49 protein-coding genes (1 of these 49 cut by a window edge) are annotated in these 56416 nt (G+C 72.3%); 30 read left to right on the top strand and 19 right to left on the bottom strand.

The window, feature by feature from the left end; genetic code table 11:
• The 8 genes from ACFWVC_RS09655 to ACFWVC_RS09620 all read left to right on the top strand — a co-directional run.
• A protein-coding gene (locus ACFWVC_RS09655; protein WP_384281005.1) for a DUF3027 domain-containing protein crosses the window boundary here: on the top strand, window positions 1-824 show its 3' portion. It extends 79 nt beyond the left edge of the window; only the last 824 of its 903 coding nucleotides appear in the window; its start codon lies off the left edge, out of view; it ends in the stop codon at window positions 822-824.
• An 849-nt stretch (window positions 825-1673) separates the two neighbouring features.
• A complete protein-coding gene (locus ACFWVC_RS09650) occupies window positions 1674-4874 on the top strand; it encodes a sacsin N-terminal ATP-binding-like domain-containing protein (RefSeq protein WP_384281378.1) in 3201 nt (1066 codons plus the stop codon).
• A 107-nt stretch (window positions 4875-4981) separates the two neighbouring features.
• Window positions 4982-5758: a calcium-binding protein gene (locus tag ACFWVC_RS09645; RefSeq protein ID WP_384281002.1), complete on the top strand. Its 777-nt coding sequence runs from the start codon at window positions 4982-4984 to the stop codon at window positions 5756-5758.
• A gap of 163 nt (window positions 5759-5921) precedes the next feature.
• Window positions 5922-6785 carry a hypothetical protein gene (locus tag ACFWVC_RS09640; protein WP_384280999.1) on the top strand — a complete coding sequence of 288 codons (864 nt, stop codon included), beginning with the start codon at window positions 5922-5924 and terminating at the stop codon, window positions 6783-6785.
• Between the two features lie 169 nt (window positions 6786-6954).
• Window positions 6955-7803, top strand: coding sequence for a hypothetical protein (locus tag ACFWVC_RS09635; protein ID WP_384280997.1), 849 nt, complete (start codon window positions 6955-6957; stop codon window positions 7801-7803).
• Between the two features lie 231 nt (window positions 7804-8034).
• Window positions 8035-8814, top strand: coding sequence for a calcium-binding protein (locus ACFWVC_RS09630; RefSeq protein ID WP_384280993.1), 780 nt, complete (start codon window positions 8035-8037; stop codon window positions 8812-8814).
• 170 nt (window positions 8815-8984) lie between these two features.
• Complete coding sequence (locus ACFWVC_RS09625) at window positions 8985-9824, top strand: calcium-binding protein (RefSeq protein ID WP_384280991.1); 840 nt, start codon at window positions 8985-8987, stop codon at window positions 9822-9824.
• A gap of 279 nt (window positions 9825-10103) precedes the next feature.
• On the top strand, window positions 10104-10892 hold the full coding sequence (locus ACFWVC_RS09620; RefSeq protein WP_384280987.1) for a calcium-binding protein: 789 nt from the start codon (window positions 10104-10106) through the stop codon (window positions 10890-10892).
• Window positions 10893-10925: 33 nt separating this feature from the next.
• Here ACFWVC_RS09620 and ACFWVC_RS09615 read toward each other — a convergent pair whose 3' ends face one another.
• Together ACFWVC_RS09615 and ACFWVC_RS09610 are read right to left on the bottom strand one after the other, a co-directional pair.
• Complete coding sequence (locus ACFWVC_RS09615) at window positions 10926-13319, bottom strand: HAD-IC family P-type ATPase (protein ID WP_384280983.1); 2394 nt, start codon at window positions 13317-13319, stop codon at window positions 10926-10928.
• 92 nt (window positions 13320-13411) lie between these two features.
• Entirely contained in the window at window positions 13412-13729 is a 318-nt protein-coding gene (locus ACFWVC_RS09610; protein WP_384280979.1) for a DUF2530 domain-containing protein, read from the bottom strand.
• A 183-nt stretch (window positions 13730-13912) separates the two neighbouring features.
• Here ACFWVC_RS09610 and ACFWVC_RS09605 point away from each other — a divergent pair, with 183 nt between their 5' ends.
• The gene (locus ACFWVC_RS09605) at window positions 13913-15373 is read left to right on the top strand and encodes an NCS2 family permease (protein WP_384280975.1); all 1461 of its coding nucleotides are present in this window, start codon (window positions 13913-13915) and stop codon (window positions 15371-15373) included.
• Here the strand turns inward: ACFWVC_RS09605 and ACFWVC_RS09600 are convergent.
• Window positions 15343-15552, bottom strand: a complete 210-nt coding sequence (locus ACFWVC_RS09600; RefSeq protein ID WP_319662981.1) for a ribbon-helix-helix protein, CopG family — start codon at window positions 15550-15552, stop codon at window positions 15343-15345. The genes ACFWVC_RS09605 and ACFWVC_RS09600 overlap by 31 nt on opposite strands.
• Before the next feature lie 198 nt (window positions 15553-15750).
• Here ACFWVC_RS09600 and ACFWVC_RS09595 point away from each other — a divergent pair, with 198 nt between their 5' ends.
• Together ACFWVC_RS09595 and ACFWVC_RS09590 are read left to right on the top strand one after the other, a co-directional pair.
• A complete protein-coding gene (locus tag ACFWVC_RS09595; RefSeq protein WP_384281376.1) occupies window positions 15751-16143 on the top strand; it encodes a MarR family winged helix-turn-helix transcriptional regulator in 393 nt (130 codons plus the stop codon).
• Window positions 16144-16158: 15 nt separating this feature from the next.
• Window positions 16159-17682, top strand: a complete 1524-nt coding sequence (locus ACFWVC_RS09590; RefSeq protein ID WP_384280970.1) for an MFS transporter — start codon at window positions 16159-16161, stop codon at window positions 17680-17682.
• A gap of 40 nt (window positions 17683-17722) precedes the next feature.
• Here ACFWVC_RS09590 and ACFWVC_RS09585 read toward each other — a convergent pair whose 3' ends face one another.
• The gene (locus ACFWVC_RS09585) at window positions 17723-20500 is read right to left on the bottom strand and encodes an FAD-binding and (Fe-S)-binding domain-containing protein (RefSeq protein ID WP_384280967.1); all 2778 of its coding nucleotides are present in this window, start codon (window positions 20498-20500) and stop codon (window positions 17723-17725) included.
• 84 nt (window positions 20501-20584) lie between these two features.
• Here ACFWVC_RS09585 and serC point away from each other — a divergent pair, with 84 nt between their 5' ends.
• Window positions 20585-21703, top strand: coding sequence for a phosphoserine transaminase (gene serC / locus ACFWVC_RS09580; protein WP_384280963.1), 1119 nt, complete (start codon window positions 20585-20587; stop codon window positions 21701-21703).
• A gap of 52 nt (window positions 21704-21755) precedes the next feature.
• Here the strand turns inward: serC and ACFWVC_RS09575 are convergent, their stop codons facing one another.
• Window positions 21756-22802, bottom strand: coding sequence for a hypothetical protein (locus ACFWVC_RS09575; RefSeq protein ID WP_384281371.1), 1047 nt, complete (start codon window positions 22800-22802; stop codon window positions 21756-21758).
• 181 nt (window positions 22803-22983) lie between these two features.
• Between ACFWVC_RS09575 and ACFWVC_RS09570 the strand changes: the two genes are divergently transcribed.
• From ACFWVC_RS09570 to ACFWVC_RS09560, 3 genes are all read left to right on the top strand, one after another.
• On the top strand, window positions 22984-23736 hold the full coding sequence (locus ACFWVC_RS09570) for a GDSL-type esterase/lipase family protein (RefSeq protein WP_384280960.1): 753 nt from the start codon (window positions 22984-22986) through the stop codon (window positions 23734-23736).
• 33 nt (window positions 23737-23769) lie between these two features.
• Entirely contained in the window at window positions 23770-24765 is a 996-nt protein-coding gene (locus ACFWVC_RS09565; protein ID WP_384280958.1) for an aldo/keto reductase, read from the top strand.
• 115 nt (window positions 24766-24880) lie between these two features.
• Window positions 24881-25300 (top strand): CBS domain-containing protein, encoded by a 420-nt coding sequence (locus ACFWVC_RS09560; protein WP_384280955.1) that lies wholly within the window; start codon window positions 24881-24883, stop codon window positions 25298-25300.
• Window positions 25301-25453: 153 nt separating this feature from the next.
• On the opposite strand, the gene thpR is transcribed toward ACFWVC_RS09560, so the two are convergent.
• Window positions 25454-26050: an RNA 2',3'-cyclic phosphodiesterase gene (thpR, locus tag ACFWVC_RS09555; protein ID WP_384280953.1), complete on the bottom strand. Its 597-nt coding sequence runs from the start codon at window positions 26048-26050 to the stop codon at window positions 25454-25456.
• A gap of 24 nt (window positions 26051-26074) precedes the next feature.
• Window positions 26075-27175 carry a citrate synthase 2 gene (locus tag ACFWVC_RS09550; protein WP_384280950.1) on the bottom strand — a complete coding sequence of 367 codons (1101 nt, stop codon included), beginning with the start codon at window positions 27173-27175 and terminating at the stop codon, window positions 26075-26077.
• Window positions 27176-27445: 270 nt separating this feature from the next.
• Between ACFWVC_RS09550 and pdxH the strand changes: the two genes are divergently transcribed.
• Together pdxH and ACFWVC_RS09540 are read left to right on the top strand one after the other, a co-directional pair.
• Window positions 27446-28084, top strand: a complete 639-nt coding sequence (gene pdxH, locus ACFWVC_RS09545; RefSeq protein ID WP_384281364.1) for a pyridoxamine 5'-phosphate oxidase — start codon at window positions 27446-27448, stop codon at window positions 28082-28084.
• Window positions 28085-28443: 359 nt separating this feature from the next.
• On the top strand, window positions 28444-29763 hold the full coding sequence (locus ACFWVC_RS09540) for a PAS domain-containing protein (protein ID WP_384280946.1): 1320 nt from the start codon (window positions 28444-28446) through the stop codon (window positions 29761-29763).
• 8 nt (window positions 29764-29771) lie between these two features.
• Here the strand turns inward: ACFWVC_RS09540 and ACFWVC_RS09535 are convergent, their stop codons facing one another.
• A complete protein-coding gene (locus ACFWVC_RS09535) occupies window positions 29772-30521 on the bottom strand; it encodes an SIS domain-containing protein (RefSeq protein ID WP_384280944.1) in 750 nt (249 codons plus the stop codon).
• A 112-nt stretch (window positions 30522-30633) separates the two neighbouring features.
• On the opposite strand from ACFWVC_RS09535, the gene ACFWVC_RS09530 reads away from it, so the two are divergent.
• Both ACFWVC_RS09530 and ACFWVC_RS09525 read left to right on the top strand, forming a co-directional pair.
• Window positions 30634-31326, top strand: coding sequence for a metal-dependent transcriptional regulator (locus ACFWVC_RS09530; RefSeq protein WP_384280940.1), 693 nt, complete (start codon window positions 30634-30636; stop codon window positions 31324-31326).
• Window positions 31327-31647: 321 nt separating this feature from the next.
• Window positions 31648-32514, top strand: coding sequence for an alpha/beta fold hydrolase (locus tag ACFWVC_RS09525; protein ID WP_384280935.1), 867 nt, complete (start codon window positions 31648-31650; stop codon window positions 32512-32514).
• 16 nt (window positions 32515-32530) lie between these two features.
• Here the strand turns inward: ACFWVC_RS09525 and purU are convergent, their stop codons facing one another.
• Window positions 32531-33409, bottom strand: coding sequence for a formyltetrahydrofolate deformylase (purU, locus tag ACFWVC_RS09520; protein ID WP_384280932.1), 879 nt, complete (start codon window positions 33407-33409; stop codon window positions 32531-32533).
• A 70-nt stretch (window positions 33410-33479) separates the two neighbouring features.
• Window positions 33480-33926 (bottom strand): hypothetical protein, encoded by a 447-nt coding sequence (locus tag ACFWVC_RS09515; protein ID WP_384280928.1) that lies wholly within the window; start codon window positions 33924-33926, stop codon window positions 33480-33482.
• Between the two features lie 161 nt (window positions 33927-34087).
• On the opposite strand from ACFWVC_RS09515, the gene ACFWVC_RS09510 reads away from it, so the two are divergent.
• A complete protein-coding gene (locus ACFWVC_RS09510; RefSeq protein WP_384280925.1) occupies window positions 34088-35365 on the top strand; it encodes an ABC transporter substrate-binding protein in 1278 nt (425 codons plus the stop codon).
• A 105-nt stretch (window positions 35366-35470) separates the two neighbouring features.
• On the opposite strand, the gene ACFWVC_RS09505 is transcribed toward ACFWVC_RS09510, so the two are convergent.
• The gene (locus tag ACFWVC_RS09505; RefSeq protein WP_384280921.1) at window positions 35471-36778 is read right to left on the bottom strand and encodes a hypothetical protein; all 1308 of its coding nucleotides are present in this window, start codon (window positions 36776-36778) and stop codon (window positions 35471-35473) included.
• 182 nt (window positions 36779-36960) lie between these two features.
• Window positions 36961-38343: a transcriptional regulator gene (locus ACFWVC_RS09500; protein WP_384280919.1), complete on the bottom strand. Its 1383-nt coding sequence runs from the start codon at window positions 38341-38343 to the stop codon at window positions 36961-36963.
• Between the two features lie 256 nt (window positions 38344-38599).
• On the opposite strand from ACFWVC_RS09500, the gene ACFWVC_RS09495 reads away from it, so the two are divergent.
• The 3 genes from ACFWVC_RS09495 to ACFWVC_RS09485 are packed head-to-tail and all read left to right on the top strand — an operon-like array spanning window position 38600 to window position 41731.
• Window positions 38600-39280: a bifunctional DNA primase/polymerase gene (locus tag ACFWVC_RS09495; RefSeq protein WP_384281355.1), complete on the top strand. Its 681-nt coding sequence runs from the start codon at window positions 38600-38602 to the stop codon at window positions 39278-39280.
• Between the two features lie 37 nt (window positions 39281-39317).
• On the top strand, window positions 39318-40166 hold the full coding sequence (locus ACFWVC_RS09490; protein WP_384280918.1) for an ABC transporter ATP-binding protein: 849 nt from the start codon (window positions 39318-39320) through the stop codon (window positions 40164-40166).
• Window positions 40163-41731 (top strand): transporter, encoded by a 1569-nt coding sequence (locus tag ACFWVC_RS09485; protein ID WP_384280916.1) that lies wholly within the window; start codon window positions 40163-40165, stop codon window positions 41729-41731. Before ACFWVC_RS09490 ends, ACFWVC_RS09485 begins: the two co-directional genes overlap by 4 nt.
• A 225-nt stretch (window positions 41732-41956) precedes the next feature.
• Here ACFWVC_RS09485 and ACFWVC_RS09480 read toward each other — a convergent pair whose 3' ends face one another.
• Complete coding sequence (locus tag ACFWVC_RS09480; RefSeq protein WP_384280915.1) at window positions 41957-43174, bottom strand: maleylpyruvate isomerase N-terminal domain-containing protein; 1218 nt, start codon at window positions 43172-43174, stop codon at window positions 41957-41959.
• The gene (locus tag ACFWVC_RS09475) at window positions 43171-43719 is read right to left on the bottom strand and encodes a sigma-70 family RNA polymerase sigma factor (RefSeq protein ID WP_384280914.1); all 549 of its coding nucleotides are present in this window, start codon (window positions 43717-43719) and stop codon (window positions 43171-43173) included. The genes ACFWVC_RS09480 and ACFWVC_RS09475 overlap by 4 nt, the downstream gene beginning before the upstream one ends.
• Before the next feature lie 226 nt (window positions 43720-43945).
• Between ACFWVC_RS09475 and ACFWVC_RS09470 the strand changes: the two genes are divergently transcribed.
• Window positions 43946-44323, top strand: coding sequence for an STAS domain-containing protein (locus ACFWVC_RS09470; RefSeq protein ID WP_384280912.1), 378 nt, complete (start codon window positions 43946-43948; stop codon window positions 44321-44323).
• Between the two features lie 48 nt (window positions 44324-44371).
• On the opposite strand, the gene ACFWVC_RS09465 is transcribed toward ACFWVC_RS09470, so the two are convergent.
• Complete coding sequence (locus tag ACFWVC_RS09465) at window positions 44372-45646, bottom strand: tetratricopeptide repeat protein (protein ID WP_384281352.1); 1275 nt, start codon at window positions 45644-45646, stop codon at window positions 44372-44374.
• A 482-nt stretch (window positions 45647-46128) separates the two neighbouring features.
• Between ACFWVC_RS09465 and ACFWVC_RS09460 the strand changes: the two genes are divergently transcribed.
• Window positions 46129-46605, top strand: coding sequence for an ATP-binding protein (locus ACFWVC_RS09460; RefSeq protein WP_384280910.1), 477 nt, complete (start codon window positions 46129-46131; stop codon window positions 46603-46605).
• A 63-nt stretch (window positions 46606-46668) separates the two neighbouring features.
• Here the strand turns inward: ACFWVC_RS09460 and ACFWVC_RS09455 are convergent, their stop codons facing one another.
• Together ACFWVC_RS09455 and ACFWVC_RS09450 are read right to left on the bottom strand one after the other, a co-directional pair.
• The gene (locus tag ACFWVC_RS09455; RefSeq protein WP_384281349.1) at window positions 46669-47700 is read right to left on the bottom strand and encodes a GlxA family transcriptional regulator; all 1032 of its coding nucleotides are present in this window, start codon (window positions 47698-47700) and stop codon (window positions 46669-46671) included.
• A gap of 99 nt (window positions 47701-47799) precedes the next feature.
• Window positions 47800-49044, bottom strand: a complete 1245-nt coding sequence (locus ACFWVC_RS09450) for an RNA-guided endonuclease InsQ/TnpB family protein (RefSeq protein ID WP_384280909.1) — start codon at window positions 49042-49044, stop codon at window positions 47800-47802.
• 144 nt (window positions 49045-49188) lie between these two features.
• Between ACFWVC_RS09450 and ACFWVC_RS09445 the strand changes: the two genes are divergently transcribed.
• Both ACFWVC_RS09445 and ACFWVC_RS09440 read left to right on the top strand, forming a co-directional pair.
• Window positions 49189-50523 carry an MFS transporter gene (locus ACFWVC_RS09445; protein ID WP_384280907.1) on the top strand — a complete coding sequence of 445 codons (1335 nt, stop codon included), beginning with the start codon at window positions 49189-49191 and terminating at the stop codon, window positions 50521-50523.
• Between the two features lie 120 nt (window positions 50524-50643).
• Complete coding sequence (locus ACFWVC_RS09440; RefSeq protein WP_384280906.1) at window positions 50644-51168, top strand: hypothetical protein; 525 nt, start codon at window positions 50644-50646, stop codon at window positions 51166-51168.
• A 133-nt stretch (window positions 51169-51301) separates the two neighbouring features.
• Here the strand turns inward: ACFWVC_RS09440 and ACFWVC_RS09435 are convergent, their stop codons facing one another.
• Window positions 51302-52477 (bottom strand): flavin-containing monooxygenase, encoded by a 1176-nt coding sequence (locus tag ACFWVC_RS09435; RefSeq protein WP_384280905.1) that lies wholly within the window; start codon window positions 52475-52477, stop codon window positions 51302-51304.
• A gap of 151 nt (window positions 52478-52628) precedes the next feature.
• Here ACFWVC_RS09435 and ACFWVC_RS09430 point away from each other — a divergent pair, with 151 nt between their 5' ends.
• The gene (locus ACFWVC_RS09430) at window positions 52629-53204 is read left to right on the top strand and encodes a GNAT family N-acetyltransferase (RefSeq protein ID WP_384280903.1); all 576 of its coding nucleotides are present in this window, start codon (window positions 52629-52631) and stop codon (window positions 53202-53204) included.
• A 162-nt stretch (window positions 53205-53366) separates the two neighbouring features.
• Here ACFWVC_RS09430 and ACFWVC_RS09425 read toward each other — a convergent pair whose 3' ends face one another.
• A complete protein-coding gene (locus ACFWVC_RS09425; protein ID WP_384280902.1) occupies window positions 53367-54014 on the bottom strand; it encodes a TetR/AcrR family transcriptional regulator in 648 nt (215 codons plus the stop codon).
• 175 nt (window positions 54015-54189) lie between these two features.
• Between ACFWVC_RS09425 and ACFWVC_RS09420 the strand changes: the two genes are divergently transcribed.
• On the top strand, window positions 54190-55113 hold the full coding sequence (locus ACFWVC_RS09420) for a VOC family protein (RefSeq protein ID WP_384280900.1): 924 nt from the start codon (window positions 54190-54192) through the stop codon (window positions 55111-55113).
• A 136-nt stretch (window positions 55114-55249) separates the two neighbouring features.
• The coding region (locus ACFWVC_RS09415) for a serine/threonine-protein kinase (protein ID WP_384280899.1) at window positions 55250-56416 on the top strand (1167 nt) is incomplete at its 3' end.

Below are 56416 nucleotides of genomic sequence, written 5' to 3'. Positions count from 1 at the left end.
CCGAAGCGGTCGGCGAGCACCTCGGAGCGGTGGCCGAGGGGGAGCGTGTCGTCACCCACCTCTTCGACTGCCGCGAGGCGGGCTACCGGGGCTGGCGGTGGGCGGTCACCCTCACCCGTGCCTCCCGGGCCAAGGCCGTCACGCTCGACGAGACCGTGCTGCTGCCCGGCCCGGACGCCGTCCTCGCCCCCGAATGGGTGCCGTGGAGCGAGCGCCTGCGCCCGGGCGACCTCGGCCCCGGCGACCTCCTGCCCACGGACGCGGAGGACCTGCGCCTCGAACCCGGCTTCTCTGGCGAGGACGCCCCGCCGCCGAACTCCCCCATCTCCGAGGAGATGGCCGAGCTCGTCGAGGCCGAGGACGCCGACGTCTCCGCCGGCCCGCCGGCCCAGCTGCCCATGGCGCCGAACTTCGGCACGATCGCCGCGGTCGCGGAGGAGATCGGCATGGGCCGCCCCCGTGTGCTCTCCCGCTACGGGCTGCACGTCGCCGCGGACCGCTGGGAGGACGACTACGGCCCCAAGGCCCCCATGGCTCAGTCCGCCCCCGCCCAGTGCGTCTCCTGCGGCTTCCTCGTCCCTCTCGCGGGGTCCCTCCGGCAGGCCTTCGGTGTCTGCGCCAACGAGTTCGCGCCCGCGGACGGCCGCGTGGTCTCCCTCGCGTACGGCTGCGGTGCCCACTCCGAGGCCGCGGTCATGCCGAAGACACCGCGGCCTGCGCCGCCCGTCCTGGACGAGACCGCGGTGGAGCCGCTTCCGTTGCACCCGGATCGGCAGGGCTCTGTCGAGGAGACGGCCCCCCAGGAGGAGCTGGGCCACAGCTGAACGCTGCGCTTGCGGTCCGGGTAGGTTTTTTCCCCGCCCGCCCTCCCGTGTGCCCGGCGCGGTCTGGCACCCCGGCGCCCGTTTCGTAGGGTGCCGGGTTCGGGGCCTCCGGGGCCGGCCATTCTGGACAGCACATTTTGGTGCCTCAGGCACTCTGCGTTGGTCACTCCGGGTTGTGCACCCAAATATGCTCCACAGTCCAGAACGCCCACCCTCCCCCAGCCTTCGGCCGGGGGTGCCCCCACCACCCCCGCCCCCTCGGTTTCGTCATGCGCCTGATCCCCAGTGGGGGTGTGGAGGCGGTCCGGGGTGACTGCGGTTGCCTGGATACCGCCCCATCGGCCCGCCGGGCCTGCCCCAACATTCGGCCGGGGGCCCGCTGTGGGCGCGACGTGGCGGCCGGCGCGGTGTGTGTGGGCGGTGACGGCTGGGCGGCTGATGTGCTGCCGCACCAACAGCAGCCCGCGCCATGACTGCCTTCTACCCCCCACTGGGGATCAGGCGCGAACACAACGGAGGGGGCGGGGGTGCTGGGGGTACCCCCGGCCGAAGGCTGGGGGAGGGTGGGTGTTCTGGACGGTGCGGGATATTTGCGTGCAGCATCCGGGCCGGGATGGGATGAGCAGGTGCTGGAAAGGCACGTAAATATCCCAGTCCAGAATGGCCAGCCCCGGAGGCCCCGCACCCGGCCCAGGAACCACGCGCGCCGGGGCGCCCAGACTTCACAGGGCACACGGGCGGGTGGGCGGGGGAAAAAAGACGGGGAGTCCGTGGCGGCCGAGCCACGGTAGCGTCGGGCGCACAGGCGACCTACGCGTGAGGGGAAGAGGCGACGTGAGCGGGACCGCGATGGACCGGGGCGCAGATCCGTTCGGGACGGACCGGCTGCGGCGGGCCGTGCTGGACGCGTGGGCGGCGTCGCCCGCCCGGTTCCGTGAGGACGCGAACGCGGAGGAGGACCTCGCGCTCGGCGGCTACCGGGACCGCCTCGTCGTGGAGCTGGCCCAGAACGCCGCTGACGCCGCGATCCGCGCCGGGGTGCCGGGCCGGCTGCGGCTGACGCTCCGGGAGGGCGTGCTCGCCGCCGCCAACACCGGTGCCCATCTCGACGCCGTCGGCGTGGAGTCCCTGTCGACGCTGCGCGCCAGCGCCAAGCGCGAGGCCGGCGACGCCGGAGCCGTCGTCGGCCGCTTCGGCGTCGGGTTCTCCGCCGTGCTCGCGGTCAGCGACGAGCCCGCGATCCTCAGCCGCACCGGCGGCGTCCGCTGGTCGCTGGCCGAGGCCCGCGACCTGGCGAACGAGACCGGCGGACGCTCCCCCGGCCTCACCGACGAGCTGCGCCGCCGCGACGGCCACGTACCGGTGCTGCGGCTCCCGCTGCCCGCCGAGGGCACCGCCCCGGACGGCTACGACACCGTCGTGGTGCTGCCGCTGCGCGACGGCGCCGCCGCCGACCTGGCCGGCCGGCTGCTCGCCTCGATCGACGACGCGCTGCTGCTGACCCTCCCCGGCCTCGCCGAGGTCGTCGTGGAGACGCAGGAGGGCGTGCGGACGCTGACCCGCCGCACGGACGACGGCCTCACCGTGATCGAGGACAGTGCGAACGGTACGACGCGCTGGCGCACCGTCACCGACGCCGGCGCCCTGGACCAGGCGCTGCTGGCCGACCGGCCCGTCGAGGAGCGGCTGCGCCCGGTGTGGTCGGTGACCTGGGCCGTGCCCGTCGGAGCCGAGGGCGAGCCGGAACGGCCGCGCACGGCGCCGTTCGTGCACGCGCCGACGCCCACGGACGAGCCGCTGGGCCTGCCCGCGCTGCTGATCGCCTCGCTCCCGCTGGACCCGACCCGGCGGCACGCCGCGCCGGGCCCGCTGACCGCGTTCCTGGTGGGCCGGGCCGCCGAGGCGCTGGTGCGGCTGCTCGCCGACTGGCGACCGGTCGGCCCGGGCATCGTGGACCTCGTGCCCGGCCCGCTCGGCAAGGGCGAGCTGGACGCGGAGCTGCGCCGCCGGGTGCTGGAACTGCTGCCCCGTACCGCCTTCCTGCCGCGCGCGGCGGACGTGCCCGCGGGTCCGGACGAGGAGGACGCCCTGCCGGCCGCGCTGCGCCCGGTGGAGGCCGAGGTCGTCGAGGGCGCGGGGGCGGAGACCGTCCGCGTGCTGGCCGAGGTCTTCCCGACGCTGCTGCCGCCCGGCCTGGAGCGCCGCCCCGAGCTGCGGGTGCTCGGTGTGGCGCGGCTGCCGCTGGGCGACGCCATCGACCGCCTCGGCGGGGTGGAACGGCCCGCGCCCTGGTGGCGGCGGCTCTACGACTCGCTGGCCGGCACCGACCCGGACCGCCTCAGCGGCCTGCCGGTGCCGGTGGTGAGCGCAGCGAGATGGGGGTCCCCCCGGACGGAGTCTGGGGGAGGGCGTACGGTCGTCGGCCCCCGCCAGGTGCTGCTGCCGCTGCCCGAGATGGACAGCGTGTACGGCGACGGGGACCAGGCCGCGGCCGGCACCGCCCTGCCCGCGGCCTCCGAGCTGGCCCGGCTGGGCCTGAAGGTGGCCGACCCGGACGCCACGCACCCGTTGCTGGAGAAGCTCGGCGCCACCCCGGCGACCCCCCGGGCCGTCCTGACGACCCCTCAGGTCCGGGCCGCGGTCGCCGGCTCCCTGGAGGCCGACGAGGTCTGGGACGACAACGCCCTGGACCCCGAGGAGTTGGCCGAGGTCGTCCTCGGCCTCGTCCGCGCCGCGAACCTCGCGCCCGGTGACGAGCCGTGGCTGGCGGCGCTCGCCCTCACGGACGACGAGGGCGAACTCGCCCCCGCCGGCGAGCTCGTTCTGCCCGGCAGCCCCTTCGAGCAGGTCATCCGCGAGGGTGAACTTGGCGCCGTGGACGCGGATCTGGCCTCCCGCTGGGGCGAGCAGCCGCTGACCGCGGTCGGCGTGCTGGCCACCTTCGCCCTGGTCCGCGCCACCGACGTGGTGCTCGACCCGGACGAGCTGGAGCCCCGGGAGAGCGACTGGGCCGAGCCGGACGACGCCGGCCTGCTCGACGCGGTCGACGTGTGGTGCGAGGACGTCCTCGACCAGCTGCCCGACACCGACGTGCCGCCGGTCGCCACCGAGATCGTCGCCGTCCGCGACCTCGACCTCGTCGACGACGACGCCTGGCCGCAGGCGCTCGCCATGCTCTCCGTGCCGCCGCTGCGCGACGCGATCACCCAGCCGGTGCGGGTGCTGCTGCCCGACGGCACGACGGAGTCCGTGAGCCCGTACACGGCCTGGTGGCTGCGCGACCACCCGGTCCTCGACGGCCGGCGCCCGGTCGGTCTGCGCGCCACGGGCAGCGACCCGCTGCTCACCGGGCTCTACGACGAGGCCGAGGCAGGCGCCGTCGACGACCAGGTGCTGCGCGCCCTCGGCGTACGGACCTCGGCCGCCGCCCTGCTCGACGAACCCGGCGGCGCGGCCGAACTGCTCGCCCGGCTCGCCGACCCGGGCCGTACCGTCACCCCGGCCCAGCTGCACCGTCTCTACTCGGAGCTGGCCGCCCTCGACCCCGAACAGGTGACGCTGCCCGAGGACCTGCGTGCCGTCGTCGACAGCCGGTACCCGGAGATCGTCGATGCCCCCGACGCCCTCGTCGCCGACGCCCCCGACCTGCTGCCGCTCGCCGCGGGCCACCCCCTGCTGCCCGTGCCGCCGGTGCGCGCCGCCGCCCTCGCCGAGCTGTTCCAGGTGCGCCGGCTCAGCGAGGCCTTCGCCGCCCCCGTCGTCTCCGAGGGCGAGCCCCACGACGTCGCCGAAGCGGTGCGCGAGCTGCTGCCCGGCGCCCCTCTCACGTACATCGAGCACGGGGAACTCCTCGTCGAGGGCCACGACGGCGCCCACGTCGAACTCGACTGGCGCTGGATCGACGGCACCCTGCACGCCGCCACCCTCGAAGGCGTCGCGGCCGGCCTGGCCTGGGCGGCCGGGGCCTGGCAGCGGCGCTTCGAGGTCGCCGCGCTGCTGGAGGACGAGACCCGCACGGAGGAGCTGGCACGCGACCGCTGGTTTGACTGATCCTTTATCAGCGCATTCCCTGCGGTAAATCGCACGTGTATACACTGCGATCGCCATTCTCGGCTCTCACCTGGGGCTAGGCCCCTCGTTCCACAGTGTGGGGACACATGCGTATACGTACCGCCGCCGTCGTGCTGGGCACGGCTGTGGCTTTCTCGGCCCTCGCTGTACCGGCGGCCACCGCCGACACGGCCAGCCCGGCCACGATCGGCAAGGTCGTCATCAACGGCGGCAAGCCCGTCGTCCTGGGGACGACCACCTCGACCTTCACCGCCTCGCTCACGGCGAGCGACGACTCCGGGATCGACCTCGCGGGTGTCGCTTTCCTGCACCGCGGCACGAGTGACGAACTCGACTCCACGGACGCCGACCCGGTGTGCAAGACCGTGAGCGCCACGACCTCCACGTGCACCGTCACGTTCAAGGTCAACGCGAAGAGCAACATCGGCAACAGCGCCGCCGCCGGCACCTGGTCCGCCTTCGGCGTGGTGATCCCGAACGACTTCGACGCGGACACCGAAGCGGGCATCGTCACCAAGGACAACGTCGGCACCGTCAAGGTGCTGCGTGCCGCCAAGCTCACGGCCAACGCCACGCCGGAGCCGGTGAAGAAGGGTGCGACCATCACGGTCACCGGTGCCCTGTCCCGCGTCGACTGGAAGACGGCCAAGTACGCCGGCTACGGCAGCCAGAAGGTCGCGCTGCAGTTCCGCAAGGCGGGCACGACGAACTACGTGAACGTCAAGGGCATCACGGCCGGCAGCACGGGTTCGCTGAAGACCACGGTCAAGGCGGCCCAGGACGGTTACTACCGCTTCGTGTACGCCGGCTCCGCCACCACCGGCGCGGTCTCCGCCACCGGTGACTACGTCGACGTCAAGTAGCAGTCGGCGCACAGACAGCACAGCACGTGCGGCCGGACCCTGGGAACGGGGTCCGGCCGCACATGTGTTCAGCGGCTCGCGTACGCTGCCCGCACCATTCACGATTCCGGCCGGGGGGAGACGCGGCGGGGTCACATCCATGTGGGGACTCACACCTATGCGTATGCGCGCCATCGTCGCCGCCGTCAGCGGCGCCGTCGTGCTCTCGGCCCTCGCCCTTCCGGCCGCCGCCCAGGCCGACGCGCGGACGGGCGGGAGGACTGTCACCGGCTTCACCGGCTTCACCGGTTTCACCGCCAAGAGTGTCGGGGCCCTGGACGCGGGCGGGATCGACACCATCTCGCGCGGAGTCGTCAACGGCGGCAAGGACATCGTCCTCGGCACCACCACCAAGAAGACGGTCGGCATCACCTACACCGTCACCAGCCCGTCCGGTTTCACCACCTCCTGGGCCGCGCTGTGGCAGGGCACCGACTCCAGCACCGCAGGGGCCATCACGGGCGCCCTCGGCGCGCCCACGGACTCGACCTGCGTCGCCACGGCCGCCGACCCGACCGTTCACACCTGCAAGGCGACGCTTCCGATCGACACCTATGTGGACATGTTCCACAATGGCGCCGCCGGTACGTGGAAGCTGCTCGTCCTCACGTACGACGCCACCGGTGAGGTCCAGTCCTTCAACGACACCGTCGGCACGATCAAGATCAAGCGTGCCGCGAAGCTGACGGCCAACGCCGCCCCCGAGCCGGTGAAGAAGGGCGCGACCATCACGGTCACCGGCTCGCTGACCCGCGCCGACTGGAACTCCGCGAAGTACGCCGGCTACGGCAGCCAGAAGGTCGCGCTGCAGTTCCGCAAGGCGGGCACGACGAACTACGTGAACGTCAAGGGCATCACGGCCACCAGCAAGGGCGCGCTGAAGACCACGGTCAAGGCCGCCCAGGACGGCTACTACCGCTTCACGTACGCCGGCAGCGCCACCACCGGCCCGGTCTCCGCCACCGGCGACTACGTCGACGTCAAGTAGCCCTCCCGGGCGCGCGGTTGGCCCCGGAGGCGGGGCCGGCCGCGAGCCCGTACGCCACACGAACGCGTTTCCGAACCATGCGCATCGCGCGTACCATGCCCTCACCATTCACGATTCCCGCCGGGGGGAGACGCGGCGGGAATTCCATCCACATGGGGGAGTCATACCTATGCGTACCCGCACCGTCGTCGCCGCCGTCAGCGGCGCCGCCATGCTCTCCGCCCTCGCCCTTCCGGCCGTCGCCCAGGCCGACGTGCGGACGAGCGGGCGGACCATCACCGGCTCCACGTCGAAGTCCCACGTCCGGGCTCTGGACGAGGTGGGCGAGGACGTCATCTCGCACGGAGTCGTCAACGGCGGCAAGGACATCGTCCTCGGCACCACGACCAAGGCCTCGGTCGGCATCACCTACACCGTCACGAGCCCGAACGGTTTCGCGGGCTCCTGGGTCGCCTTGTGGCAGGGCACCGCGGTCACCGAGACGGGCATCAAGGGCGAGCTCGACGCGCCCTCGGACTCGGTCTGCACCGCCACGTCCACCGCGACCGTCTACACCTGCAAGGCCACCCTCCCGATCGACGCCTACAAGGACATGTACAAGAACGGCGCGGCCGGCACCTGGAAGCTGATCGCCTTCACGTTCGACTCCGACGGCGTCGCCAAGGCCTACAACGACACCGCCGACACCGTCAAGATCAAGCACATCGCCAAGGTGACGGTGAACGCCACCCCGGAGCCGGTGAAGAAGGGCGCGACCATCACGGTCGCCGGCGCCCTGACCGTGGCGAACTGGACGACGCACAAGTACGCCGGCTACGGCAAGCAGAAGGTCGCGCTCCAGTTCCGCAAGGCGGGCACGACGAGCTACGTGAACGTCAAGGGCATCACGGCCGGCAGCACGGGCTCGCTGAAGACCACGGTCAAGGCGGCCCAGGACGGCTACTTCCGCTTCAACTTCGCGGGTTCGCCCACCGCCGGCCCCGCCGCCGTCGCCGGTGACTACGTCGACGTGAAGTAACCCTCTTCGCGCGCCCGGCCGGCCCCGGAGACGGGACCGGCCGGGCGTGTATGTATGTCCCACGAATGTATTTCCGAACCACGTGCAACGCGCGTACGATTTCACCACCATTCATGATTCCCGCCGGGGGGAAACGCGGCGGGGGTCACATCGACATGGGGGCTCTCACACATGCGCATTCGTGCCACAGTGGCCGCTGTTACCGGCGCCCTGGCTCTCTCCGCTCTTGCCGTGCCGGCCGCACACGCCGACGGCAAGGCACACGGTTTTTCCCTCCCGTCCTTCGCCAAGTCCTTCGCCAAGGGGACGGCCACCCCGGCGGACGAGTCGGAGGGTGACACCACCATCTCCAGCGTCGTCGTCAACGCCGGCAAGCCCGTCGTGCTCGGCACGACCAGCAAGCTGACCGTCAAGGTCACGCTGACCGCCAGCGACCCGTCGGGCATCTACGACGCCGACGCCTTTCTCTACCACGGCACGTACCCCGACAACGTCGACGGCGCGGCGACGTCCACCAAGACGTGTGGCCTGCAGAACGTCGCGAAGTACACCTGCACGCTGAGCTACACCTTCACGTCCCAGGACACCGTCTACAAGAACGGTCTGGCGGGCACCTGGAAGGTCGCCGCGTACGCGGTCGGCCAGGACGGCGACTTCGTCGAGAACGACGCGATCAAGACCTTCAAGGTGCTGCGCACCTCGAAGCTGACGGTCAACGCCACGCCGGAGCCGGTGAAGAAGGGCGCGACGATCACCATCGCCGGTGCCCTGACCGTCGCCAACTGGGACACCCTGAAGTACGGCGGGTACGCCAAGCAGAAGGTGGCCCTGCAGTTCCGCAAGGCGGGCACGACCAACTACGTGAACGTCAAGGGCATCACGTCCACCAGCACGGGCTCGCTGAAGACCACGGTCAAGGCGGCTCAGGACGGTTACTTCCGCTTCAACTTCGTGGGTTCGCCGACCGCCGCCGCCGTCGCCGTCGCCGGTGACTACGTCGACGTGAAGTAACCCTCTTCGCGCGCCCGGCCGGTCCCGGAGACGGGGCCGGCCGGGCGCGTGTGTACGTCCCACGAATGTGTTTCCGAACCACGTGCAACGTGCGTACGATTTCTCCACCATTCATGATTCCCGCCGGGGGGAAACGCGGCGGGGTCACATCGATGTGGGGGCTCATACACATGCGCATTCGCGCCACAGTGGCCGCTGTTACCGGCGCCCTGGCTCTCTCCGCTCTGGCCGTGCCGGCCGCGCACGCCGACGGCAAGGCGCACGGTTTTTCCGTCCCGTCCTTCGCCAAGTCCTTCGCCAAGGCGACGGCCACCCCGGCCGACGAGTCGGAGGGTGACACCACCATCTCCAGCGTCGTCGTCAACGCCGGCAAGCCCGTCGTGCTCGGCACGACCAGCAAGCTGACCGTCAAGGTCACGCTGACCGCCAGCGACCCCTCGGGCATCCACAGCGCCGACGCCTTTCTCTACCACGGCACGTACCCCGACAACTACAACGGTGCGCAGGCGTCCACCAAGACGTGTGGCCCGCAGAAGACCGCGAAGTACACCTGCACGCTGAGCTACCACTTCACGTCGCAGAACACCGTCTACAGCAACGGTCTGGCGGGTACCTGGAAGGTCGCCGCGTACGCGGTCGGTAAGGACGGCGATTTCGTCGAGAAGGACGCGATCAAGACCTTCAAGGTGCTGCGCACCTCGAAGCTGACGGTCAACGCCGCCCCGGAGCCGGTGAAGAAGGGCGCGACCATCACGGTTACCGGCTCGTTGACCCGCGCCGACTGGAACACCTCGAAGTACGCCGGCTATGGCAGCCAGAAGGTCGCGCTGCAGTTCCGCAAGGCGGGCACGACCAACTACGTGAACGTCAAGGGCATCACGTCGAGCAAGACGGGCGCGCTGAAGACCACGGTCAAGGCGGCCCAGGACGGTTACTACCGCTTCACGTACGCCGGTTCGCCGAACGCCGCGACGGTCTCCGCCACCGGTGACTACGTCGACGTGAAGTAACCCCGCACCACGTATCACCACGGCAGCCGGACTCCCGCATCGCGGGGTCCGGCTGTCGCGCGTGCGGGGGCGGGGCGGGGACGCCGTAGATGAACGGCGGGCGCGGCCGCGCGACACGATCAGTGACCATGTCAACGTCCTGCAACAGCCGTTCGACCGGCGGGCGACGGTCGGGCCGGAACCCTCGGTACCGCGGGAAAGCGCGTGCACATTGGTCACGACGGCAACGTCACCCGCCGGGGGGAAACGCGGCGGGACCGTATCGATGTGGGGGTAATCATGCACATGCGCATCCGCTCGGCCGCGGCCGTCGCTGTCGGCGCCCTGGCTCTGTCCGCTCTCGCCATGCCGGCCGTTCAGGCCGCTCCGGCCGACGATGTACAGGGCGACACCCAGATATCCAACGTGATCGTCAATGGCGGCAAGTCCATTGTGGTCAACTCATCGGGCAAGGCGTCCGTGACCGTCAAGCTCACGGCCTATGACCCGAACGGCATCAGCGACGCCGGCGGGATCCTCTACCACGGCAAGGACGTCAACCACGACGACTGGGGTGTGTCGCTGCCCAGTTGCGGTGCGCACGCCGTCACCACCTACACCTGCACCCTGGTGCTGAAGAGCACCTCGGACTACCGGCACTTCGGCGTGAGCAAGAACTCGCAGGCAGGCACCTGGAAGATGTGGGCCTACGCGCTCGGCGCCGACGGCGATTACAGGTTCAGGGACCCCGCCGCGACCTTCAAGGTGCTGCGGGCCACGAAGCTGACCGCCAACGCCACGCCGGAGCCGGTGAAGAAGGGCAAGACGATCACCGTCAGCGGCTCCCTGACCCTGGCGAACTGGGAATCGCACAAGTATATCGGCTACGGCAGCCAGAAGATCGCCCTGCAGTTCCGCAAGGCGGGCACCACCAAGTACGTGAACGTCAAGGGCATCACGTCGAGCAAGACGGGCTCGCTGAAGACCACGGTCAAGGCGGCCCAGGACGGCTACTACCGCTTCAACTTCGTGGGCTCGCCCACCGGCGCCGCGGTGGCCGCCACCGGAGACTACGTCGACGTCAAGTGACCGGCTGACAACGGTGTCCCGGGCGGGCGCGCCTCAGGCGTCCGTCCGGGACACCCGGCGCCATACGACTTCCAGCACCGCCGACGCCGCGACGGCCACGCCGACGGCGGTCCAGGGGGCCTGGGTGCCGACGAGGCGGAGGGCGAAGAAGTCCTGGAGCCAGGGGACGGCCAGGACGACGAGGAAGCCCGCGCCCATGGCGAGGACCAGGGCGATCCGCCACCAGGTGTAGGGGCGGGCGACGATCGCCAGCACCCACATGGCGACGAGGAAGAGCGTCAGCGTGGCGGCGCTGGTCTCGGCGTCGAGCGCTCCCGCCCCCTGGTAGTGGTGCCGGGCGAGCATGTACGTCACGAAGGTGGCGATGCCCGCGATCACCCCGGCGGGCAGCGAGTACCGCATCACCCGCCGCACGAACTGCGGCTTGGCCCGCTCCTTGTTGGGGGCCAGGGCCAGGAAGAAGGCGGGCACGCCGATGGTCAGGGTGGACAGCAAGGTCAGGTGCCGGGGGAGGAACGGGTACGGCGCGTGCCAGATGACCACCAGCAGGGCGAGCAGCACCGAGTACACGGTCTTGGTGAGGAACAGCGTCGCCACGCGCGTGATGTTGCCGATGACGCGGCGGCCCTCGGCGACGACCGAGGGCAGGGTCGCGAAGCTGTTGTTCAGCAGCACGATCTGCGCGACGGCCCGGGTGGCCTCGGAGCCGGACCCCATGGCGACGCCGATGTCGGCGTCCTTGAGCGCGAGCACGTCGTTGACCCCGTCGCCGGTCATCGCGACGTTGTGGCCGCGTGACTGGAGCGCCGCCACCATGTCCCGCTTCTGCTGCGGCGTGACGCGGCCGAAGACCGTGCCGCGGTCGAGGACGGCCGCCATCTCGCCGCGGTCGGCCGGCAGCCGGCGGGCGTCCACCGGGGCCTGGGCGCCGGGCAGGCCCAGCTTGCCGGCGACCGCGCCGACCGAGACCGCGTTGTCTCCGGAGATGACCTTGGCCTGCACCTGCTGCTCGGCGAAGTAGCGCAGCGTCTCCGCGGCGTCGGGGCGCAGCCGCTGCTCCAGCACGACCAGCGCGGCCGGGGTGACGGAGGCGGCGACCGCGGGGTCGGCCAGCCCCTTGCGGGCGCGGGCGAGCAGCAGGACGCGCAGTCCCTGGGCGTTGAGGTCGTCGATCTCGGCGAGGGCGCGGTCTCCGCCGGGGAGCAGCACGTCGGGGGCGCCGAGCAGCCAGGTGCTGCTGTCCCCGTCGGGTTCGGTGAAGGCGGCGCCGCTGTACTTGCGGGCGGAGGAGAACGGCAGCGCCTCCGTGACGTGCCAGCCGTCGCCCGGGACGGGGAAGGCCTCGGCCACGGCGGCGAGCGTCGGGTTGGGCCGCGGGTCGGAGGCGCTGACCGCGCCGAGCACCTGCCGTACGTAGGGCTCGGGGAGGCCGTCCAGCATGCGCAGCGCGGAGACGTCCATGCCGCCCTCGGTGAGCGTGCCGGTCTTGTCCAGGCACACCACGTCGACCCGGGCGAGGCCCTCGATGGCGGGCAGTTCCTGCACCAGGCACTGCTTGCGGCCCAGCCGGACGACCCCGATCGCGAAGGCCACGGAGGTCAGCAGCACCAGCCCCTCGGGGACCATCGGCACGATGCCGCCGACCATGCGGCGGACGGCCTCGCGCCAGTCGTCGCCCTCCAGCACCAGCTGGCTGACGATGAGGCCGATCGCGGTCGGGACCATCATCCAGGTCACGTACTTGAGGATCTGGCTGATGCCGCTGCGCAGTTCGGAGTGGACGAGGGTGAACCGGCTGGCCTCCTCGGCCAGTTGCGCGGCGTAGGCCTCGCGGCCGACCTTGGTGGCGGTGAAGGCGCCGCCGCCGGCGACGACGAAGCTGCCGGACATCACCGGGTCGCCGGGGTGCTTGACCACCGGATCGGCCTCGCCGGTGAGCAGGGACTCGTCGACCTCCAGGTTCTCGGCCTCGGCGACCTCGCCGTCGACCACCACCTTGTCGCCGGGCCCGAGCTCCACCAGGTCGCCGAGGACGATCCCGGAAGGGGGGACGCGCGTCGTGGCGCCGTCCCGGCGGACCACCGGTCTGGCCTCGCCGATGACGGCCAGGCCGTCCAGGGTTTTCTTGGCGCGCCATTCCTGGAAGATGCCGATGCCGGTGTTGGCGATGATCACGAAGCCGAAGAGCCCGTCCTGGATGGGGCCGACCACCAGGATGATCAGGAAGAGCACGCCGATGATGGCGTTGAAGCGCGTGAAGATGTTCGACCGCACGATTTCGGCCAGCGAGCGCGAGGACGTCGCGGGGACGTCGTTGACCTCGCCCCGTGCCACCCGCTCCGCGACCTCGGCCGCCGTCAGCCCCCGCAGTGCCGGCGGCACGGCGCCGGCCGTGTCCCGCGGCTGAGTCCCCATGCGGTCAGTCATGAGTTCGACGGTACGTGCGGATCGCCGCGGACGCGTCGTGAGCCCCCCGTCTCCGGGGAGTCTCGGGGTGGGCGTACGCCCGGGGAAGGAGCTCAGGCGTGCTCGGCGTGCTCCGGCTCGCCTGCCTGCTCGGCGGCCCGGGCCCGGGCGATCGCGTCGCGGCGGGCGCGGACGTACCAGAGGCCGATCAGCCCGAGGCCGCCGCCGGCCAGGCAGGTCCAGATGATCCAGGCGTGCCCGTGGTCGGCGTACCAGCCGTAGAAGGGCAGCTGGACGACGAAGAGCGCGAACCAGACGACGGTGCCGACCGTGACGGTCGCGACGTCGTTGGCCTCCAACGGCGCCGGTGCCTCGCGCAACGGTGTCGCCGCTGTGCGGGATGTCTCGGCACGGTTCTCGCTGCTGCTCATACCGCACAGCCTACTCATGTCCGCCAGGGGGTCTACGCGCGGAGATAGCGTTTGGTTGGTTCATATGTTCATACTGAATCCATCTGCGCATGACCTGATTCATTCGTAGGAACATCCAAAGCAAGCCGCTCTGCTCTCTCTCCCATGCCTCCACGCCCCCACGCCCCCCACGCAAGGACCCGCATGTCCCCGTCGACCACCGCCAAGGTCGTGCCCAGTTCCCCGCCCCCGCCTCCGGCGACCGCCCACGGCGCGCTCGACCGGTTCTTCCGGATCTCCGAGCGGGGGTCGTCGATCCCCCGCGAGATCCGCGGCGGACTGGCCACCTTCTTCGCGATGGCCTACATCATCGTCCTGAACCCGATCATCCTCAGTTCGGGCGTGGACAAGTACGGCCACCACCTCGACAACGGCCAGCTCGTCACGGCCACCGTCCTGACCGCCGCGTTCACCACGCTCCTGATGGGCGTCATCGGCAATGTGCCGATCGCGCTCGCGGCCGGCCTCGGTGTGAACACCATCGTCGCGCTGCAGCTCGCGCCGCGGATGAGCTGGCCGGACGCCATGGGCATGGTCGTGCTCGCAGGTCTGGCGATCATGGTGCTGGTCGCCACCGGCCTGCGGGAGCGGGTCATGAGCGCGGTCCCGCTGGGGCTGCGCAAGGCGATCGCCATCGGCATCGGCCTGTTCATCGTGCTGATCGGCCTGGTCGACTCCGGTTTCGTGAGCCGGATCCCGGACGTCGCGCACACCACCGTGCCGCTGCAGCTCGGCGGCAACGGGCATCTGCTCGGCTGGCCGGTGCTGATCTTCATCCTCGGCGTGCTGCTCACGCTGGCGCTGCTCGCCCGCAAGGTGCCCGGCGCGATCCTCATCAGCATCGTGGCGATGACCGTGCTCGCGCTGATCGTGGACGCGGTCGCGGGCATCAAGCCGGGTGCGTGGGGCCTGACCGTGCCGCACTGGCCGGGCAACCCCGTGTCGACCCCCGACTTCGGGCTGCTCGGCAAGGTGAGCCTGTTCGGCGGCTTCGGTGAGGTCGGCGTCGTCACCGGCCTGCTCTTCGTCTTCACCGTGCTGCTGAGCTGCTTCTTCGACGCGATGGGCACCATCCTCGGCGTGAGCGACGAGGCGCACCTGCTGGACGAGAAGGGCGACCTGCCCGGGATGAGCAAGGTGCTGATGGTCGACGGCATCGCGACCGCCGCCGGCGGTCTGACCTCCTGCTCGGCCAACACCTGCTACGCGGAGTCCACCGCTGGCGCCGGCGAGGGCGCGCGCACCGGGCTCGCGTCTGTCGTCACCGGACTGCTCTTCGTGGTGGCGCTGTTCCTCACACCGCTGGCCACCATGGTCCCGGCCCAGGCGGCGACCCCAGCGCTGGTGGCGGTGGGCTTCCTGATCATGGCCGGTGCCGTCCGGGACATCGACTGGAGCGACTTCACGATCGCCGTCCCGGCGTTCCTGACGATGCTGCTGATGCCCTTCACCTACTCGATCACCAACGGCATCGGCATCGGCTTCATCACCTTCTGCCTGCTGCGGCTGGCGACGGGGCGCGGCCGTGAGGTGCCGGTGGCGCTGTACGTGGTGGCCGGTGTCTTCGTCTTCTACTACCTGATGCCGGCGCTGGGGCTGGCGTAGCCCTCGGCGTAGAACTGCTCGGTCTCATCGACGGAGGCCTTCAGCCGTTCGTCGAAGTCGTCGCGAATGAGCGTCCGGACTATGTAGTCCTGGACGCTCATTCCGCGTTTCGCGGCGTGAGCCTGGAGACGGTCCAGCAGGTCCCCGTCTATGCGCATGCTGAGCACTCTCGAAGCCATGGGGCCAGGGTCCGCGCCGATCGGTCGTGCGTGCGTCGATTTCGGGTCGGAACTCACCCGGATGGGTGAGTTCGCTCACGAATGCGTTTGGCGCGGGCGCCGCGTTTTCCTTAGCATAAGTAATGAGCTAGACTAAGTAACGTGAGTGAACTGTCCGAGGACGACCGCACAGCGGTGAACACGCTGCGCGGCGCCGTGATGCGGCTGTCCCGTCGTCTGCGCCACCAGAGAGTCGACGAGTCGCTGAGCCCTACGGAGATGGCGGTGCTGGCCACCCTGGCCCGTTGCGGCTCCGCCACACCGGGGGAGCTGGCCCGCAAGGAGCACGTCCAGCCGCCGTCGATGACCCGGATCGTCGCCATGCTCGAGTCCAAGGGCCTCGTCCACCGGGACCCCCATCCGGACGACCGCCGCCAGGTCGTCGTCCGGCAGACGGAGGCGGCCGAGGCGATGCTCGAGGAGAGCCGGGCCAAGCGCAACGCCTTCCTCGCGGAGCTCGTCGAGGGGCTCGACGACGACGAGCGCGCCGTGCTCCGGGCCGCGGCCCCCGTCCTGGAGAAGCTCGCTCACTCCGACATCAGCCCTCGATGAGGAGGCGAAACCCGATTGAGTTCGGCAGCCGCATCTGACGCCGCACCCGAACCGACCACCCCCGACCCCGCCGCACCGCCGGCCCGGGCGGCCGAACCCGGCGGCTCCGCCGGCCCGGCCGGTCCCACAGAGCCCGCCGAGCCTGCCGAGTCCGCGGATCCCGCCGATCTGGCGAACCCGGCGGGCGCCGACACCGCCGCGGGCGCCGCCGAGGCGTCCCGCGTCGCCGGCCCGCCGGCCGCCTCCAGCGGGGGCACCTTCAGCTCGCTGCGCAACCGCAACTACCGGCTCTTCGCCTCGGGCGCGCTGATCTCCAACACCGGGACGTGGATGTCCCGCATCGCGCAGGACTGGCTCGTGCTGAGCCTGACCGGCTCCTCCTTCGCCGTGGGCATCACCACCGCGCTGCAGTTCCTGCCGATGCTGCTGTTCGGGCTCTACGGCGGCGTGATCGCGGACCGCTACCCCAAGCGCCGGATCCTGCTGGTCACCCAGGTGGTCATGGGCGCGCTCGGGCTGCTGCTGGCGGTGCTCACGCTCTCCGGCGAGGTACAGGTGTGGCACGTCTACGCGATCGCCTTCGGCCTCGGCATGGTGACCGTGGTCGACAACCCGGCACGGCAGGCCTTCGTGGTGGAGATGGTCGGCCCGGCCGACGTGCGCAACGCCGTCTCGCTGAACTCCGCGAACTTCCAGAGCGCCCGGCTCGTCGGCCCCGCCGTCGCCGGCGCGCTGATCACCGCGGTCGGCAGCGGATGGGCCTTCCTCTTCAACGGCCTGTCCTTCCTGGCGCCGCTCGCCGGACTGCTGCTGATGCGCGACTCCGACCTGTACGCCGTGCCCACCGCCCCGCGCGGCAAGGGCCAGCTGCGCGAGGGCCTGCGGTACGTGGCCGGACGGCCCGATCTGATCTGGCCCATCGTGCTGGTCGGCTTCATCGGCACCTTCGCGTACAACTTCCCGATCTGGCTGACCGCCTTCGCCGACCACGTCTTCCACGGCGACGCGGGGATGTACGGCCTGTTCAACTCCGTGCTCGCGGCCGGCTCCGTCGTCGGCGCGCTGCTGGCCGCCCGCCGCGGCAGCACGCCGCTGCGGCTGCTGGTGGGTGCCGCGTTCGGCTTCGGCGTGCTGGAGATGGCGGCGGCGCTGGCGCCCGCGTACTGGGTGTTCCTGGTGCTCATGCTGCCGATCGGCATGTTCGGGCTGACGTTCAACACCACCGCCAACGCCAGCGTGCAGCTCGCGACGGACCCGGCCATGCGCGGCCGCGTCATGAGCCTGTTCATGATGGTCTTCGTCGGCGGCACCCCCCTCGGCGGGCCGCTCGTCGGGTGGGTGACCGACCAGTTCGGCGCGAGGATCGGCTTCCTGTCCGGCGGCCTGGTCGCGGCCGTGGCGGCGGCCTCCGTGGGCCTGTTCCTCGCCCGGCTGGGCGGGCTACGGCTCAAGATCGACCTGCACCGCGGCAAGGACCGCAAGCTCGTCGAGTTCGTACCCCGGAAGTCGGAGCCGGAGTCGGAGTCGGTGCCCGCCTGAGCGCGGCGCCGGGCTCCGTGCGCGGTGCCCGCCCCGCCCGTCAGAGTCCGTCCGCCAGGACCTCCGCGAGGTGGCGGGCGCGGACGCCCGCGAGCTGGGCGATCTGGGTGCGGCAGGAGAAGCCGTCGGCGAGGACGGCCGTGCCGGGGCGGGCGGCGCGCAGGGCGGGGAGGAGCTGTTCCTCGGCGCAGGCGACGGAGACGTCGTAGTGGCCGCGTTCGAAGCCGAAGTCGCCCGCGAGACCGCAGCAGCCGGCGGAGAGCTCCCCGGTGAGGCCGGCGCGGGCGCGCAGCCGGCGGTCGGGGGCGTCGCCGAGGACGGCGTGCTGGTGGCAGTGCGTCTGCCCGGCGACGGGCGCGCCGAGCCGGGGCGGGGCCCAGCCGGGGGCGAACTCCTCCAGGGCCTCGGCGAAGGTGCGCACGGAGGAGGCCAGCGCGCGGGCGTCGTCGGTGCCCAGGAGTTCGGGCAGGTCGGTGCGGAGGGCGGCCGCGCAGCTCGGCTCCAGGACCACCACCGGCAGTCCGGCGGCGAGGACCGGCCGCAGCCGGTCCACCGTGCGGCGCATGACGGTACGGGCCCGGTCGAGCTGGCCGGTGGACACCCAGGTCAGGCCGCAGCAGACGGCCCGCGGTGGGAGGACCGGCCGCAGCCCCGCGGCCTGAAGGACCCGCACCGCGGCGCGGCCGGTCTCGGGGGAGAGGCGGTCGGTGAAGGTGTCGGGCCACAGGACCAGGTCCCCTGGGGCAGGTGCGCCCGGCCGCTTGTACGTCCGCCGCCACCAGCGTGTGAAGGACACCTCCGCCAGCCGCGGCAGCGCCCGCTCCGGTGCGATGCCGCCCGCCCGCCGGGCCAGTGCCGCCAGCGGCCGGACCCGGGCCAGCGCGTTGAGCGCGCCCGCGAAGGGGGCGGCCGCGCGCAGCCAGACCGGCAGCCACCCCATCGCGTAGTGCGCGGCGGGCCGCAGCCGCCGCCGGTAGTGGTGGTGCAGGAACTCGGCCTTGTAGGTGGCCATGTCGACGCCCACCGGGCAGTCGGTGCGGCAGCCCTTGCAGGACAGGCAGAGGTCCAGGGCGTCCCGGACCTCCGGCGAGCGCCAGCCGTCCGTGACGACCTCGCCCGCCAGCATCTCGTGCAGCAGGCGGGCCCGGCCCCGTGTCGAGTGCCGTTCCTCGCCCGTCACACGGAACGAGGGGCACATCACCCCCGCGCCCTGTGGCGCCGTGTCGCGGCACTTGGCGACGCCGACGCAGCGGCGCACGGCCGCCGCGAAGTCGCCGCCGTCGTGCGGGTATCCGAAGGCCACCTCGACGGGTTCCTTGGGCAGCACGGCGAACCGCAGCCCGGTGTCCAGCGGTTCGGGCCGCACCAGCATGCCCGGGTTGAGCCCGCCCGCCGGGTCGAGCAGGTCCTTGAACCGGCCGAACAGGCCCACCAGTTCGGCCCCGTACATCCGCGGCAGCAGCTCGGCGCGCGCCTTGCCGTCCCCGTGCTCACCGGACAGCGAGCCGCCGTGCGCCACCACGAGGCCGGCCACGTCCTCCGAGAAACGGCGGAACCGCGCCACGCCCGCGTCCCGCAACAGGTCGAAGTCGATGCGCACATGGATGCAGCCGTCGCCGAAGTGCCCGTACGGGGCGCCGCGCAGCCCGTGCTCGGCCAGCAGGGCGCGGAAGTCCCGCAGATAGGCGCCCAGCCGGGCGGGCGGGACGGCGCAGTCCTCCCATCCGGGCCACGCCTCGATGCTTTCCCCCGACCGCGTCCCGATCCGGGTGGCGGTGCCGGCCGCGTCCTCGCGCAGCCGCCACAGGGCGCGCTGCGCGGCGGGATCGGACACCACCACGGAGCTGTCGGCGCCCGCCAGCCGGCGCAGCGCGTGCGCCTCCCCGACGCCCGGCATCTCCACGAACAGCCAGGCCGAGCCCTCGGGCAGCAGCTCGGCCCGGCTCCTGGTGGCGCTGTCCACCAGGTCGGCGGCCATCCCCTCGACCGTGAGCGGCCCGTACGGCAGGAGCGCGGGCGCCGCGTCGGCGGCGGCGCCCTCGTCCGGGTAGCCCAGGACGACCAGCACCCGTACCGGCGGCGCGGGCACCAGCCGCACCTCGGCCTCCGTGATCACCGCGAGCGTGCCCTCGCTGCCGGTCAGCGCACGGGCCAGGTCGCGGCCCCGCTCGGGCAGCAGCGCGTCCAGGGCGTAGCCGGAGATCCGGCGGGGCAGGTCCTGCGGGTAGCCGGTGCGCAGCAGCGCCAGATGGGCGTCGGTGAAGGCCCGCAGGTCCGCCCGGATCGGGTCTTGGGTGCGCAGCGGGTCGCCGCCGTAGGTGAGCGCCTCCAGCCCGCGCACGTTGTCCGCCGTGGTGCCCCAGGCCACCGAGTGCGCGCCGCAGGCGTTGTTGCCGATCATGCCGCCGAGGGTGCAGCGGCTGTGCGTCGACGGGTCGGGGCCGAAGGTCAGCCCGTGGGCGGCGGCCGCCCGCCGCAGGTCGTCCAGGACGACGCCCGGCTGCACACGGGCCGTCAACGCGTGCGGGTCCAGTGACACGATCCGGTGCATGTGTCGGGTGAAGTCCAGGACGACCCCGGTGCCCGTCGCCTGCCCCGCGATCGACGTGCCCCCGCCGCGCGGCACCACCGGCACGCCGTGCTCGCGGCACACCGCGAGCGCCGCCGCCACGTCCTCCGCGTCACGCGGTGCCACCACGGCCACCGGGACACGCCGGTAGTTGGAGGCGTCCATCGTGGTCAGCGCCCTGCTCTGGGCGTCGAACGCGACCTCGCCCCGCACAACCCGCTCCAGCGCCCGGCGCAGATCCTCCGTCATGTCCCCAGCCTGCCCCACCCGGCCGCATGTCTCACCGCGTGGACTACTCCCCGAAACCGCCTCGTAACGCACTACGCTGCGAACGTGGCCGAGATCCAGATCCCCGCTGACATCAAGCCCGCCGACGGACGCTTCGGTTCGGGCCCCTCCAAGGTGCGGCCGGAGGCGCTCGACGCGCTGGCCGCGACGGGCACCTCGCTGCTGGGCACCTCTCACCGGCAGGCGCCGGTGAAGAACCTGGTCGGCCAGGTGCGTGACGGCATCAGGCAGCTGTTCTCCCTCCCCGAGGGCTATGAGGTGGTGCTCGGCAACGGCGGTTCCACCGCGTTCTGGGACATCGCCACCCACGGCCTGATCGAGCGGAAGTCCCAGCACCTGAGCTTCGGCGAGTTCTCCTCGAAGTTCGCCAAGGCCGCCAAGCTCGCGCCCTGGCTGGACGAGCCGACCGTGATCACCACCGACCCGGGCTCCCACCCGGACCCGGTCGCCGAGGCCGGCGTCGACGTCTACGCCCTGACCCACAACGAGACCTCCACCGGTGTCGCGATGCCGCTGCGGCGCGTCGCGGGCGCCGACGAGGGCGCGCTGGTCCTGGTGGACGCCACCTCCGGCGCGGGCGGCCTGCCGGTCGACGTCACCGAGACCGACGTCTACTACTTCGCCCCGCAGAAGTCCTTCGCCGCCGACGGCGGCCTGTGGCTCGCGCTGTTCTCCCCGGCCGCGCTCGAGCGCGCCGAGCGGATCGCCGCCTCCGGCCGCCACATCCCGGCGTTCTTCGACCTGCCGACCGCGATCGACAACTCGGGGAAGAACCAGACGTACAACACCCCCGCGCTGGTCACCCTCTTCCTGCTGAACGAGCAGCTGGAGTGGATCAACGGCCAGGGCGGTCTGGAGTGGGCCGTCTCCCGCACCGCCGACTCCTCCTCGCGCCTGTACACCTGGGCCGAGAAGTCCGAGTACGCCACGCCGTTCGTCACCGACCCGGCCAAGCGCTCCCAGGTCGTCGGCACGGTCGACTTCGCCGACGGCATCGACGCCGCCGCCATCGCCAAGGTGCTGCGCGCCAACGGCATCGTGGACACCGAGCCCTACCGCAAGCTCGGCCGCAACCAGCTGCGCGTCGCGATGTTCCCGGCCGTCGACCCGGCCGACGTGGAGGCGCTGACCGCCTGCGTCGACTACGTCGCCGAGCGGCTCTGACCCCTGCCGTACGCGAAGCCGGTGGGCACCGCGCCCACCGGCTTTCGCACGCTCAGGACGGGCGGCCGCCACGGCGCAGCAGCCGGCGGGCCGCCACCGCGACCGCGGCCAGGGCGGCGATGGTCAGGGCGCCGACCGCGAACTGCCCCATCGACCGCTGCCCGCCGCCGTCGCCCGGTGCCTGTGCCCCGCCGCCCGTGGCGGACGACGAACCGGACGGCGAGGCGGCGGCCTTGCGGACGTCGTCGGGACGGTCGTCCCCGGTCAGGGGGACCCGGTAGACCTCGCTGTCCTGGCCCTCGCTGCCGTACATCAGGGCGCGCCCATCCGTGGTGAAGGTCACGGACTCGCCCTGCCGCTGCAGCGGCACGTGCATCTGGCCGATCTCGTGCGGGGTGCCGTCCGACCAGCGGTACATCAGGGCGCCGAAGTAGCCGCGCAGCACCAGGCGGCTGCCGTCGGGGGAGAAGGCGCCGTCGGTGATCCACAGCGGGATGTCGGTGGTGCGCCGGAAGACGTTCGTACCGGAGGCGGTCAGCCGCGCCGGGCCCTCGTAGAGCGCGCCGCCGTCCTCGTTCTTGCTGGCGATCCAGACCCGGCCGGTGCGCGGGTCGACCATCATCGCCTCCGCGTTCCGCGGCCCGGCGTCGTACTTCACGACGTACTGGGTGGCCCGCACCGTCTGGTCGGCCAGCCGCTTCGGCTCCGGGAAGCGGTAGATCCACACGTACGGCCAGGTGCCGCCGAGGTTGTCGCCGATGTCGCCGACGTAGATGTCGCCGTCCGGGCCCATCGAGATCGCCTCGACGTCACGCGGGCTGCCGATGCCGCGCAGGGTGACGGTGGCGACGGTCTTGCCGGTGGCGGAGTCGACGGCGTAGACGTACGGGCCGTCGTCGCTGTCGTTGTGCGTCCAGTAGACGCCCTTGTGGAGGCGGCTGGCGGCCAGGCCGCTCGACTCGGTGATCCGCGGGTCCGTCATCGTGAAGGCCAGGGACTCGCCGTCGTCGGCGGCCGCGCTGCCGGCGAGGCCGGGGACGCCGAGGAGCGGGACCGTGACGAGGGCGGAGGCCGCGGCCGCGGCGAGCAGAGGGCGCATGCGCATGCGCCCAGCCTGCCAGGTGAGGGGCTCGCGCGGGATGCGCGGATCAGGTCGCGCTGCCCATCGGCTGAAGGCCCGGGCACGGGGCGCCGGGCCGCAAGTGCACGGATCCCAGCCGCGGAACGGCCCCACGGCAGGGCCGCTTCCCGGCCGGGAACGAGTCCCTATGATCTCGTCCATGCCCCGCATGACCCGTCCGTCCCGGCCTCCCCTCACCTCGTGGATGTTCGTCGGCGACTCCATGACCATCGGCAGCGCCGGCGACCTCACCTGGCGCTACCGCATGTGGCGGCACCTGAGCTCGCTCGGCGAGCCGTTCGCGATCGTCGGCCCGCGCACCGCGCTGTACGACGCGGCGGCCGACGCCGCGGTCTCTCACGCCTACGGCGACCCCGCCTTCCCGCAGGAGGCGCGCCGCCATCTGGCCGGCTGGGGCGAGGGCTGGCTGCACATGGCGCCGCTGATCGAGGACGCGGTGCGCGAGCACCGGGCGGACGTGCTGCTGGTCTCGCTCGGGCTGATAGACCTCGGCTTCTACACCGATCCCGCGCAGACCGAGGACAACCTGCGGCTGTTCGTCGAGCGCGCGCGGGCCGCCAACCCCCTTGTCGCCGCCGTGCTGTTGCCGGTCATCCCCAACACCCGCTGCGTGGAGGACCCCGGATTCGCCGCGCAGTGCGAGGAGTTCAACACCCGTACCGCCAAGGCCGTCGCCGACCTGGGCACGCCCGTGTCGCCCCTGCTGCTGGCATCCCGCCCGGCCGGCTGGGACCTCGCCCGGCACACCTACGACGGCACCCACCCCAACGCCGCGGGGGAGCACCTGCTCGCCGCCGCCTTCGCCGACGCGATGCACCAGGCGTGGGGGACCGGGGCGCCCTACCGCGGCGTCCTGCCGGAGCCTGCGGCGGGCACCGTGAGGGGTGCTTGATTCGAGCGCACTCGAAGAGCTTGGCTTGTGCGCATGGAGTACACACAACTCGGACGCACCGGACTCAAGGTCAGCCGGCTCGTACTGGGAACGATGAACTTCGGCCCGCAGACGGACGAGGCCGACAGCCACGCGATCATGGACGCCGCGCTGGACGCCGGTGTCAACTTCTTCGACACCGCCAACGTCTACGGCTGGGGCGAGAACAAGGGCCGTACCGAGGAGATCATCGGCACCTGGTTCGCCAAGGGCGGCGGCCGTCGCGAGAAGACGGTCCTCGCGACCAAGGTGTACGGCAACATGGGCGCCGAGGGCGCCCCCTGGCCCAACGACGACAAGCTCTCCGCGCTCAACATCCGCCGCGCGTGCGAGGCGAGCCTGAAGCGGCTGGGCACCGACCACATCGACGTCTACCAGTTCCACCACGTCGATCGCGCGACGCCGTGGGAGGAGATCTGGCAGGCCGTCGACGTCCTGGTGCAGCAGGGCAAGGTGCTCTACGCCGGGTCGTCGAACTTCGCCGGCTGGCACATCGCCCGCGCCAACGAGGCCGCCGCGCGCCGCGGTTCACTGGGTCTGGTCAGTGAGCAGTGCCTGTACAACCTGGCCGAGCGGCGCGCCGAGATGGAGGTCATCCCGGCGGCCGAGGCCTACGGCCTGGGCGTCATCCCCTGGTCGCCGCTGAACGGCGGCCTGCTGGGCGGCGCGCTGCGCAAGGAGCGTGAGGGCGGCGGCTCCCGCTCGACCTCCGGCCGCGCCGCCGACGCGCTGAAGGACAGCGCGGTGCGCGCGCAGGTGCAGTCGTACGAGGACCTGGTCGACAAGGCGGGCCTGCGGCCCGGCGACGTCGCCCTGGCCTGGCTGCTGACCCGGCCCGGCGTCACCGGCCCGATCGTCGGCCCGCGCACCCGCGAGCAGCTCGACTCCGCCCTGCGCGCGGTCGAACTGGAGCTGTCGCAGGACCTGTTGACCGACCTGGACGGCGTCTTCCCCGGCACCGGTCCCTCCCCGGAGGCCTTCGCCTGGTGAGCCCGGCTCCGCGGCGTGGCGGCCCCGCACGGACACCGTCCGTGCGGGGCCGCCCCGTCCGGCGCAGGCACCCGGTCCGGTCGCAGATTCACCCGGTCGGGCGCACGATGAGGATATGACGACAGCCAAGCAGATCATGCATCCAGGCGCCCGTGCGATCCCGGCGACGGAAAGCCTCGACCGGGCCGCGCAGCTCATGCGCGAACTCCACGTCGGCGCACTGCCCGTCCACGGACCGGACGACCGGATGATGGGCATCATCACGGACCGCGACATCGTCGTGAAGTGCGTGGCGGCCGGCCGTGATCCGTCGAAGGTCACCTGCGGAGACCTCTGCGAGGGCACTCCGCGCTGGATCGACGCCGAAGCCGACGTCAACGACGTGCTGAGTGAGATGGAGACCCACCGCATCAAGCGGCTGCCGGTCGTCGAGAACAAGAAGCTCATCGGGATGATCACCGAGGCCGACCTGGCCCGGCACCTCACCGACGAGCAGATCGCCGAGTTCGTCGCGAACGTCTACGCCGAGGCCTGATCCGCAACCCGACCCGACCCGACCCGGCCCCCGCGGGACCGGGTCAGCGGACCAGCGCGCTCACGATCACCACGATCACCAGCAGGGCGAGGGCGGCGGTCATCACTCGGGTTCGGGTCTTCGGGTCCACACACCGAGGTTAACCCCAGCGGTTCAGTGCCCCAGCGGGCAGGTCCGCAGCCGCTCGTAGCGGGGCTGGGCGCCCGGCACCCCGGGCGCGGGCGGATGGCTCCGCACGAGGGCGATGGAGTCCGCGGTCCACGGGGTGCCCCGGAAAGCGGCCAGCGCGTCCGTGAAGGGCCTCAGACCCACCCGCCCGTGGTGGCCGCGCTGCCGGGCCAGGGTCAGATGGGCGTGGAAGCGGTCGTGCTCGTCCTCGTAATGGACGCCGGCCCGCCGGGCGGCCGCCTGGGCGGCCTCCGCGACGCGCGCCATCTCCTGACCGTTCCGACCGTCCGGCCGGCTGCGCCCGTCCAGCCCCGCCCACAAGGTGCGGTCCCCGAAGCGTCCGCCTCCGGCCAGACCGGTGCCGAAGGGGTGATGGCGCCGGGCCGCCCGGTCCAGGCGCTCGACGAGCCCCGGCAACAGGTCCTCGCCGACCTCCCCGAGGAACGCCAGTGTCACGTGCCACCCGGCCCGTTCCGTCCAGCGCAGCCCGTCGGCGCCCGGCAGGGCGCGCAGCGCGTCGACCGCGTCGCCGAGCTCCGTCAGCGCCACCCCGGGGGGCATGACCGCCACGAACAGCCTCATGCCCCCAGGGTGCCGCCGCACGGCCTAGTTCGCGATGTCGCCGTAGCCCTCGACGTCGCGCGGGTCGCGGGAGCCCGGGCCCACGTAGCGGGCCGACGGGCGCACCAGACGGCCGGTGCGCTTCTGCTCCAGGATGTGCGCCGACCAGCCCGCGGTGCGGGCACAGCTGAACATCGACGTGAACATGTGCGCCGGGACCTCGGCGAAGTCCAGCATGATCGCCGCCCAGAACTCGACGTTCGTGGCCAGCACGCGGTCGGGGCGGCGCGCGTGCAGCTCCTCCAGCGCGGCCTTCTCCAGCGCCTCGGCGATCTCGAAGCGGGGCGCGCCCAGCTCCCGCGCGGTACGCCGCAGCACCCGCGCGCGCGGGTCCTCTGCGCGGTAGACGCGGTGGCCGAAGCCCATCAGGCGCTCGCCCTTGTCGAGCGCCTGCTTGACGTACGCAGTGGCGTCGCCGGTGCGCTCGATCTCCTCGATCATGCCCAGCACCCGCGAGGGCGCGCCGCCGTGCAGCGGACCGGACATCGCGCCCACCGCGCCGGACAGGGCGGCGGCGACGTCGGCGCCGGTCGAGGCGATGACCCGGGCGGTGAAGGTGGAGGCGTTCATGCCGTGCTCGGCGGCGGACGTCCAGTAGGCGTCCACGGCCTTGACGTGCTTGGGGTCCGGCTCGCCGCGCCAGCGGATCATGAAGCGCTCGACGACCGTCTCCGCCTTGTCGATCTCGCTCTGCGGCACCATCGGCAGCCCCTGGCCGCGCGCGGACTGCGCCACGTAGGACAGTGCCATGACCGCGGCCCGCGCCAGGTCCTCGCGCGCCTGCTCGGCGTCGATGTCCAGCAGCGGCTTCAGGCCCCACACCGGGGCCAGCATCGCCAGCGCCGACTGCACGTCGACACGGATGTCACCGGAGTGCACGGGGATCGGGAAGGGCTCGGCCGGCGGCAGTCCGGGGTTGAAGGCGCCGTCGACCAGCAGGCCCCACACGTTCCCGAAGGAGACATGGCCCACCAGATCCTCGATGTCCACGCCTCGGTAGCGGAGAGCGCCGCCTTCCTTGTCGGGTTCGGCGATCTCCGTTTCGAAGGCGACGACTCCCTCGAGTCCGGGTACGAAGTCGGACATCAGGCGGCTCCTCTTGATGCGGTCGACGATCGGCGGGGCGGTGCTTGTGGCACACGGGTGTGGCACGGGGTGCCCGAAAGGTGTCTCTCGGTATCTTTCGGCATCTCTCGGTGCCGGCAGCCGACAGACACCCGGCCTGTAAGTCTGTCCCCTCCCACTGATGACGTGAAGCGTGAGGTGGGGCACATAATTGCGGCACACCGTGCCGCGGGGACGGGCGCCGTACTGCAAGATGTGCGGGTGCAGCACCTCCACCACGATCCCGCCGCCATGCGCAAGCAGTACCGCGCCCGCGGACTGGCCGAGGCCGAGCTGGCCGCCGACCCGTACACGCAGTTCGCACGCTGGTTCGCCGACGCCGTGAACGGCGGCATCGACGAGCCCAACGCCATGGTCGTCTCCACCGCGGACGCCGATGGACTGCCCAGTTCCCGGACCGTCCTGCTGAAGAGCTACGACCACCGCGGCTTTGTCTTCTTCACCAACTATCGGTCCAGGAAGGGCCGCGAGCTCGGCGAGCGGCCGTACGCCTCGCTCCTCTTCCCCTGGCACCCGATCGCCCGGCAGGTCATCGTCGGCGGCTCGGTGGAACGCGTGACGCGGGAGGAGACCGAGGCGTACTTCCGCACCCGGCCGCACGGCTCCCGGGTCGGGGCCTGGGCGAGCGAGCAGTCCTCGGTGGTCGGTTCGCGGGAGGAGCTGGAGCGCCGGTACGCGGAGCTGGCCGAGCGCTGGCCCGAGGAGGCGGAGGTGCCGGCGCCGCCGCACTGGGGCGGCTTCCGGGTGATCGCGCGGACCGTGGAGTTCTGGCAGGGCCGGGAGAACCGGCTCCACGACCGCCTGCGGTACGAGGCGGACGGCGGGGCCGCTGCGGACGGCGACTGGACGGTGCGGCGGCTGGCTCCCTAGCCCGCCGGGGCCCGGGAACGCAGGCGACCCGCGGGCTGCTCCCTGGACGGAGGCCGTCCAGGCATCGGCCGGACGAATCCGACGAGCCCGCGGGTCGGGTGACTGCGATGGATTGGCCCGCGTCGCGCATCGCGCGCAGGCGAGGAGCGCGGTGCTAGCCCGCAGCCACCTCACGCGTCCGATGGGAACTCATTCTCCGGACCACCTCCCTTCGTGTGTGCCCGCCACTTTAAGAAGCGGTCCGCCGCGCCACAACCCATTTATTGCGAGCCCCCTCCCTTAGTGCACCCGTCGCCGGTGCGCACCGATTTCGCCGAACCGGCTGTGTCCTGGGTCACATCCGGGTTGAATGTTCCGACGTGCAGTCATTCGATGCGACGCCGCAGCTGCTCGCCGCGCTCCTCGACGGCATGGAGGCCGGACTCTGTGCCTTCGACCGCGACGGAGTGATCACGCACTGGAACTCCGAGGCCGTGCGCATCCTGGGCTGGACGGCCGAGGAGGCCGTCGGCCGCAAGGGCTTCGCCGGCTGGGCGGCGCGCACGGCCGACGCCGAGGAGGTGCGCTCCCGGCTGCTCGCCGTGATGGACGCCGCCGGGCGGCAGGTGCACGAGTTCGCCCTGCTGACCAAGGACGGCCGCCGGGTGCTGGTGCGGACCCAGTCCGCCGCCGTCCAGGGCGCCGACGGCCGGCCGGGCGGGGTCTACTGCGCGTTCTCCGAGGTGCACGCCCAGATCGACCTGGAGCGCTCGATCGCCCTGAGCGAGGCGCTGTTCGACGACGCCTCCTCCGGTGTCGTCCTGGTCGACGCGGACCTGCGCCCCGTCGTGGTCAACGCGTACGCCGCCCGCGTGCTGCACACCAGCCGGGACGCACTGCTGGGGCGGCCGCTGGGCGACTTCCTCGACCAGGGCGTGGAGGAACTGGAGTCCGCGATGCAGCACGTGCTCGCGGAGGGCGCCCCGCCGGCGCCGGCCGAGCTGTGGGTGGGTCTGCGCGAGGAGGGCGGCACACGCTGCTGCTGGCGCAGCAGCTTCGTGCGGCTCGGTTCTCCGCTGGGGGAGGAGCCGGTGCCGCTCGGGGTGGGCTGGCTGTTCCACGACATCACCGACGCCAAGGTCGCCGAGCAGGAGGCCGCGGTGCTGCGCTTCCGCAGCAACCAGCTGCAGCGGGCGGCCCGGGCGGTCGCCGAGTGCCGCGAGCCGATGGAGGCCGCCACCTGCTACGTGGACTTCGCGCTCGCGGGCTTCGCCGAGAACGCGCTGCTGGACGTGCTCACGGTGGACGGGACGCGGCTGGTGCGCGCCGCCGCCACGCCCGCCGGTGGCGCCGGGCCCTGCCTGCCCGTCACCGGCGGCATCCCCGTGCGCTACGGGGAGGGCCATCCCGCGCTCCAGGCGGTGGTTCGCACCGGGGCCGTCCGTGCCTCCTTCGGCGCCCTCGCGGGCTCCGAGCCCGCGTCCCGCGCCCAGGTCGACGCCTGGTCCGCCGCCCGCCGCTGGCCGGAGGGCACCGTGCACGGACTGTGCGCGGTGCTGCGCAGCCGCGGCCGCACCCTGGGCACGCTCACCTTCCTGCGCGGCATGGGGCGGCGTCCCTTCGACCGCGTGGACGCGGCCTTCGCGGAGGACGTGGCGCTGCGGGTGGCCGCGGCCCTGGACCTGGCGGCCCCGAGCTGACGGCCGCCTCAGTGTCGGTAGAAGATCCGGTCCCGGTACTCCTCGAAGACCGCCGCGTTCCACTCGTGGCCGCCGTCCACGTTGCCCGAGCGCAGCATCGGAGGCGTGATCCCGCGCTCCGCGAGCCGCTGCGCCGCCGTGGCGACGACGGCCTGCATCAGCGCGCCGGTGACCACGGTGGAGGCGGGCCCGAAGGGCGCCGGGATGCCCTCGACGGAGAGTTCCGCGTCGCCGAGGGCGATCTTGCTGTCGATGACGATGTCGCAGTGGTCCTTCAGGAAGGTCCCGCTGGAGTGCCGCGAGCGGGTCTCCTTCGCGTACGCGACCGAGGTGACGCCGACGACCTTGACCCCCATCGCCCGTGCGTCCCGTGCCATCTCCACCGGCAGGGCGTTGCGGCCGGAGAGGGAGACGATCACCAGCACGTCGCCGGCCCGCAGCGGCGAGGTCCGCAGGACGACCCCGGCGAGGCCGTCGACCTGTTCGAGGGCGCTGCCGAGCGTGGCGGGCACGACGTCCACCCCGACCGCGCCGGGCACCGCGAGCAGATTGACCAGCGCGAGCCCGCCGGCGCGGTAGACGACGTCCTGGGCGGCGAGCGAGGAGTGCCCGGCCCCGAAGGCGAAGACCCGCCCCCCGGCCGCCACCGTGTCCGCGACGGCGGCTCCGGCCGCCTCGATCCTTTCGGACTCCTCGTCCCTCACGCGCCGCAGGAGTGCGATGGCGGCGTCGAAATATGTGGCGGCCAGATCGGTCATGCCGGCAACCGTGGTGCGCGCGGCGTCCACCTGTCAACCGCAGGGGGCCGGTTGTCGGTCCGATGCGTCAGAATTGAGGCCAGGGCCACGCACGAACCATCGAGGGGCACGCATGTCCGGACTCATCGACACGACGGAGATGTATCTCCGCACCATCTTGGAGCTGGAGGAGGAGGGTGTGGTCCCCATGCGCGCCCGAATCGCCGAGCGACTCGACCAGAGCGGTCCGACCGTGAGCCAGACCGTCGCGCGCATGGAGCGCGACGGTCTGGTGCACGTCGCCGGCGACCGGCATCTGGAGCTGACCTCGGAGGGCCGCCGCATCGCCACCCGCGTGATGCGCAAGCACCGGCTCGCCGAGTGCCTGCTGGTCGACGTCATCGGCCTGGAGTGGGAGCACGTGCACGCGGAAGCCTGCCGCTGGGAGCACGTGATGAGCGAGGCCGTTGAACGCCGCGTGCTGGAGCTGCTGCGGCACCCGACGGAGTCGCCGTACGGGAACCCGATCCCGGGCCTGGAGGAGCTGGGCGACAACGCCGGCGCGGACCCGTTCCTGGACGAGGGCATGGTCAGCCTGAGCGAGCTGGAGAGCGGGCTCTCCGGCGCGAGCGTGGTGGTACGGCGGATCGGCGAGCCCATCCAGAACGACGCGCAGCTGATGTACACGCTGCGGCGGGCCGGAGTGCAGCCCGGCGCGGTGGTGTCCGTGACCCCCTCGGCGGGCGGTGTGCTGGTCGGCAGCGGCGGCGAGGCCGCCGAGCTGAGCAGCGAGACCGCCTCGCACGTCTTCGTCGCCAAGCGGTAGGCGTCCGGGTGTCCGGCGCATGGAGGGCCGCTGTGGTGGGAGGGACCCCGGCGCCTCCCCATGCGCCGGAGTCCCCTCCTCCCCCTCCCCGTTCCCCCTGGTCCCCGTGGAGGCCACCCGGATCCCCGAGCTGTCCGGGTGGCTCCCCGCTGCCCGTCTTCCCCGCCGGGCCGCGTCCCGCTGAAGTCCTCCCCTCGGCACGGCCCGACAATCCTTGAGCGCTGTCACTCGAAAGAGCGGTGTTGCGCGTGTGAAGACCCTTCTCGAACAGAAATTCGATAACGTGGGGTTCTGAGAACGTCACGCACCAGGGGGCGCCACATGGCCAGGCGTAGGGAAATCACCGGAGCGGGCGGCCTTCCGCTCACCGCGTGGGAGCACGCCGGCGGGCCCGGATCGGCCTCCGGCCCCGCCGTACTGCTGCTGCACGGGCTGATGGGCCGTGCCTCGCAGTGGGCCGGCACCGCCCGGAGGCTCGTCGGCCGCCACCGCGTCGTCGCGCTGGACCAGCGCGGGCACGGCCGCAGCCCCAAGCCCGAGGGGCCGTACTCGCGGGAGGCGTACGTCGGCGACGCCGCCGCCGCGATCGAACAGCTGGGGCTCGGCCCGGCCGTCGTCATCGGGCATTCGATGGGCGCCCTCACCGCCTGGCAGCTCGCCGCCCACCGGCCGTCCCTGGTGCGCGCCGTGGTGCTGTGCGACATGCGCGCGGCGGCCGTCGGCGAGGCCGATCAGCGTTCCTGGGAGGACTGGTTCCGGGCCTGGCCGGTGCCCTTCCCCAGCCTGGACGCGGTGCGCCGGTGGTTCGGCGAGGACGACCCGTGGGTGGAGGGCCGCCGTCCGGCCCGCGGCGAGTTCTTCGCGGAGGTGATGGAGGAGGACCGCGACGGATGGCGCCCGGTGTTCGACCGGCGCCACATGCTGCGCTCCCGCGAGCCCTGGGTGCACGACGCCCACTGGGAGGAGCTGGCCCAGGTCTCGTGCCCGGCCCTCGTGGTGCGCGGCCTGGACGGCGACCTCGGCCGCGCAGAGGCCCAGGAGATGGTCCGCGTCCTGCCCCGGGGCGCGTACGCGGAGATCCCCGATGCCGGGCACCTGGTCCCCTGGGATCAACCCGAGGCCTGGTACACGGCGATCGAGGGCTTCCTCGCGGACGTGGCGGAGGCGCCGGTGTGCCGCGCGGGCTGACGCCGCGCGGCAGGGGTCAGGCGAAGACGACCGTGCGGTGGCCGTTGAGCAGCACGCGGTGCTCGCTGTGCCACTTCACCGCCCGCGCCAGCGCCTGGCACTCCACGTCGCGGCCGACGGCGACCAATTGGTCGGGGGTCAGGTCGTGGCCGACCCGCTCGACCTCCTGCTCGATGATCGGCCCCTCGTCGAGGTCCGCGGTCACGTAGTGCGCCGTGGCGCCGATGAGCTTCACGCCGCGGGCATGGGCCTGGTGGTAGGGCCGGGCGCCCTTGAAGCTCGGCAGGAAGGAGTGGTGGATGTTGATGATCCGCCCGGACAGCTCCTTGCACAGGTGGTCCGAGAGGACCTGCATGTAGCGGGCGAGGACGACCAGTTCCACGCCTTCCTTCTCCACCAGCGCCAGCAACTGGGCCTCGGCCTCGGCCTTGGTCTCCTTCGTCACCGGGATGTGGTGGAAGGGGATGCCGTAGGAGCCGACCAGCTCCGCGAAGTCGGTGTGGTTGGACACGACGGCGGCGATCTCCACCGGCAGCGCGCCGATGCTGGTGCGGAAGAGCAGGTCGTTGAGGCAGTGCCCGTACTTGCTGACCAGCAGCACGATCCGCATGCGCTCGCCGGACGGCGTGATCTGCCAGTCCATGCCGTAGGCGTCCGCGACGGCGGCGAAGCTGGCCCGCAGCTTCTCCGCGCCGACCGGGTGGTCGGACGTGAAGTGCACGCGCATGAAGAACAGTCCCGTGTCCCGGTCACCGAACTGCTGGCTGTCCTCGATGTTGCACCCGGTCATGAAGAGGTAGCTCGACACGGCGTGCACGATGCCCGGTTTGTCGGGGCAGGACAGCGTGAGGATGTACTGCTCGGACGGCTGCTGCGACTCGTCGACGGCGTTCACGGGGCCAGCCTCGCACACAGGCCGCCGGCTGATCCAAGACGTCCACCGGCCGGTCCCCCGGCCGGTCTCGTCAGGCGGTCCGCATGTAGATCTTGAGGACGTCCAGTGAACGCGGCGGCGTGTCCGGGTCCTCGCCGTCCGCGGTCGCCAGGCGGACGTGCGCCTCGCGTGCCGCGCGGACCGCCTCGGGCCAGGCGTGGTGCTCCAGATAGGCCGAGATCGGGGCGTCGGCGCCCACCTGGTGCAGGATCTTCAGGACCCGCAGGACGGCGACGTCGACGAGCGCGGCCTCCTGTGAGTCGCGGAAGACCGTCCCTACGTACTTCTCTGCGGACCAGTTGTCGAGCCAGGTGTCCTCGACCAGGCGGTAGACGGCGTCCGTCACGTCCCCGTAGCCGGGCCGGCCGGCCAGCCAGGCCTCCTGATGGAAGACCGGGTCGCTGATCATGTGCAGCGCGGAGCGCACATTGGCGCGCCAGCGCCACCACGGCATGTCATTGAGCGGCATGTCTCCCATCGTGGAGGAGCGGACACGCCGGCGGGAAGACTTCTCGGCACTCTGCACAGTGCACGATCGTACGTGCTCCAGATAGGAGCACATTATTTTCACCTTCCCGTGGCTCTGCGTTCCCTTGCGTTCACCCTGGAGTTGTGGAAGGACCGGAATCGTCCCGTTCCATGAGTGATTGGCGTTCGCGAACAGCCGTTCCCCTTGTCAGCGCGACGCTCGGCGTCGCTCTGCTGGCCGGCTGCGGCGTGCTCCCGGGGGGGACTGGGGGTTCGACCGGACCTGTTGTAGTGATGACATGGGCTCCAGAAGGAACCAGTGCGACCAACATGCCGGGAATGCCGGCCATGGCGAAGGCTTTCGCCAAGTACGTCAACGCCAAGGGCGGCATCGGCGGGCGTCAGTTGAAGGTCATCACCTGCAACGAGCACAACACCTCCACGGGCGCGACGAGTTGCGCGCAGCGTGCCGTCGACGAGGGCGTCGTCGCCGTCATCGGCTCGTACAGCCAGTACGGCACGGCGTTCACCCCCACCCTGGAGTCGGAGAGCATCCCCTACCTGGGCGGCTACGGCATCACGCAGGACGAGTTCGAGAGCCCGCTGTCCTACCCGGTCAACGGCGGCCTGACCACGCTGATGGCGGGCAACGGCCAGCAGCTGGCCGGCAAGTGCGCCAAGGTGAGCCTCGTCCGTCCCGACACCGCGGCCGGCGATCTGTTCGCCCGTTTCCTCGATACGGGTCTGCAGGGCGCCGGGCGCACGGACGCGGTGGACCTGCGCGCCAAGGAGGACTCCACCGACTACAACCAGATCGCCAAGCAGGCGATCGGTGCCAACAAGGCCGACGACTGCGTCAGCGCGGCTCTCGGCGACAAGACGGCCACCTTCTTCGACGCCTTCCGGCGCACCACCACCTACGACCCGCTGACCGGCAAGGACGAAGGGCCGAAGCCCCTGATCGCCTCCGTGCTCGGCAGTGTGCAGCAGTCGACGCTCGACAGCACCGGCGGCGCGAACAGCCCGCTGGAGGGCGCGTACGTCACCGGCTGGTACCCCCCGGCCTCCGACCCGGCCTGGGCCACGATGCGCCAGGCCATCACCAAGTACGCGTTCGGCAACAACGACATCGACGTGGACGACCCGGGCGTGCAGACGACGTGGATCGCCTACACGGCCTTCGCCGAGGTCGTCGACGAGATGGGCAAGGACGCGCCGATCACCGCCACCACGGTGAAGCAGGCCCTCGACAAGGCGCACGCGATCTCCACCGGCGGGCTCACCCCGGCGCTGGGATGGCGTGAGGAGGACGCCCTCTCGATCATCAACCAGCCGCGCATGGTCAACAGCAGCGTGACCTACCAGAAGGTCGAGAAGGGCAAGCTGGTCGCCGTGCGCAAGGGCTTCGTCAGCATGAGGAAGACACTGGAGAGCGCCCCGAACAGCTGAGCCGGGAACCCGGCCCGGCCCACGGCCGGTACCGCGAAGGAGAAGCCCCGGAGCCGTGTGCTCCGGGGCTTTCGCGTGGTCCGGCCGGCGGCCTTCGGGGGCCGATCAGATCTGGGTGTACTGGTGCTGCGTGAGGTTGTACTTCTTCGCGATGGCGTTCCACAGGCCGACGGCCGTCTTCTTGGCCTGCGTGGCGTTGCCGCTCTCGTTGTTGCCCGCGGCGGTCTGGCCGGTGGCGCGGGCCTTGCCGTGCTTGCACATCCGCTTGCCCTGGTGCACCTGGTCGGCCCAGGCCGCGTAGTGGTTGTCGGCGGCGGCCGAGGCCGTCCACGCCTTGTTGAGGGCGTCCACCAGCTGCTGGTGGTCGGGCAGTTGGTCGACCGGGAGGGTCTTCAGCCGCGTCATGAGCTCACCGCGCTGCTTGGCCGCCGCCCGAAGGTCGGCGGCCGCGTGGTCGAGGTCGTTGCAGCTGTTGATGTTCGCCACCGCGTTGATGACGGCGGTGCGGCTGCCGCCGCTCTGCTTCAGCAGCTGGTCCAGCTGTTTGGCCTGGTTCTCCGCCGCGCTCGCGCCGCCCCCGGAGCCGTCCGGGGCCGCGGAGCTCGCGGACGCGGCGGGGGACTGGGCCCCGGTCGGCGCCGTGTTGTCGTCGTCCCCGCCGCTCATGAGGGCGCCGGCGACGAGGCCGGCTATCGCGCAGCCGCCGACGACGATGCCTATGAGCGCGACCGGGGAGAGCTTGCGGCGGCGCGGGGGCTCCTCGTAGCGGTCGTACGTGTCGTACGAGGGGGCCTGGGGCTGCTGCTGGTAGACCGGCGGCTGGTACGCGGGCTGCTGCTGCGGCAGGTTCTGCGGCTGCGGCGGGCCGTCCTGGCGGTACAGGTGGCCGAAGTCGTCCTGCGGCTCCTGCTGGGGCTGCTGCTGCGGATAGCCGTACGCCGGGGCCGCCGGGGAATGCGTCTGCGGCAGGTGCTGCGCCTGCTGCGGGGAGAGGTCCTCGTAGCGCGGCAGGTGCTGGGTCGCGTCCGCGGCGCTCGGGGCGCCGGGCCGGACGTCGAAGGACGCGGACTGGGGCGCCGCCGGGAACGGCGGCAGCAGCTGGGTGGCGTCGGCCTGGCCCTGGAACTGCGGCAGGGGCCCGCCCGCGTCCTGGGAGACCGGGGGCTGCGCCTGCGGGTACGGCGGGAAGAGCTGCGTCGCGTCGCTGTCCGGCATGGGCGCCTGGTGCGCGTAGTAGGGGTCCTGCTGCGCCGGCTGGCCCCAGGGCTGCCCGCCGGCCGGCCCGCCGCCCCACGCCGGGGGCAGCTCCGGCTCAGGTGCGCGCCCCTGTGCGGGCAGCACCACGCCTTCGTGCACCTCCGGATACGCCTCGTCACCGCGTCCGCCGTGCATCACCGCTACCTCTGCCTTCACCGTCGACACGGAATCGTCGGCTCACGCTACCCGGTCGGCTTCGCAAGGCACCACGCCGCGGGGGGTCCGGGAGGACGCCGGCGGGTGCCCCGGTGCAGAACAAGGTGCCCTCGGCGGTGGGTTGATGTCGTTCGCATAACGATTCGGGTGCGCCCCCCGGCGGGCCGGGGGGCGAACGCCCTTTACGCCGCCGCCTCCTGCTCCTCCAGACGGGCGTCGAACTCCCGGACCGCCGACTCCGCCGCGTAGGGCTGGAGGCGGGTCCGCAGGTCCTCCAGATACTCCGCCCCGCGGTTGGAGCGCAGTGTGGACAGCAGCTCCACGGCCTGCGCCCCGGTGTGGCAGGCCTGCTCGACCTCGCGCTGCTGCACCTGTGCCTGGGCGAGCACCAGGAGCCCGATCGCACGCCTGCGCGCCTTCTCCGGGCCCAGGGCCGACAGGGCCTCCTCGGCGCGGCGCGCGGCCTGCGGCGCCTGGTTGAGGTCGCGGTGGCAGTGCGCCAGTTCGTCGGCGAGGTAGGCCTGGTTGAAGTGGGCGATCCAGTCCGGGTCGTCCTCCGGGGCCGAGTGCTCCAGGGCCTCCACGGCCTGCCCGGCCACCGCGCCGCAGGCCCGCACGTCGCCCATCAGCGCGTGGCCGCGTGCCTCGGCGGCGTAGAACATGGCCTGCGCGGTCGCGGTGACCTGGCCGCGGGCGCCTTCCTGTGCGGCGCGCGCGAGTTGGGCGATCTCGCGCGGGTTGCCGAGCTGCGCGGCGAGGTGGCTCATCCCGGCCGCCAGGACGTAGCCCCCGTACGCGCGGTCGCCTGCCGCCTGGGCCAGCCGCAGCGCCTGGATGTAATAGCGCTGGGCCAGTCCGGGCTGCCCGGTGTCGACGGCCATGTAGCCGGCGAGTTCGGTCAGCCGCGCCACGGCGGAGAAGAGCTGACGGCCCGTCGCCTCGCGGTAGGAGCCCGCGAGGAGTCCGGAGACCACGCTGTTGAGGTAGTGCACCACCACCGGGCGCACGTGCCCGCTGCCGAACCGGTGGTCGAGTTCGTTCAGCGCCCGGGTCGTGGCCCGCACGGCCTCCACGTCGGACATGCCGACCCGCGGCCCGCCGGAGCGTGCGACCTGTGTGTCGGCGCGGGTGATCAGCCAGTCGCGGCTCGGCTCGACCAGCGCGGAGGCGGCCACGGACGAGCCGGTCAGGAAGTCGCGGCGGCCGACGTCGCTGCGCCACAGCTCGCAGACCTGCTCGATCGCGCCCAGCACGGTGGGTGAGAAGTGCAGGCCGACACCGGTCGCGAGGTTCTTGCCGTTGGCCATGCCGATCTCGTCGATCGTCACGGTGCGGCCCAGCTTGCGGCCGATCGCCTCGGCGATGATCGCCGGGGCCCGGCCCCTGGGCTGCTGGCCGCGTAGCCAGCGGGCGACCGAGGTCTTGTCGTAGCGCAGGTCGAGGCCGTGCTCCGCCCCGCACATGTTGACCCGGCGGGCCAATCCGGCGTTGGAGCAGCCTGCTTCCTGGATCAGTGCCTGCAGCCTCTCGTTCGGCTGACGTGCGACGAGCGGTCGTGCGGCCATGGGCTCCCCCTCATAGCTGCCGCTTGTGCGGGACCTCAAGATCCCTTGCTTGAAGATCCCTTCCCGGTTCGCGCCTCTCGGATTCGCCGCAAACGCCATAATTTGCGGCGGGATGCATGCCTACACACCCAAGAGTGATTACCCGGATCATGTACGACCTCCACCGCGCGCCCCCGCGTGTGCTCCCGTGCGCCCGCCATGACCCGCGAGGTGGACTCGTCACCGCCCGTAACCCGTGCTCAACGCGGCAGTTGTGATGGTCGTGGAAAACACCGTGGACGACACCCTCACAGCCCCCCGGCAGACCGCCGGCCAACTCCTCGACGCCGCGGTCCGTTACGCGGAGGAGCGGCACTGGGATGTGCTCCCCGGTACCTGGATCACCGACGGGACCGGGCCGCTGGGGGGCCCCGGCGGCCGGCGCGCGCCGTACTGCTCGTGCGGCGTGCCCCGCTGCCCGGCGCCCGGCGCGCACCCCCTCACGGCCGACTGGATCGGGGAGGCGAGCGGCAGCGCCGCCGCCGTGCGCCGGATGTGGCTGGCACAGCCGGAGGCCTCCGTCCTGCTGCCGACCGGGCGCAGCTTCGACGCCATCGACGTGCCCGAGGTCGCCGGCTGCCTCGCGCTCGCCCGGATGGAGCGGATGGAACTGCCGCTCGGCCCGGTGATCGGCACCCCGGACCGGCGGCTGATCTTCTTCGTGCTCCCCGGGGCCGGGGCGAAGGTGCCCGAACTGCTGCGGCGGCTCGGCTGGTCTCCCTCCTCGCTGGATCTGGTGGTACGCGGCGAGGGCGACTGGATCCCGGCCCCGCCCACCCGGATGGCGGGTGGCCAGACCGTCCAGTGGGCCCGCAAGCCCACCGCCGTCAACCGCTGGCTGCCCGACACCGAGGAACTGCTCAGCCCCCTCGCCTACGCGTGCGGGCGGACCAGGTAGCCGCCGGGCTGTCGGCGGGGCGGCATAGGCTGGGCGGATGCCGAACGCACCCGCCACGCCGCCCGCAGTGCGCGTCCAGGGACTCTGGAAGCGCTTCGGGCAGCAGACCGCTGTCGCCGGGATCGACCTGACGCTGCCCGCCGGGCACTTCGTCGGGCTCGTCGGCCCCAACGGCGCGGGCAAGACCACGACGCTGTCCATGGTCACCGGGCTGCTGCGGCCGGACCACGGCACGGTCGAGGTCGCCGGAGCCGACGTGTGGCGCGATCCGGTCGCCGTGAAGTCCCGCATCGGTGTCCTGCCCGAGGGGCTGCGGCTCTTCGAACGCCTCACCGGGCGCGAGCTGCTCGCGTACACCGGGCGGCTGCGCGGCATCCCGGGCGCCGAGACCGACCGCAGGGCGGCCCAGTTGCTGGACGTCCTGGACCTGGCCGGCTCCGCGAACAAACTGGTCGTCGACTACTCGACCGGCATGCGCAAGAAGATCGGGCTCGCCGCGGCGCTGCTGCACAACCCCGAAGTGCTCTTCCTGGACGAGCCGTTCGAGGGCGTCGACCCGGTGTCCGCCCAGGTGATCCGGGGCGTCCTGGAGCGCTACACCGCCTCGGGCGCGACGGTCGTCTTCTCCTCCCACGTCATGGAACTGGTGGAGAGCCTGTGCGACTGGGTCGCCGTGATGGCGGCCGGCCGGATCGTCGCACAGGGGCGGCTCGCGGAGGTCCGCGGGCAGGCGGCGACACTGCAGGACGCCTTCCTCACCCTCGTCGGGGCGCACGACCGGGCGGAGGGCCGCGAGCTGGACTGGCTCGGCGGGGACCGGGCCGGCGGGGCGGGTGAGGCCGGCAAGAACGGCGGTCCCGGCGGCCGGGGAGCGGGACGGCCGTGACCGGGACCTTCGTACGGCTCAAGCTGTCCGTCATCCGCAACGGACTGCGGCAGTCGACCGGCCGCACGGTGGGCTGGATCGCCGGCACGCTCGTCGCCCTGCTGTACGCGCTCGGCGTCGGCGCGGGTCTGGTCGTGCTGCACGGCAACGACTACGCGCCGGTGGCGGCCATCGGTGCCGGGACCCTGCTCGCCGTCGCCTGGGCGGCGATGCCGCTGTTCGTCTTCGGCGGCGACGACACCCTCGACCCCACCCGGCTGGCGATGCTGCCGCTGCGCCCGCGCCCGCTGATCCGCGCGCTGCTGGTCTCCTCCCTGGTGGGGGTCGGCCCGCTGCTGACGGTGCTGGTGGCGACCGGGGCGGCGGTGGCCGTGGCCCACGGGGCGGGGTCGGTGGCGGTCGCGGTCGTCGCGGTACCCCTCGTGGTGGTGCTGTGCGTGGCCCTGTCGCGGGCGGTCGCGGCCGCCAACACCCGGCTGCTCACCAGCCGCAGAGGGCGCGACCTGGCGCTGCTGAGCGGTGTGCTCGTCGCCGTCGGCGCCCAGTTGGTCAACCTGGGCGCCAACGCCCTCGCCTCCGGCAAGGGGCTGGAGCGGCTGGAGGGCGTCACCTCCGTGCTGCGCTGGCTGCCGCCGGCCGCCGCGCTGGACGCGGTGCGCGCGGCCGGTACGGGGGCGTACGGGCTCGCCGTCGTCCAACTCCTGTGGACCGCCGTGGTGCTGGCCGCCGTCCTGGTCTGGTGGCACCGCAGCCTGGACCGGCTGATGACCCGTCCCGACTCCTCCACGCTCCAGGCGTCGGGTCCCGCGCGGGTCCGCACCCGCACCCGCAGCCTGTTCCCCGAGGGCCGCGTCGGCACCGTCATGGAGCGCCAGTTCCGCTACGCCTGGCGCGACCCGCGGACCAAGGCCGCATGGGCCACCGCGCTCGCCGTGGGACTGCTGCTGCCCGTGGTCTCCGCCGTGCAGCACGGCAGCGTGTACTCCGCGTGCTGGGCCGCCGGCCTGCTCGGCCTCCAGATGTACAACCAGTTCGGCATGGACGGCTCCGCCTTCTGGACCGTCGCGGCGACGATCTCCTCCCGTGCGGACGCGTACGCCGAACTGCGGGCCCGTGCGCTGGCGATCGCGGTCGTGGCCGTCCCGTACGTCGCCGTGGTCACGGTCGGGGCGGCGCTGCTCCTGCACCGCCTCGACGCGGCGCCGGAGACGCTGGGGCTCTCCTTCGCCCTGCTCGGCGCGCTGATCGCCACGGGCGCCTGGGCGAGCGTCCGCTTCCCGTACTCCATGCCCCGGGAGAACCGCTTCGGCAGCTCCGCCGCCCCGGGCCAGGGCAGCCTGGTCTGGCTCAGCCTCGTCGGCGGCGCGGGCACGGGGACCGTGCTGACCCTTCCGGTGCTCGCCCTGCTGATCTGGCTGCACGTCGCGGACCACCACGGCGCGTTGTGGCTCGTCCTGCCCCTGGGCTGCGTCTACGGCGCGCTGCTCGCGGCGGCGGGCGTGCGGTCGGCTGCGCCGCGCATGCAGGGCCGGCTCCCGGAGATCCTGTCGGCGGTCAGTAAGTAACGCTCCGCTGGGTGCGCCGGTTTGTTCGGTGCGGGTCCGGTTGTGGCTGGTCGCGCAGTTCCCCGCGCCCCTGGGGGTGGCTGGGTCGCGTCGTTCGGTGCGGGTCGGGGGTGGCTGATCGCGCAGTTCCCCGCGCCCCTTTGGGGGCGCGTCGGATTGGCGGCGGCCGGTGCGGGACCGGTGGGTGGTCGCGCGGTTCTCCGCGCCCCTTTGGGGGCGCGGGCGTCAGAGGCGGGACAGGGAGGCGGTGGCGAACAGGACGTCGCGGATGGCGGCCGGGTCGCCGCCGCGGCCCGCGGCGATGCGGGTGGGCTGCAGATGGCCGGCGGCGAGCTGGCAGAAGTCGATCTGGTCGACCGCCAGTTCCGCGACGACGTTGTCACGGGTACCGACGGCCCCCGGCGAGTCGAGGCAGATGTACCAGTGCCCGCCGCCCGCGCCCTCGACGTGCAGGTCCAGGGTTCGGCCGGGGGCGCCCGCGCGCACCAGGCGCGCCGAGGAGTCCGCGAGCCCGGCCTGACGCAGGCCGGCGAGCGCCAGCGGGAGCATGCGCGCGGCGAGGTCGATCATGCTGTTGAGGTGCGCCGGCGCGGGCGGCCCGTACTCGGGGTAGTCCAGCGCCTGGGCGATGTCCTCCGCGTGGATCCAGCACTCGAAGGCCCGGTCGATGAGGGCGTCCCGCATGGGCACCACGATGTCGGCGAAGTCGACGGGCAGGCCGCCGGTGCCGGTGCCCGCGAAGGACAGCGTGCGCACGATGTCCCGGGTCTGGGTGCGCCACTTGTTGCGCACGAAGGAGCGGGTGTGGTGCCGGCAGCGCTCTCCCGCCAGTTCGGTGCGCTCCAGGCGGGTGCGGGGCGCCCCGGGGCCGAGCGGGTCGTCGAGGCCGAGCGCGGTGGCGACGACGCCGTCCACCGAGCCGAGGTGGGCCAGCACCCCGCAGAGCGTCAGTTCGCGCTCGCCACCGGCCCAGACGAGTTGGACCGGCAGGTCCCACTCGTGCTCGCCGAGGTCGGACAGGAGCGCGTCGAGCCGGGCGGTCTCCGCGTCGTAGGGCGCGGCCCACAGGGGGACGGGGATACGGGCGGGGCGGCGCCCGAGGCAGCCCTCCAGGACGCGGGCGCGCAGCAGCGGGTCGAGGTCGAGGGACTCCTCCTGATGAAGGAGTTCGACGGCCCGGCGCAGGCGCAGCGCCTCGTCCGCACACGGCGCGCAGGAGGTGAGGTGCTCCTCCACGGCGAGCGACTCGTCCCGCGAACAGGCGGACAGCGCCCAGGCACCCAGGAGGGAGCGGAGCACGCGGTGGTCGTACCGGGGCTGTTCGGGCTGCATGGTCACGCTTTCCGGGAGCGGGCCGTCCTCGGCGGCACCGCGGGGCGTCGGCACACGGGGCGGGGTGGTCCCGTGCGGGGAGCTGTCGCCGTCTCCGGCGGGTCCGGTCACAGGGCACGCTCCCCGGGAGCGGGGTCCTGCAGGGCGGTGGAGAGCAGTTGCAGCCCGAGCCGCAGCCGGCGCCGGGCCTCGTCGTCGGTGACACCGAGATCGGCGGCGGCCTCGCGGTAGTCCATACGGCGGCGGTAGGCGAGGTCGAGCGCCTGGCGCAGGGGCTCGGGCATGGAGGTCACGATGTAGTCGGCGCGGGCCGCGGTGTTCGCCTCGCGGAGCCGGGTCTCGGCCTCCTCGGGGGTGCCCTCGCGGTGGTTCTCGGACAGCCGCAGGCGGTGGACGGCCTGCTTCTGCGTGAGCCCGGCGATCCAGGAGCGCAGCGAGCCCTGCTTGGGGTCGTAGGCGTCCGGGTTCTCCCAGATGTAGCCGAAGACCTCACGGGTGATCTGCGCGGCGGCCTCCTCGTCGTCCATGACGCGGTGGGCGAGGCTGTGCACGAGGGAGGCGAAGCGGTCGTACAGCTCCCCGAGGGCGGCTTCCTCGCCGCGGGCGAGCCGTTGCTGCATCTTGCGGTCCCAGCGGGGTGGTGCGGATGCCGCCATGCGTCGTCCCCCCTCTTCGCCTTTGTCGCGGTCGCCCGACTCCGGTCGTCCTGCCTCGCATCGAATGTATCCGCCCGGTGCTGTCGTGTACGCCGCCTTGCGGCAAGCTTCCACCGAAACTGATCATTTCTGGTAATGCGTTATCCGTGTGTGACCGAAAGATTGCGAGGAAGCGGCGCGGGCAGGGCATAGGGTCAACAGGATTTGCCAGGAGAAAGGTCGGACAGTGGCGTTGACGGTGACGCACGACGAGCGGGACGGCTGGACGATCCTGACCGTTTCCGGCGAATTGGACCTCGTGACCGCCCCCGTCGTACGGGAGCACGTGCACGACGCCGTCGCCGACGGACGGCACAGCCTGGTACTGGACCTGGCCGGCGTGCACTTCTGCGACTCCAGCGGGGTCGGCGTGCTCATAGCCGCCCGGCGCCTGCTGCGCTCCTGCGCGGGGCAGTTGCGGCTGATCCTCCCCTCCGACGTACGGGGGGACGGCGCCGCGCACGTCAACAAGGTGCTCGCCGCGCTGGGAGTACGCCGGCTCTTCGAGGTGTTCCCCGACATCGCCGCGGCGACCGACGGCGAGGCGGGGCCGATCTCGGCCTGAGGCGCCGCGAGCCGCGCGCGGGCCTGCCCCGGTCTCCCGCGGGAGGTCCTACGAGTCGGCCGGCGCCGGGCCCAGCGTCGTGGTGCCGATCGCCGCGCGGTGGCCGAGCCCCGTGCGGTAGGCGTCCAGCGCGGCCTCGACCCGCCCCGCCCGCCGCAGCAGGTCGCCGAGCAGGCGGCAGATGTCCGCCAGGTCCCCGGCCGCGCCCGCGCGTTCCAGCAGGGCCAGGGCGGAGACGTAGTGCTCCTCCGCGGCCTCCGGGTCGCCGCGCTCCTCCGCCAGCAGCCCCAGCAGCCGGTGCGCACCGCCCGCGTGGACGGCGCCGCGCCACGGGCCGAGCTGGTCCAGCAGCCGGGTCAGCAACTCCTCCGCCTCGGTGGGCTTGCCGCGCCGGCGCAGCACGTCGGCGAGCTCGACCTCGACCTGCACGGTGAACAGCACCGAGCGCCCGGCCGCCAGCATGTCGCGGGCGGTGCGCAGTTCGCGCTCGGCCGGCTCCAGATCGCCGTCCTGGGAGTGGACGTAGCCGCGCATCCAGTGGCAGTGCGCCAGATCCGTGTGCAGTTCGAGGCGTTGGAAGATCTCCTGCGCCTTGGCGAGCGAGGCCTCGGCCTCGCCGGTGCGTCCCGCGACGATCAGGGTGCGGGCGATGCTGCGGTGCATCAGGGCGACGAGAGCCGGGTCACCCGCGTCGGGCGCGAGATTGAGGGCCTGCTCCGCGGCGTGGGCGGCGCGCGCGTAGGCGCCCAGGTCGGTGAAGGGGCCTATGGCCGCGACGTGCAGCATCAACAGGGCGTCGGGGTCGGGTTGACCGCCCGGGGCCGCCTCGGCGTGGAGCCGCGCGATGCCCTCCTCCAGCAGGTGGGAGGCGTACCGCACCTCTCCGGCCAGCAGGTGCGAGACCGCCCGGCCGCGCAGTGCGGCGGCCCGGCGCGCCGGGACCGCCTCGGGGTCCGCGCAGAGCAGTCGCTCGGCGTTCTCGAAGTGGGCCCGGGCCTCCATGAGTTCGCCCGCGTCGAGTGCGGCCTCGCCGAGGCGCAGCCGTACCTGAGGATCGTCCAGGTCCTCGTCCAGGACGTCCTGCGTTCGGTCCCGGTCGTCCTGTGCGCCCACCGTGCCCCATTCCTTGCGGATCTCCTGCGGAGGAGGGTACGCGGCTTTGCACCGGCCATGCCTCACGGTTCCGTAAAGCGCTACCGCGGTCAGTGGCCGAAGTCCCCGCGGCGTCCCGCCCCGCGCGTTCCGCCGCGCGGCGGCGCGTCGACCGCTTCTTGACGTCTTCCTGTCGTCCGGGCGGTTCCCGGGGGCGAACGACAGGTGCATCCGCACGGGAAACGGGCAGGGGTCATGGGCAAGGAGCAGTCCGCCGCGGACGGTGAGGCGGCGCTCGCGGAGCGTCCGGTCCATGACGCACTTTGTCGTAATTGGTGAGGTATGCGGGATTTGCCGGGAATGAGTGGTGAGCGGTGTCGATATCGGGTTGTGTCCGAGGTGTGACTCGTCACGCCATGGAGTCGGGGGTCGCCTCGGGTACGCTCCGTCGGGTGCGTGTGGTGCAGAAGCGCGACGTGAACAGCCGGAGCACGGCCCAAGGGCCGGGCAAGCGGCCGACGTCGGGCTGTGCGTATTCGCCCTGTAATGAGCCCCGCACAGTATGCAGCACCCCTCCCCCTTCGCGCTGGAATATGCCCGAAGCGCTTGTTGGGGTGACTGTCGGTCAATCATGCTGTGTTGCGAAGGGGTCACGCTTGGTGACCTCGCCGAGGCGCGAGGCGATGTGTCCGCCGGTTCGGATGGTGTGAGCAGTGCAGATGCTCCAGGTTCAGCTAGAGGTAGGTCCAGACCCGGCCGAGGTGGGCCGGGCCCGCAGCTGGGCGCGTTCGCGTCTGGTCGGTTCCGGCATAGGAGCCGATGAGCCCGTCGCCGAGACGTTGATCCTGCTGATCTCGGAACTGGTCACCAACGCGGTCGTCCACACGGGCTGCCCCGCGGTGCTGCGGATGCTCTTCCGGTCCTCCGGGGCCTCGCAGGGCCAGCAGCGCGACACCGTGCGGGTCGAGGTGGCCGACGCCAGCGACGCCCCGCCGCGACCGCGGCACGCGGACAAGGACGAGACGGGCGGGCGCGGCCTGGAGCTCGTGGACGGCCTGGCGGACCGCTGGGGCTGGCAGCGCGAGGGCACGGGCAAGCAGATCTGGTGCGAGATCGACCGCTGCGAGAGGGGCCAGGCGATCGTTCCGGCGCAGGCCACCGGCGGGCTGATCGGCCGCCCGGCGTTCTGAGGGCCCACCGGTAGCCCCACGGGCAGCCCCACGGGCGCCCCCGTCCTCCGGACGCGCGGGGCGTCAGCCGGCCGCCGTGTCCCGGAAGGTGCGCCGGTAAGCGGTGGGCGAGACGCCGAGCGCCGCCTGCAGATGCTGCCGCATCGAGGCCGCGGTGCCGAACCCGGCGTCGCGGGCTACCTGGTCGACCGACAGATCGCTGGACTCCAGCAGGTGACGGGCCCGCTCCACGCGCTGCTGCACCAGCCACTGGCCCGGGCTGATGCCGACCTCCTCGCGGAACCGGCGGGTGAAGGTCCGCACGCTCATCGACTCCTTCCCGGCCAGCTCCCGCAGCGTCAGCGGGCGGTCCAGACGCCTCAGCGCCCAGGCCCGCGCGGTCGCCGTCGTGGCCAGCTGAGGTTCCGGAACGGGCCGCTGGACGTACTGGGCCTGGCCGCCCTCGCGGTGCGGCGGCACGACGGTGCGCCGGGCGCTGGCGTTGGCGACGGCGGAGCCGTGGTCCCGGCGCAGGAGGTACAGGCACAGGTCGATGCCGGAGGCGACGCCCGCCGACGTCAGGATGTGGCCGTTGTCGACGTAGAGGACGTCCGGCTCCACCCGTACCCGGGGGTAGAGGCGCTGGAAGTGCTCGGTGCTCGACCAGTGCGTCGTGGCGCGCAGCCCGTCGAGATAGCCGGCCGCGGCGAGGAAGTACGAGCCGGTGCAGATGGAGACCAGCCGGGCGCCCGGCCGGATGCGGGCGAAGGCCGCCGCGAGGCCGGGGGAGAGCCGGCCGTCGGAGTGCGCGCTGTCGCGTTCGTGAGCCGCGGGGACGATGACGGTGTCGGCGTCCTCCAGGATCTCGGGGCCGTGGGCGACGGCGATCTCGAAGTCGGCGTCGGCGCGCACGAGGCCGGGACCGCCCGGGGTGCAGGTGCGCACCTCGTACAGGTCCGTGCCATCGGGGGTCCGTGCGCCGCCGAAGATGCGGTGGGGGATGCCGAGTTCGAACGGGATCACCCCGTGCTGCACCAGTACGGCGACACGGTGCGGCCTCACAAGGGTGGTGGATTCCCGGGCGGGTTCCTGGGCGGGTTCCTTACCGATCTCCATGGGCGCGGCCATGGCCCGATCCTTGCACATCATGGCCATCCGGCCACTCGTTGCGGGCGAATCGGTGCCGGATGCTCTTGCTTTGACATCCTCCCCGTCCTAAGGGACGGGGATTCCTGGCTCACGTTGGCTGGGGACCAGCGGTCCGCCAGCTCTTACACGATCGGCACCAGCCGGGTTGAGACCAGCCCGGACCAGCATCACGCGGGCGGAGTTCTTGTCCCTGGGGGACACGGCTCCGCACGCGGTGCAGGTGTAGGTACGTTCCGAAAGAGGAAGTGCGTGCTTGGTTCTCGCTCCGCACGCCGCGCAGTCCATGGTGGTGTGCGCGGGATGCACCAGGCGGACGTCCCGCCCGTGCTTGCGGCCCATCTCGATCAGGGCCGCCTTCGTCGCGCCGATCGCCGCGTCCGCCGCCTTGCGGGCCATCGTGGACTTCGCCAGGAATTTGGGCCGGAAGTCCTCGACCGCAATCGCATCGTGGTCGGTGACGACGCGCTTGGCCCACTTGCGGGCGGTGTCCTGGCGTTGCCGGGCGATCTTCCTGGACACCTTCGCGGCGGCCTTGCGGGCCTTGCGGTAGCCGCCGGTGTCGGGCTTGTTCCTCGGGGTGCGGCGCCGCGCCATCATCTTCTGGTAGCGGGCCAGTCTCGCCGCGGCGGTCCTGCCGTGCTGGGCGTGGGGCAGGTCGTGGAGGTCGCTGGTCGTGGTCGCGGTCTCAGCAACGCCCCAGTCGATACCGATCACCGCTCCGGTGGCGGGCAGCGGCTGCACCTGGACGGCGACGACGAAGGAGGCGTACCAGTGGCCGCAGCTGTCGCGGTAGACGCGTACCGACGTGGGAGCGGCGGGCAGGTCGCGGGACCACACCACCGTCAGCACGATGCCGCCGGCCAGGTGCAGGCGTCCGTCCTTAAGCCGGAAGCCGCGCCGGGTGTAGTTCAGCGACGGGGCGGCTTCGCGTTTGCGCTTGATGCGGGGCATTCCTGCCCGCTGCCGCATCGGCAGCCGGGCCGTGATGTCCTTCAGGGCCTTGGCGCGGGCCTTCGCGAAGTCCCGGACGGTCTGCTGCTGCGGCACCGAGCTGCCTTCCCGCAGCCACGCCATCGACCGCCTCGCCTCGGTCAGCATCCTGTCGAGCTGCGCCGGGCCGCACGTGATCCTCTGCTCGGCGGTCTTGTTCAGGGCGTGGACCTTGCGGGACACGGCCACGCACTCGTTCCACACCCACCGGCACCGCGCCCACTCCGCCTCCAGACCGGCACGCGCCGTGGACGACACACGCAGCCGGAAGGTGTACCGGGCATGCCCGGACCCCTCCTCGGCCGTCACTGTCGTCGTCATGCCCCGGAAGCTAACAGCCCCCACTGACAACGGATGAGAGTGCAGGTCAGAACAGATGCGCAGAGAATTCCGCCGCTTCGCGGCTCCGGCCCAAGGACCCATTCCTCCCCGGCCTGAAGGCCCGGGCATCCTGGGAGAAATCAGGTGACGCAGACTCCGGAGCTTCCCGCCCAGCCCCTGAGGGACACCGCCCTCCCCGCTCCCCGCCCGCCGCTCGGGCCGCGTGTGCACCGCGCCTGGTACGTCGCCGTCGCCGGCTTCGTCACGCTGGTCGGCGCGGCGGGCTTCGCCTCCCTGCCCGGTCTGCTGATCGAGCCGCTGCACAGCGAGTTCGGCTGGTCGCGCGGCATGATCGGCTTCGCGGTGTCGGTGAACCTGGCGCTGTACGGGCTCACCGCGCCTTTCGCCGCCGCGCTGATGGACCGGTTCGGCATGCGCAAGGTGGTCGTCCTCGCGCTCCTCACGATCGCCACGGGCGCCGGACTGACCGTCTTCATGCGGCAGAGCTGGCAGTTGGTCCTGCTGTGGGGCGTGCTCGTCGGGCTCGGCAGCGGCTCCATGGCGCTGGCCTTCGCCACCACCCTCACCAACCGCTGGTTCGACAAGCGACGCGGTCTGGTCACCGGCGTCCTGACGGCGGCGGGCGCGGCCGGCCAACTGGTCTTCCTGCCGGGGCTGTCGGTGATCGTCGAGCATTCGGGCTGGCGCAGCGCCGCACTCACCGTCGCCGGTGCGGCGCTGCTCGTGGCGCCCTTCGTGTGGCTGCTGCTGCGCGACCATCCGGCCGACGTAGGGCTCGCCCCCTACGGCGCCGCACAGTTCGTGCCCAAGCCGCCCCCGGTGACCGGCGCGGCCCTGCGCGCGCTCAAGGCGCTGGCCGACGCCGCCAAGGGCGGGCCCTTCTGGCTGCTCGCGGGTACCTTCGCGATCTGCGGCGCGTCGACGAACGGACTGGTCAAGACCCACTTCGTCCCCGCCGCCCACGACCACGGCATGCCGGTGACCGCCGCCGCGTCGCTGCTCGCCGTGATCGGCGTCTTCGACATCGCCGGCACGGTCGCCTCCGGGTGGTTCACCGACCGCTTCAGCCCGCGGCGCCTGCTGGCCACCTACTACGGGCTGCGCGGGTTGTCGCTGATGTTCCTGCCGGTGCTGATGGCCGGCTCCGTGCAGCCGCCCATGGTGCTCTTCATCGTCTTCTACGGCCTCGACTGGGTCGCCACGGTCCCGCCGACCATCGCCCTGTGCCGCGAGTTCTACGGCGCCGACAGCGCCATCGTGTTCGGCTGGGTCCTCGCCTCCCACCAGTTGGGCGCCGCTCTGGTGGCCTTCCTCGGCGGCGCGGCACGCGACGCCTTCGGCTCCTACGACCTGGTCTGGTACGCCTCCGGGGCGCTGTGCGCGATCGCCGCGCTCATGGCGCTGGTGATCCGCCGCGGCAACGGAACGCCCCTGATGGCCCCGCTCACGGCGGCCTGAGGCTGCCCCGGGCCTCATTGACGGTGCGTCAGACGAGGCGGGGGAGGAGACCGATCGGGCACGGCGTAGCGTGGGGCGCATGGGGTGGGGGAGCGTGCGCAGGCAGGTGCCGGGCAGTCCGTGGGACGACGCCGGGCGGCGGCCGTCACCGCGTACTGCGCGGTCGCCGTCCTCGCGTGGACCGTTGCGGCGGTCTTCGCGTCATGGCTGGAACCACCCCCGGGCCCGCAGTCGGAGGACAACGCCGGCGGCCTGCTGATCCTCTTCCTGCCGGTCTACATGGTCGGCCTCTGGGCCGCCGCGGTGGCCGCCTCCATGCTGCACGCCCTGCCCGCCGCCGTCCTGGGGCACGCCCTGGCGCGGCGCACCGGCCTTTCCCGGTACGCGTGCTGCCTGGTGGCGGAGGCGGTGCTCGCCGCGCTCTACGCCTCGGCGGGGCCCTCGATCGGACTCGCGTACCTGTGGGCATGGCTGCCGCTCGCTGCCGCCGGCGCGGCCCCGGTGCTCGCCGCCTCCTTCTACGCCGGACGGCGCGACCCGCCGGGGAAGCGGGGCTGGGCGCGGCAGCGGCAAGTGGCCCGCCAGATCTCGCTGATCGGGCTCGCGCTCCTCGGTGTGATCCTCGTGGGCGGCCTCCTGGCCTGAGGCGTCCGGGCGCGATGGAAGGCGGGCCGGCCGGCTGAGGGGGAGAGGGCCGGCCGGTCCGCCGGAACGGGGGGTGGTGCCAAGTCCGCGGCGTGGCGGCCACACCCATTGGATACCCACCGTGGCTGCCCGACTACCGTCTGGCAACGGATTTGGCGATCCGCCGTGCGTCGATGGCCATTTCGCGGAGGTTGCCGCTGATCGGGTTGGTGAAGCCGGTGAAGTACAGGCCGGGCGCGCTCTTGGGGCTGCGGCCGCCGTGCACCGAGGGCCGGCCGCGGTCGTCGAGCACGCCGAGGTGGCCGACCAGCGGTTCCAGGCCCCGCCGGTAGCCGGTCGCCGCGATGACGGCGTCCGGGGTCAGCCGGGTGCCGTCGGCGAGCAGGACCTCACGGCCGTCGAATCCCTCGACGGCGGCCACCGGTTCGACCTTGCCCGCCTGCACGGCGGCGATGAGGCCGACGTCCTGGACCGGGATGGCGCCCTCGCGCACCCGGGAGTAGAGGCCGGTCCGCGGCCGCGGCATCCCGTGGGCCGACAGGTCGGGCACGGACATCCGCTCCACATATGGCGCGATCTTGTCCACCAGGCGCGTCGGCAGACGGCGGACCATGATGCCGGTGCGCTGCGCGGGCCACCCGGCCGTGGAGCGGCGCATGATGTGCGGCGGGGTGCGCACCGCCAGGCGCACCCGGGCCGCTCCGGCCTCGACCAGGTCGACGGCGATCTCGGCGCCGGTGTTGCCGACCCCGACCACGAGGACGTCCCGGCCCGCGTAGGGCTTGCCGTTGCGGTAGCCGGCGGCGTGCTGCAACTCGCCGTCGAAGGTGTCGCGTCCGGGCCAGGCCGGCACATACGGGGTGTGGTTGAAGCCGGTGGCGACGACGATGCTGCGGGCCGTCAGCATGCGGCCGCCGGTGGCCGGGAGCGCCCAGCCGGCCGCGGGGTCCTCCGCGCGCTCGATGCGGGACACCTCGATCCCGGTGGCGACGTCGAGGTCGTGGAACCGCGTGTACTGCTCCAGGTAGCGCACCAGGTCGTCCCGGCCCACCCAGCGGCCGTAGGACCTCGGGATGGCCAGTCCCGGCAGTGCGGACAGGCGTCTGGTGGTGTGCAGCCGCAGCCGTTCGTAGTGGCCGCGCCAGGACGCGCCCACGGCGCCGGAGCGTTCGACGACCAGGGTGCGCACGCCGCGGTACCGCAGTGACGCCGCCACGGCCAGCCCGCCGGGCCCCGCGCCGATGACGATGGCGTCCGGGGCCGCCGCGCCGGGTATCGGGGCGGCGGCGGAGGCGGTGGTGTCGGTCATGTCGTACTCCCGTGGCTGGCTGAGGGCGTGGTCACTCCGGAAGGTAGCGCGCTTCGGCCCCGGCCCCTTGCGGAGGTGTGTCCGCATCCGGTCACCCGACGAGCACGGGCCCCCGCGTCCGGCCTTCCACGGCGGTTGGTTGAATGACGCCGTGCATGAACCCGTGATCGTGCCCGTCGAGTTGCAGTCGTCCGGCCTGCTGCTGCGGCCCTGGGAGGACACCCCGGGCGATTTCGCGGCGGCCTTGCGCGGGCTGAGCGACCCGGACTTCCGCCGCTGGAACTCCGCGGTCGTACCCCGGCCGGACGAGAGCGGCGCGCGCGACTTCCTGCGCCGCCGGCGCGAGGGCTGGGGCGCGGGCGACCTCGCCTCCTTCGCGGTGACCGAGGACGGCGCCGTGCTCGGGCAGGCCGCCATCGGCATGATCGACCGGCCGATGCGCACCGCCCGCGTGAGTTACTGGCTGCTCCCCGAGGCGCGCGGCCGCGGGGTCGCCACCCGGGCGCTGGAGGCCGTCACCCGCTGGTCCTTCCGCGACCTCGGCCTGCACCGCCTGGAACTCGGCCACGCGGTCGGCAACGAGCCCTCCTGCGCCGTCGCCGGACGCTGCGGCTACCCCTTGGAGGGAGTCCTGCGCGGGGCGATGGTCGACATGTCCGGCCGCCTCCGGGACGTCCACCTGCACAGCCGCCTCGCGACGGACCCCCAGTCGGCCGCCGGGGCCTGAGGCGCCCGCGCGGAGGACGGGACGACGGGAGGGTCACGGTGTGGGACCACAAATGAAACGCGGGCGCCGTTCCGGCAACCTCCCCCGAGGACCGGTCGGCGCCCGCGTCATTGCAGGCAGGACTATGACGGCAAGGACATAAAAGGCCGCGAGCGGCGGGAATCAGCGCGTCGGCTTCTTGCCCGTCACTCCCAGGTGTACGAGCAGCGCCAGATTCGGCCTCAACTCGGCCTGTTTGACGCCCCAGCTCTGGAAGCCCTTCTGGTGTGCGGCGACCGCCGCGAGCATGGCCACAAGGGACCCGGCGACGGCCGCCGGAGTGATGTCCTTGTCGACGCGGCCCTTGCTCTGGAGCTCTTTGACCGAATCCGAAAGGGAGTTGGTGAGGGGGTTGAGGATCTTCATGCGGATCTTGTAGAACCGCTTGTCCCCTTCGGCCGCGCCCAGATCCACGACGCGCAGGATGGCGTCGTGTTTGCGCCAGAAGGAGAGGAAGCCCTCGACGAGTTCCTCGGCCGCCGTGGCACCGGCCTTGCCGGCCCAGGAGCGGCCGGCGACGAGGTCCGTCAGCGCGGCGCCCTCCTTGGCCATCTCCTCGGCAAGCTCGAGCACGGCGCCCTCGACGTCGGGGAAGTATTGGTAGAACGTTGCGGGGGAGGTACCCGCCATCCGGGCGACGTCGATGACCTTGACGTCCCGGTACGGCGACGTGCTGAGCATTTCGCTGAGGCAGTCGAGCAGCTTCTGCCGCGTCGCCTGGCCCCGACGTCCTGCCACACGGCCGTCGACGGTGCGAACTTGTCCTGTCATGCCGTCAGTTTACGGGCTGGTGATCAGCGCGCGATTCGGTGCCTGCAAATGGGGAAGGCCGTGTGTTCGATTTCTCCTCGGGCGCGGTTAAGGATCGGCCGATAACGTGTCAAGTCAGACACTCCGTCGATCCATGCGAATCACCGCGCGAATCACGACACGAATCGAGGACCAGATGGCCGGATACGCCGACGGCGTGCCCTGCTGGGCGGACGCCATGCTCAACGATCTGGAGGCGGGAAAACGCTTCTACGGTGAGCTGCTCGGCTGGACCTTCGGGGCGACCGATCCGGAGTGGTCCTCCTACACACAGGCCTACGGTCCTGGCGGGAAGAACGTCGCCGCGCTGGCGCCCAAGCCCGACGGCCGCATGCCGACGGTCTGGAACCTCTACCTCGCCTCGTCCGACATCCAGGGCACGGCACGCGGGACCCGCGAAGCGGGCGGCCAACTCATCATGGAGCCGATGGCCGTTGGGCCTTTCGGCTCCATGATGACCGCGGCCGATCCGACCGGGGCGGTCTTCGGGGTGTGGCAGGCCGGCACGCACTCCGGCTTCGAGACGACCGGCCAACCCGGCTCCTTCGTCTGGGCCGAGATCTTCACCCGCGACCCGGCGAAGGCCGACGCCTTCTACGAGGGGGTCTTCGGCTACCGGGGCAAGGAGATCCTCGAGAAGTCCGCGATCGCCGCGAACGCCACGGACGCCGAGGCCGCCACCGACGCCGAGACCCCGCAGACCGGGGACACCGTCCCGGACGCCGCGGACGACGCGGACGCCGCGAACACTCCGGACACTCCGGACACCGACTTCCGGATCTTCGTCCCCGCGGGCCAGGAGGTCACCGTCGGCAACGCCGTGCTCGGCCGCTTCCGGATGAGCGGGCGGTACCCCGAGGAGATGCCCCCGCACATCCTCGTGTACTTCGCCGTCGCGGACGCCGACCGGGCCGCGGAGACCGTCGTTCGGCTCGGCGGCCGGATCACGCGCGGCCCGGTGGACTCTCCCTTCGGCCGGTTTCTGCTGGTGAGCGACGATCAGGGAGCCCATTTCGGGCTCATCGACACGACCACGACGGTCGGCGAAAAGCCGTCCTGACATACGGCCGATCCGCAAGCGAATCTCAGGTAATCGCGTGTCGACACCGCCCCGGGTTCGCAACTGATACTCATCCCAGGAACAATCAGGGGACGGACCCCGGGATGGGGGGAACCCACGGGGAGGTGGCAGGGCAGTGGTGCAGCAGCTGACGCAGCACGATCCGAGACGGATCGGCCCTTTCGAGGTGCTGGGCCGGCTGGGCGCGGGTGGCATGGGCCTGGTCTACCTCGCGCGCTCGGCGTCCGGCCGGCGCGTGGCGATCAAGACCGTACGCGCCGAGCTTGCCGAGGACCAGCTGTTCCGCGTGCGCTTCGCCCGTGAGGTCGAGGCCGCCCGGGCGGTGAGCGGTTTCTACACGGCCGCGGTCGTCGACGCCGACCCCAGGGCCGCGGTGCCCTGGCTGGCGACGGCGTTCGTACCCGCGCCCTCCCTCGAGGAGATCGTCAACGAGGCCGGGCCGCTGCCCGTCCAGGCCGTGCGATGGCTGGCGGCCGGTATCGCGGAGGCGCTGCAGTCGATCCACGGGGCGGGGCTGGTCCACCGCGACATGAAGCCGTCCAACGTCCTGGTGGTCGAGGACGGCCCGCGCGTGATCGACTTCGGCATCGCCAGCGGGGTGTCCAACACACGGCTGACGATGACGAACGTGGCCGTGGGCACGCCCGCGTACATGTCGCCGGAGCAGGCGAAGGACTCGCGCAGCGTGACCGGCTCGAGCGACGTCTTCTCGCTCGGCTCCACACTGGTCTTCGCGGCCACCGGGCACGCGCCCTTCCACGGCGCCAACCCCGTCGAGACGGTCTTCATGCTGCTGCGCGAGGGCCCGGACCTGGCGGGGCTCCCCTCGGACCTGCGGCCGCTGATCGAGTCGTGCATGCGGATGGAGGCCGAGCGCCGGCCCAGCCCGGCGGACCTCCAGGCGCAGCTGGCGCCGCACCTGTTCTCCTCCGCGGGCGACGACACCGGCACGGCCTCCGCGTGGCTGCCGCCCGCGGCGGTGGGCCTCATAGAGGAACGGCGCAGCGGCGGCCGGGCGGGCGGCCCTGGCGGCCTCGGCGCGCCCGCCGTGCCCCCGATGCCGCCCAAGCCGCCCGCGGCCCCCGTACAGCCCCCCAGGGCCCCCGTGGAGGCTCCCGGCGGCCCGGTGCAGCTCGCCGGCTCCGCGCCGATAGGACCCGGGATGCGGGTCGCGGAGCGCAGGAACCAGACCGCCGCGGCGCCGGCCGGCGAGGGAGTCGGCTGGTCCGGCCGCGGCGGCGCGGCCGGCGCCCCGGCGGCCGTGCCCGGCCAGGGCCAGGGC

It is taken from the genome of Streptomyces sp. NPDC058691 (assembly GCF_042714775.1).
GTDB lineage: Bacteria > Actinomycetota > Actinomycetes > Streptomycetales > Streptomycetaceae > Actinacidiphila.
The sequence above is the reverse complement of the archived record's forward strand: the minus strand, read 5'-3'. Positions and strand labels throughout refer to the sequence as shown.

What these genes read in the sequence shown, in the direction of transcription:
- ACFWVC_RS09595 (WP_384281376.1), top strand. Translation starts at nt 15,751, where the DNA reads ATGCGGCTGTCCCGTCGTCTGCGCCACCAGAGAGTCGACGAGTCGCTG.
- ACFWVC_RS09620 (WP_384280987.1), top strand. Translation starts at nt 10,104, where the DNA reads ATGCACATGCGCATCCGCTCGGCCGCGGCCGTCGCTGTCGGCGCCCTG.
- ACFWVC_RS09490 (WP_384280918.1), top strand. Translation starts at nt 39,318, where the DNA reads ATGCCGAACGCACCCGCCACGCCGCCCGCAGTGCGCGTCCAGGGACTC.
- ACFWVC_RS09570 (WP_384280960.1), top strand. Translation starts at nt 22,984, where the DNA reads ATGCCCCGCATGACCCGTCCGTCCCGGCCTCCCCTCACCTCGTGGATG.
- ACFWVC_RS09615 (WP_384280983.1), bottom strand. Translation starts at nt 13,319, where the DNA reads ATGACTGACCGCATGGGGACTCAGCCGCGGGACACGGCCGGCGCCGTG.
- ACFWVC_RS09525 (WP_384280935.1), top strand. Translation starts at nt 31,648, where the DNA reads ATGGCCAGGCGTAGGGAAATCACCGGAGCGGGCGGCCTTCCGCTCACC.
- ACFWVC_RS09565 (WP_384280958.1), top strand. Translation starts at nt 23,770, where the DNA reads ATGGAGTACACACAACTCGGACGCACCGGACTCAAGGTCAGCCGGCTC.
- pdxH (WP_384281364.1), top strand. Translation starts at nt 27,446, where the DNA reads ATGCGCAAGCAGTACCGCGCCCGCGGACTGGCCGAGGCCGAGCTGGCC.
- ACFWVC_RS09495 (WP_384281355.1), top strand. Translation starts at nt 38,600, where the DNA reads ATGGTCGTGGAAAACACCGTGGACGACACCCTCACAGCCCCCCGGCAG.
- ACFWVC_RS09575 (WP_384281371.1), bottom strand. Translation starts at nt 22,802, where the DNA reads ATGCGCCCTCTGCTCGCCGCGGCCGCGGCCTCCGCCCTCGTCACGGTC.
- ACFWVC_RS09625 (WP_384280991.1), top strand. Translation starts at nt 8,985, where the DNA reads ATGCGCATTCGCGCCACAGTGGCCGCTGTTACCGGCGCCCTGGCTCTC.
- ACFWVC_RS09635 (WP_384280997.1), top strand. Translation starts at nt 6,955, where the DNA reads ATGCGTACCCGCACCGTCGTCGCCGCCGTCAGCGGCGCCGCCATGCTC.
- ACFWVC_RS09530 (WP_384280940.1), top strand. Translation starts at nt 30,634, where the DNA reads ATGTCCGGACTCATCGACACGACGGAGATGTATCTCCGCACCATCTTG.
- ACFWVC_RS09535 (WP_384280944.1), bottom strand. Translation starts at nt 30,521, where the DNA reads ATGACCGATCTGGCCGCCACATATTTCGACGCCGCCATCGCACTCCTG.
- ACFWVC_RS09610 (WP_384280979.1), bottom strand. Translation starts at nt 13,729, where the DNA reads ATGAGCAGCAGCGAGAACCGTGCCGAGACATCCCGCACAGCGGCGACA.
- ACFWVC_RS09455 (WP_384281349.1), bottom strand. Translation starts at nt 47,700, where the DNA reads ATGGAGATCGGTAAGGAACCCGCCCAGGAACCCGCCCGGGAATCCACC.
- ACFWVC_RS09515 (WP_384280928.1), bottom strand. Translation starts at nt 33,926, where the DNA reads ATGGGAGACATGCCGCTCAATGACATGCCGTGGTGGCGCTGGCGCGCC.
- ACFWVC_RS09550 (WP_384280950.1), bottom strand. Translation starts at nt 27,175, where the DNA reads ATGTCCGACTTCGTACCCGGACTCGAGGGAGTCGTCGCCTTCGAAACG.
- ACFWVC_RS09425 (WP_384280902.1), bottom strand. Translation starts at nt 54,014, where the DNA reads ATGACAGGACAAGTTCGCACCGTCGACGGCCGTGTGGCAGGACGTCGG.
- ACFWVC_RS09510 (WP_384280925.1), top strand. Translation starts at nt 34,088, where the DNA reads ATGAGTGATTGGCGTTCGCGAACAGCCGTTCCCCTTGTCAGCGCGACG.
- ACFWVC_RS09585 (WP_384280967.1), bottom strand. Translation starts at nt 20,500, where the DNA reads ATGACGGAGGATCTGCGCCGGGCGCTGGAGCGGGTTGTGCGGGGCGAG.
- ACFWVC_RS09500 (WP_384280919.1), bottom strand. Translation starts at nt 38,343, where the DNA reads ATGGCCGCACGACCGCTCGTCGCACGTCAGCCGAACGAGAGGCTGCAG.
- ACFWVC_RS09450 (WP_384280909.1), bottom strand. Translation starts at nt 49,044, where the DNA reads ATGACGACGACAGTGACGGCCGAGGAGGGGTCCGGGCATGCCCGGTAC.
- ACFWVC_RS09560 (WP_384280955.1), top strand. Translation starts at nt 24,881, where the DNA reads ATGACGACAGCCAAGCAGATCATGCATCCAGGCGCCCGTGCGATCCCG.
- ACFWVC_RS09420 (WP_384280900.1), top strand. Translation starts at nt 54,190, where the DNA reads ATGGCCGGATACGCCGACGGCGTGCCCTGCTGGGCGGACGCCATGCTC.
- ACFWVC_RS09465 (WP_384281352.1), bottom strand. Translation starts at nt 45,646, where the DNA reads ATGCACCTGTCGTTCGCCCCCGGGAACCGCCCGGACGACAGGAAGACG.
- ACFWVC_RS09645 (WP_384281002.1), top strand. Translation starts at nt 4,982, where the DNA reads ATGCGTATACGTACCGCCGCCGTCGTGCTGGGCACGGCTGTGGCTTTC.
- ACFWVC_RS09475 (WP_384280914.1), bottom strand. Translation starts at nt 43,719, where the DNA reads ATGGCGGCATCCGCACCACCCCGCTGGGACCGCAAGATGCAGCAACGG.
- thpR (WP_384280953.1), bottom strand. Translation starts at nt 26,050, where the DNA reads ATGAGGCTGTTCGTGGCGGTCATGCCCCCCGGGGTGGCGCTGACGGAG.
- ACFWVC_RS09605 (WP_384280975.1), top strand. Translation starts at nt 13,913, where the DNA reads ATGTCCCCGTCGACCACCGCCAAGGTCGTGCCCAGTTCCCCGCCCCCG.
- ACFWVC_RS09600 (WP_319662981.1), bottom strand. Translation starts at nt 15,552, where the DNA reads ATGGCTTCGAGAGTGCTCAGCATGCGCATAGACGGGGACCTGCTGGAC.
- ACFWVC_RS09640 (WP_384280999.1), top strand. Translation starts at nt 5,922, where the DNA reads ATGCGCGCCATCGTCGCCGCCGTCAGCGGCGCCGTCGTGCTCTCGGCC.
- ACFWVC_RS09435 (WP_384280905.1), bottom strand. Translation starts at nt 52,477, where the DNA reads ATGACCGACACCACCGCCTCCGCCGCCGCCCCGATACCCGGCGCGGCG.
- ACFWVC_RS09650 (WP_384281378.1), top strand. Translation starts at nt 1,674, where the DNA reads ATGGACCGGGGCGCAGATCCGTTCGGGACGGACCGGCTGCGGCGGGCC.